The sequence below is a fragment of the Thalassospira sp. genome (genome assembly GCF_002709775.1).
In the GTDB taxonomy this organism is placed as follows: Bacteria; Pseudomonadota; Alphaproteobacteria; order Rhodospirillales; family Thalassospiraceae; genus Thalassospira.
Genome location: NZ_PAQR01000025.1, coordinates 1 through 57,671, shown reverse-complemented (window position 1 = coordinate 57,671; position 57,671 = coordinate 1). Strand labels below are relative to the sequence as shown.

Annotated in this window: 51 protein-coding genes and 1 pseudogene; 35 read left to right on the top strand and 17 right to left on the bottom strand. The window is 55.2% G+C overall.

Annotated features, from left to right (window positions below):
• The first annotated feature begins 80 nt into the window (after nucleotides 1–80).
• A complete protein-coding gene (locus tag CMO10_RS10300) occupies nucleotides 81–515 on the top strand; it encodes a DUF1178 family protein (protein ID WP_297021554.1) in 435 nt (144 codons plus the stop codon).
• Between the two features lie 15 nt (nucleotides 516–530).
• Here CMO10_RS10300 and ubiG read toward each other — a convergent pair whose 3' ends face one another.
• Entirely contained in the window at nucleotides 531–1,289 is a 759-nt protein-coding gene (gene ubiG, locus CMO10_RS10295; protein ID WP_297021552.1) for a bifunctional 2-polyprenyl-6-hydroxyphenol methylase/3-demethylubiquinol 3-O-methyltransferase UbiG, read from the bottom strand.
• Nucleotides 1,290–1,711: 422 nt separating this feature from the next.
• On the opposite strand from ubiG, the gene CMO10_RS10290 reads away from it, so the two are divergent.
• The 11 genes from CMO10_RS10290 to CMO10_RS10240 all read left to right on the top strand — a co-directional run bounded on the left by CMO10_RS10290 (nucleotide 1,712) and on the right by CMO10_RS10240 (nucleotide 16,988).
• Nucleotides 1,712–2,932, top strand: a complete 1,221-nt coding sequence (locus CMO10_RS10290; RefSeq protein WP_297021549.1) for an aspartate kinase — start codon at nucleotides 1,712–1,714, stop codon at nucleotides 2,930–2,932.
• 150 nt (nucleotides 2,933–3,082) lie between these two features.
• Nucleotides 3,083–4,111, top strand: a complete 1,029-nt coding sequence (locus tag CMO10_RS10285; protein WP_297021546.1) for an NAD(P)H-dependent flavin oxidoreductase — start codon at nucleotides 3,083–3,085, stop codon at nucleotides 4,109–4,111.
• A 5-nt stretch (nucleotides 4,112–4,116) separates the two neighbouring features.
• A complete protein-coding gene (gene ptsP, locus CMO10_RS10280; RefSeq protein WP_297021541.1) occupies nucleotides 4,117–6,399 on the top strand; it encodes a phosphoenolpyruvate--protein phosphotransferase in 2,283 nt (760 codons plus the stop codon).
• A 168-nt stretch (nucleotides 6,400–6,567) separates the two neighbouring features.
• A complete protein-coding gene (locus tag CMO10_RS10275; protein WP_297021538.1) occupies nucleotides 6,568–7,764 on the top strand; it encodes a helix-turn-helix domain-containing protein in 1,197 nt (398 codons plus the stop codon).
• Between the two features lie 180 nt (nucleotides 7,765–7,944).
• Nucleotides 7,945–9,069, top strand: coding sequence for a flavodoxin-dependent (E)-4-hydroxy-3-methylbut-2-enyl-diphosphate synthase (ispG, locus tag CMO10_RS10270; RefSeq protein WP_297021537.1), 1,125 nt, complete (start codon nucleotides 7,945–7,947; stop codon nucleotides 9,067–9,069).
• 393 nt (nucleotides 9,070–9,462) lie between these two features.
• Nucleotides 9,463–10,704, top strand: a complete 1,242-nt coding sequence (gene hisS / locus CMO10_RS10265) for a histidine--tRNA ligase (protein ID WP_297021534.1) — start codon at nucleotides 9,463–9,465, stop codon at nucleotides 10,702–10,704.
• A gap of 7 nt (nucleotides 10,705–10,711) precedes the next feature.
• A complete protein-coding gene (hemA, locus tag CMO10_RS10260; RefSeq protein WP_297021531.1) occupies nucleotides 10,712–12,061 on the top strand; it encodes a glutamyl-tRNA reductase in 1,350 nt (449 codons plus the stop codon).
• A 2-nt stretch (nucleotides 12,062–12,063) separates the two neighbouring features.
• A complete protein-coding gene (gene prfA / locus CMO10_RS10255) occupies nucleotides 12,064–13,146 on the top strand; it encodes a peptide chain release factor 1 (protein ID WP_297021529.1) in 1,083 nt (360 codons plus the stop codon).
• Between the two features lie 2 nt (nucleotides 13,147–13,148).
• Complete coding sequence (prmC, locus tag CMO10_RS10250; RefSeq protein WP_297021526.1) at nucleotides 13,149–14,051, top strand: peptide chain release factor N(5)-glutamine methyltransferase; 903 nt, start codon at nucleotides 13,149–13,151, stop codon at nucleotides 14,049–14,051.
• A 292-nt stretch (nucleotides 14,052–14,343) separates the two neighbouring features.
• On the top strand, nucleotides 14,344–15,108 hold the full coding sequence (locus tag CMO10_RS10245; protein ID WP_297021523.1) for a DUF4167 domain-containing protein: 765 nt from the start codon (nucleotides 14,344–14,346) through the stop codon (nucleotides 15,106–15,108).
• A gap of 284 nt (nucleotides 15,109–15,392) precedes the next feature.
• Nucleotides 15,393–16,988: a type IV secretory system conjugative DNA transfer family protein gene (locus tag CMO10_RS10240; protein ID WP_297021520.1), complete on the top strand. Its 1,596-nt coding sequence runs from the start codon at nucleotides 15,393–15,395 to the stop codon at nucleotides 16,986–16,988.
• Nucleotides 16,989–16,994: 6 nt separating this feature from the next.
• Here the strand turns inward: CMO10_RS10240 and CMO10_RS10235 are convergent, their stop codons facing one another.
• Nucleotides 16,995–17,759, bottom strand: coding sequence for an MOSC domain-containing protein (locus CMO10_RS10235; RefSeq protein ID WP_297021517.1), 765 nt, complete (start codon nucleotides 17,757–17,759; stop codon nucleotides 16,995–16,997).
• Nucleotides 17,760–18,112: 353 nt separating this feature from the next.
• On the opposite strand from CMO10_RS10235, the gene clpB reads away from it, so the two are divergent.
• Entirely contained in the window at nucleotides 18,113–20,704 is a 2,592-nt protein-coding gene (gene clpB / locus CMO10_RS10230) for an ATP-dependent chaperone ClpB (protein ID WP_297021513.1), read from the top strand.
• Between the two features lie 123 nt (nucleotides 20,705–20,827).
• The gene (locus tag CMO10_RS10225) at nucleotides 20,828–21,628 is read left to right on the top strand and encodes a DUF4197 domain-containing protein (RefSeq protein WP_297021511.1); all 801 of its coding nucleotides are present in this window, start codon (nucleotides 20,828–20,830) and stop codon (nucleotides 21,626–21,628) included.
• Nucleotides 21,629–21,639: 11 nt separating this feature from the next.
• On the opposite strand, the gene CMO10_RS10220 is transcribed toward CMO10_RS10225, so the two are convergent.
• Nucleotides 21,640–22,062, bottom strand: coding sequence for an ATP-binding protein (locus CMO10_RS10220; protein ID WP_044828147.1), 423 nt, complete (start codon nucleotides 22,060–22,062; stop codon nucleotides 21,640–21,642).
• A gap of 27 nt (nucleotides 22,063–22,089) precedes the next feature.
• Nucleotides 22,090–23,910 carry an AMP-dependent synthetase/ligase gene (locus tag CMO10_RS10215; RefSeq protein WP_297021509.1) on the bottom strand — a complete coding sequence of 607 codons (1,821 nt, stop codon included), beginning with the start codon at nucleotides 23,908–23,910 and terminating at the stop codon, nucleotides 22,090–22,092.
• A 473-nt stretch (nucleotides 23,911–24,383) separates the two neighbouring features.
• On the opposite strand from CMO10_RS10215, the gene CMO10_RS10210 reads away from it, so the two are divergent.
• The 6 genes from CMO10_RS10210 (at nucleotide 24,384) to CMO10_RS10185 (ending at nucleotide 31,999) form a co-directional block, all read left to right on the top strand.
• A complete protein-coding gene (locus CMO10_RS10210) occupies nucleotides 24,384–26,159 on the top strand; it encodes a M3 family oligoendopeptidase (RefSeq protein WP_297021507.1) in 1,776 nt (591 codons plus the stop codon).
• 1 nt (nucleotide 26,160) lies between these two features.
• The gene (locus tag CMO10_RS10205; protein WP_297021504.1) at nucleotides 26,161–27,540 is read left to right on the top strand and encodes an ABC1 kinase family protein; all 1,380 of its coding nucleotides are present in this window, start codon (nucleotides 26,161–26,163) and stop codon (nucleotides 27,538–27,540) included.
• 754 nt (nucleotides 27,541–28,294) lie between these two features.
• Complete coding sequence (locus tag CMO10_RS10200) at nucleotides 28,295–29,458, top strand: Re/Si-specific NAD(P)(+) transhydrogenase subunit alpha (protein WP_297021502.1); 1,164 nt, start codon at nucleotides 28,295–28,297, stop codon at nucleotides 29,456–29,458.
• Nucleotides 29,451–29,882, top strand: coding sequence for an NAD(P) transhydrogenase subunit alpha part 2 (locus CMO10_RS10195; protein ID WP_044828152.1), 432 nt, complete (start codon nucleotides 29,451–29,453; stop codon nucleotides 29,880–29,882). Before CMO10_RS10200 ends, CMO10_RS10195 begins: the two co-directional genes overlap by 8 nt.
• A 12-nt stretch (nucleotides 29,883–29,894) precedes the next feature.
• Nucleotides 29,895–31,292: an NAD(P)(+) transhydrogenase (Re/Si-specific) subunit beta gene (locus CMO10_RS10190; protein ID WP_297021498.1), complete on the top strand. Its 1,398-nt coding sequence runs from the start codon at nucleotides 29,895–29,897 to the stop codon at nucleotides 31,290–31,292.
• Nucleotides 31,293–31,411: 119 nt separating this feature from the next.
• Nucleotides 31,412–31,999 (top strand): hypothetical protein, encoded by a 588-nt coding sequence (locus CMO10_RS10185; RefSeq protein WP_297021496.1) that lies wholly within the window; start codon nucleotides 31,412–31,414, stop codon nucleotides 31,997–31,999.
• Between the two features lie 129 nt (nucleotides 32,000–32,128).
• On the opposite strand, the gene rpsU is transcribed toward CMO10_RS10185, so the two are convergent.
• Entirely contained in the window at nucleotides 32,129–32,332 is a 204-nt protein-coding gene (rpsU, locus tag CMO10_RS10180; protein WP_008891676.1) for a 30S ribosomal protein S21, read from the bottom strand.
• A 373-nt stretch (nucleotides 32,333–32,705) separates the two neighbouring features.
• On the opposite strand from rpsU, the gene CMO10_RS10175 reads away from it, so the two are divergent.
• Genes CMO10_RS10175 through CMO10_RS10160 form a run of 4 tightly spaced genes read left to right on the top strand, consistent with a single transcriptional unit; the run spans nucleotide 32,706 to nucleotide 35,654 of the window.
• Complete coding sequence (locus CMO10_RS10175; protein WP_297021494.1) at nucleotides 32,706–33,110, top strand: hypothetical protein; 405 nt, start codon at nucleotides 32,706–32,708, stop codon at nucleotides 33,108–33,110.
• Nucleotides 33,103–34,335, top strand: coding sequence for an HlyD family secretion protein (locus tag CMO10_RS10170; RefSeq protein ID WP_297021492.1), 1,233 nt, complete (start codon nucleotides 33,103–33,105; stop codon nucleotides 34,333–34,335). The genes CMO10_RS10175 and CMO10_RS10170 overlap by 8 nt, the downstream gene beginning before the upstream one ends.
• A 38-nt stretch (nucleotides 34,336–34,373) precedes the next feature.
• Complete coding sequence (gene def / locus CMO10_RS10165; protein ID WP_297021489.1) at nucleotides 34,374–34,958, top strand: peptide deformylase; 585 nt, start codon at nucleotides 34,374–34,376, stop codon at nucleotides 34,956–34,958.
• Nucleotides 34,959–35,654 (top strand): COQ9 family protein, encoded by a 696-nt coding sequence (locus CMO10_RS10160; RefSeq protein WP_297021487.1) that lies wholly within the window; start codon nucleotides 34,959–34,961, stop codon nucleotides 35,652–35,654.
• 112 nt (nucleotides 35,655–35,766) lie between these two features.
• On the opposite strand, the gene CMO10_RS10155 is transcribed toward CMO10_RS10160, so the two are convergent.
• From CMO10_RS10155 to purE, 3 genes are all read right to left on the bottom strand, one after another.
• The gene (locus CMO10_RS10155) at nucleotides 35,767–36,447 is read right to left on the bottom strand and encodes a thermonuclease family protein (RefSeq protein WP_297021483.1); all 681 of its coding nucleotides are present in this window, start codon (nucleotides 36,445–36,447) and stop codon (nucleotides 35,767–35,769) included.
• A 179-nt stretch (nucleotides 36,448–36,626) separates the two neighbouring features.
• Nucleotides 36,627–37,715 (bottom strand): 5-(carboxyamino)imidazole ribonucleotide synthase, encoded by a 1,089-nt coding sequence (locus CMO10_RS10150; RefSeq protein ID WP_297021601.1) that lies wholly within the window; start codon nucleotides 37,713–37,715, stop codon nucleotides 36,627–36,629.
• Nucleotides 37,716–37,832: 117 nt separating this feature from the next.
• Nucleotides 37,833–38,333 carry a 5-(carboxyamino)imidazole ribonucleotide mutase gene (gene purE / locus CMO10_RS10145; RefSeq protein WP_008891667.1) on the bottom strand — a complete coding sequence of 167 codons (501 nt, stop codon included), beginning with the start codon at nucleotides 38,331–38,333 and terminating at the stop codon, nucleotides 37,833–37,835.
• 262 nt (nucleotides 38,334–38,595) lie between these two features.
• Between purE and CMO10_RS10140 the strand changes: the two genes are divergently transcribed.
• On the top strand, nucleotides 38,596–39,432 hold the full coding sequence (locus CMO10_RS10140) for a GGDEF domain-containing protein (protein ID WP_297021481.1): 837 nt from the start codon (nucleotides 38,596–38,598) through the stop codon (nucleotides 39,430–39,432).
• A gap of 113 nt (nucleotides 39,433–39,545) precedes the next feature.
• Here the strand turns inward: CMO10_RS10140 and CMO10_RS10135 are convergent, their stop codons facing one another.
• Nucleotides 39,546–39,752 (bottom strand): YdcH family protein, encoded by a 207-nt coding sequence (locus CMO10_RS10135; RefSeq protein ID WP_044828164.1) that lies wholly within the window; start codon nucleotides 39,750–39,752, stop codon nucleotides 39,546–39,548.
• Between the two features lie 120 nt (nucleotides 39,753–39,872).
• Between CMO10_RS10135 and CMO10_RS10130 the strand changes: the two genes are divergently transcribed.
• Together CMO10_RS10130 and CMO10_RS10125 are read left to right on the top strand one after the other, a co-directional pair.
• Entirely contained in the window at nucleotides 39,873–40,979 is a 1,107-nt protein-coding gene (locus CMO10_RS10130) for an ATP-dependent 6-phosphofructokinase (RefSeq protein ID WP_297021477.1), read from the top strand.
• 28 nt (nucleotides 40,980–41,007) lie between these two features.
• On the top strand, nucleotides 41,008–41,472 hold the full coding sequence (locus CMO10_RS10125) for a TIGR02444 family protein (RefSeq protein ID WP_297021474.1): 465 nt from the start codon (nucleotides 41,008–41,010) through the stop codon (nucleotides 41,470–41,472).
• A 25-nt stretch (nucleotides 41,473–41,497) separates the two neighbouring features.
• On the opposite strand, the gene CMO10_RS10120 is transcribed toward CMO10_RS10125, so the two are convergent.
• Nucleotides 41,498–42,115 carry a UbiX family flavin prenyltransferase gene (locus CMO10_RS10120; protein WP_297021472.1) on the bottom strand — a complete coding sequence of 206 codons (618 nt, stop codon included), beginning with the start codon at nucleotides 42,113–42,115 and terminating at the stop codon, nucleotides 41,498–41,500.
• Nucleotides 42,116–42,230: 115 nt separating this feature from the next.
• Between CMO10_RS10120 and CMO10_RS10115 the strand changes: the two genes are divergently transcribed.
• Together CMO10_RS10115 and CMO10_RS10110 are read left to right on the top strand one after the other, a co-directional pair.
• The gene (locus CMO10_RS10115) at nucleotides 42,231–42,395 is read left to right on the top strand and encodes a YdcH family protein (RefSeq protein WP_081944367.1); all 165 of its coding nucleotides are present in this window, start codon (nucleotides 42,231–42,233) and stop codon (nucleotides 42,393–42,395) included.
• 399 nt (nucleotides 42,396–42,794) lie between these two features.
• Nucleotides 42,795–44,690, top strand: a complete 1,896-nt coding sequence (locus CMO10_RS10110; RefSeq protein ID WP_297021470.1) for a propionyl-CoA synthetase — start codon at nucleotides 42,795–42,797, stop codon at nucleotides 44,688–44,690.
• A 101-nt stretch (nucleotides 44,691–44,791) separates the two neighbouring features.
• Here the strand turns inward: CMO10_RS10110 and CMO10_RS10105 are convergent, their stop codons facing one another.
• On the bottom strand, nucleotides 44,792–45,364 hold the full coding sequence (locus tag CMO10_RS10105) for a GNAT family N-acetyltransferase (RefSeq protein WP_297021467.1): 573 nt from the start codon (nucleotides 45,362–45,364) through the stop codon (nucleotides 44,792–44,794).
• Nucleotides 45,365–45,463: 99 nt separating this feature from the next.
• Here CMO10_RS10105 and CMO10_RS19820 point away from each other — a divergent pair.
• Both CMO10_RS19820 and CMO10_RS10100 read left to right on the top strand, forming a co-directional pair.
• A pseudogene (locus tag CMO10_RS19820) lies at nucleotides 45,464–45,643 on the top strand (helix-turn-helix domain-containing protein); the annotation flags it as partial.
• A 12-nt stretch (nucleotides 45,644–45,655) separates the two neighbouring features.
• Complete coding sequence (locus CMO10_RS10100) at nucleotides 45,656–46,366, top strand: LysR family transcriptional regulator substrate-binding protein (protein WP_472910359.1); 711 nt, start codon at nucleotides 45,656–45,658, stop codon at nucleotides 46,364–46,366.
• 5 nt (nucleotides 46,367–46,371) lie between these two features.
• Here the strand turns inward: CMO10_RS10100 and CMO10_RS10095 are convergent, their stop codons facing one another.
• The 3 genes from CMO10_RS10095 to CMO10_RS10085 form a co-directional block, all read right to left on the bottom strand.
• Complete coding sequence (locus tag CMO10_RS10095; RefSeq protein WP_044828171.1) at nucleotides 46,372–47,181, bottom strand: DeoR/GlpR family DNA-binding transcription regulator; 810 nt, start codon at nucleotides 47,179–47,181, stop codon at nucleotides 46,372–46,374.
• Between the two features lie 165 nt (nucleotides 47,182–47,346).
• Nucleotides 47,347–48,027 (bottom strand): DUF1013 domain-containing protein, encoded by a 681-nt coding sequence (locus CMO10_RS10090; protein WP_044830319.1) that lies wholly within the window; start codon nucleotides 48,025–48,027, stop codon nucleotides 47,347–47,349.
• A 300-nt stretch (nucleotides 48,028–48,327) separates the two neighbouring features.
• Entirely contained in the window at nucleotides 48,328–49,335 is a 1,008-nt protein-coding gene (locus CMO10_RS10085) for an NAD(P)H-quinone oxidoreductase (RefSeq protein ID WP_297021460.1), read from the bottom strand.
• Nucleotides 49,336–49,424: 89 nt separating this feature from the next.
• On the opposite strand from CMO10_RS10085, the gene CMO10_RS10080 reads away from it, so the two are divergent.
• Both CMO10_RS10080 and CMO10_RS10075 read left to right on the top strand, forming a co-directional pair.
• Complete coding sequence (locus CMO10_RS10080; protein ID WP_297021458.1) at nucleotides 49,425–49,619, top strand: DUF1192 domain-containing protein; 195 nt, start codon at nucleotides 49,425–49,427, stop codon at nucleotides 49,617–49,619.
• 491 nt (nucleotides 49,620–50,110) lie between these two features.
• The gene (locus CMO10_RS10075) at nucleotides 50,111–50,557 is read left to right on the top strand and encodes a DUF1465 family protein (RefSeq protein ID WP_297021455.1); all 447 of its coding nucleotides are present in this window, start codon (nucleotides 50,111–50,113) and stop codon (nucleotides 50,555–50,557) included.
• A 110-nt stretch (nucleotides 50,558–50,667) separates the two neighbouring features.
• Here CMO10_RS10075 and CMO10_RS10070 read toward each other — a convergent pair whose 3' ends face one another.
• Nucleotides 50,668–52,509 carry an adenylate/guanylate cyclase domain-containing protein gene (locus CMO10_RS10070; protein ID WP_297021452.1) on the bottom strand — a complete coding sequence of 614 codons (1,842 nt, stop codon included), beginning with the start codon at nucleotides 52,507–52,509 and terminating at the stop codon, nucleotides 50,668–50,670.
• Nucleotides 52,510–52,764: 255 nt separating this feature from the next.
• Nucleotides 52,765–52,989 (bottom strand): 50S ribosomal protein L31, encoded by a 225-nt coding sequence (rpmE, locus tag CMO10_RS10065; protein ID WP_008891651.1) that lies wholly within the window; start codon nucleotides 52,987–52,989, stop codon nucleotides 52,765–52,767.
• 273 nt (nucleotides 52,990–53,262) lie between these two features.
• Between rpmE and cyaY the strand changes: the two genes are divergently transcribed.
• Together cyaY and CMO10_RS10055 are read left to right on the top strand one after the other, a co-directional pair.
• Nucleotides 53,263–53,595, top strand: a complete 333-nt coding sequence (cyaY, locus tag CMO10_RS10060; protein ID WP_044830315.1) for an iron donor protein CyaY — start codon at nucleotides 53,263–53,265, stop codon at nucleotides 53,593–53,595.
• Between the two features lie 46 nt (nucleotides 53,596–53,641).
• Nucleotides 53,642–55,438, top strand: coding sequence for an ABC transporter transmembrane domain-containing protein (locus tag CMO10_RS10055; protein ID WP_297021448.1), 1,797 nt, complete (start codon nucleotides 53,642–53,644; stop codon nucleotides 55,436–55,438).
• Between the two features lie 183 nt (nucleotides 55,439–55,621).
• Here the strand turns inward: CMO10_RS10055 and CMO10_RS10050 are convergent, their stop codons facing one another.
• Nucleotides 55,622–56,914, bottom strand: coding sequence for a M23 family metallopeptidase (locus CMO10_RS10050; protein WP_235285171.1), 1,293 nt, complete (start codon nucleotides 56,912–56,914; stop codon nucleotides 55,622–55,624).
• Between the last annotated feature and the right edge of the window lie 757 nt (nucleotides 56,915–57,671).

Here is a 57,671-nt window from a genome sequence, read left to right as displayed (position 1 = left end):
TTTCGGCCATGGCGGGCCATATGAAGTCTATATGATATGCTTATCGTTTTGCGACTGGTTCGACTTATACAAGTACCATCATGATTCTATTCCAGCTTAAATGCGAACATGATCACGAATTCGAAGGTTGGTTCAAGGACGGTGCTACCTACGAAGCACAGGCCGCCGATGGTGATTTGTCATGCCCGGTTTGTGGAACGTCGAATGTTGGCAAGGCCCTGATGGCGCCGCGTCTGCGCACGTCACGCCAAAAAGAAGTCGCCGCCGAGAAGCAGCAGCAAAAGGCCATTGCCGAAGCGACCCAGGCCGCCATCGCGGAAATTCGCAAACAGGTCGAAAGCAACTGCGAAAACGTCGGCAACAAGTTTGCCGAAGAAGCTCGCAAAATCCATTACGGCGAAACCGAAAAACGCGGCATCTATGGTCAGGCGTCCCTCAAGGAAACCGCCGAGCTGGTCGATGAGGGCATCGATGTGATGGCGCTGCCCTGGGACGACGAAACCAAGAAGAACTGATCAGTGACTTTCTGATCAGTCGGGCTTTTGGGCGATCACCATGTAATTCACATCAAGATCACGCGGGGCGGGTGCCCAGGTATCGTTGATCGGGTTATAGGTGACACCGGTAATGTCACAAAGCTCAAGACCTGCACCACGCAGATATCCCGACATTTCCGACGGTTTCACAAACTTGCGCCAGTCATGGGTACCTGCCGGCAGCCAGCGCAGAATGTATTCCGCACCGATTTTGGCCAGGGCGAGTGATTTGATCGTGCGGTTCAGCGTTGCGACAAACATCAAGCCACCGGGTTTGAGAACTGATGCGCAGGCCTGCATGAAGAATTGCGGGTCATCGACATGTTCGATGACTTCCATGTTCAGAACGATATCGAACTGCTTGCCTTCGTCGGCCAGCATTTCCGGCGTGCAGCAGCGATAGTCAATTTCAAGGCCGGATTGCGCGGCATGGATTTTGGCGACTTCGATGTTGCTTTCCGATGCATCGATCGAGGTCATTTTTGCCCCCATGCGTGCAAGCGGCTCGGACAGAAGGCCTGCACCACAGCCGATATCGATGATCTCAATGCCCTTAAGCGGTTCGATGGTTTCCGGATCGCGGCCAAGATGGGCGCAGATATTGTCGCGCAAGATCTGCAGGCGCACCGGATTGAACTTGTGCAGCGGCTTCATCACACCATTCGGGTCCCACCACTTTTCGGACATCGCAGAAAAACGTGCGATTTCATCGGCATTGGCAGTGCGGCTGGTTTGTGCGGATGCTTCCGACATGGTGTGGCTCCGAAGGCGTAAAACACTTTGCTGTATGATGCCCTGTTTACGCGCGCGCGAACGGCAAGGCAATACCGAGCTGTCAAATGACGTCCGGCGGCACGCGATCTTGCGGAAATTTGACGCGGGTCTGTCATGTAAGGATGGCGTGCGCCGTCAGGGTTAATGGGTAATTTTCGCATGATATGCGGCGGGATTTGTCCCATTCGGGGGCTTGGGGGCATTTTTAGGTCAAAAAAATTGCTCCGACGCAATTTATCGGCATCCTTGACGCTTGTTTCGCGAAGATTATGGCAGTATTGATAACGCCGCTTGGATCAGGGGAAGCGCTGTAGTTGCGGCATGCTAACCTGAGCTGAGACCGGATCACATGCCGTCACGTTCGGACAGCCGATGGACGGCGAGCATAGCGGGGATACTTCATGGCCCGTATTGTCATGAAATTTGGCGGCACGTCGGTCGCCGATGTTGATAAAATCAAGAATGTCGCGCGCCGGGTGAAATCCGAAGTCGATGCCGGCAATCAGGTTGCTGTTGTCGTGTCCGCCATGTCGGGCAAGACCAACGAACTGGTTGGCTGGGCGCAGGAAGTTTCGCCGATGTATGACGCACGTGAATATGACGTGATCGTATCGTCGGGCGAACAGGTGACTGTCGGGCTTTTGGCGATGGCGCTGCAAAGCATGGATGTGCCTGCACGTTCCTGGCTTGGCTGGCAGATCCCGATCAAGACCGATGGCGCACATGCCAAGGCCCGCATTCAGGAAATCGATACCACCGAGCTTGATAAGCGCATGAATGGCGGCGAAGTGGTTTGTGTCGCCGGTTTCCAGGGGATCGCACCTGATAACCGCATCACCACACTGGGTCGTGGTGGCTCGGACACGTCTGCGGTGGCCCTGGCAGCAGCACTGAATGCAGATCGTTGTGACATCTATACCGATGTCGAGGGTGTTTACACCACCGATCCGCGCATTGTGCCCAAGGCGCAGAAGATCGAAAAAATTACCTACGAAGAAATGCTGGAACTGGCTTCGCTGGGTGCGAAGGTTCTGCAAACCCGTTCAGTCGAGATGGCGATGAACCATCGCGTTCGGGTGCAGGTCCGCTCCACCTTTAGTGAAGCAGAAGGAACACTTGTTGTAGACGAGGACGAGATCGTGGAACAGGAAGTCGTCAGCGGAATTGCCTATAGCCGTGATGAAGCCAAGATCACCTTGGTTAAAGTCGCAGACAAACCGGGTATTGCCGCTTCAATCTTCAGCCCGCTGGCTGATGCAAATATCAATGTCGACATGATCGTGCAGAACGTCTCTGAAGACGGCAAAAGCACCGACATGACCTTTACCGTTCCGCGTGGTGAATTCCAGCGTGCGCTTCAGGTGATCGAAAAGAACAAAGAGCAGATCGCCTATCAGGAACTGCTCAGCACATCTGATGTGACCAAGGTGTCCATCATTGGTGTGGGCATGCGTTCCCACGTAGGTGTGGCGCGCAAGATGTTCGAAACCCTCGCGGAAAAGGGCATCAACATTCAGGTCATCTCGACCTCGGAAATCAAGGTCAGCGTGCTGATCGCCGAGGAGTATACCGAACTTGCCGTTCGTGCTCTGCACACGGCATACGGTCTGGATGCTGAATAAGTTCAACAGGTTGGCTGACCCTATACGATTAAGCCACTGTTAAATTACCTGTAATACTACATACTAGCTGGAACGATGTGTTTCGGCCTTTGTAATGAAATGGCAGGGAACCACCGGTTCCCTGCGTTTCTGCTTTGGGGTACAGAGAATATGAGCGATCCGAAAATTGATGCCGCACGGGCGCGCTTGGAAAAATTGTGGGCGTCGGGCAAGGAATTCCTTGGAACCGATTACGCAATCATGGCCGGCGCCATGTCCTGGGTTTCAGAGCGCCACCTTGTTGCGGCTGTGTCCAATGCGGGTGGTTTTGGTGTGATTGCCTGCGGGTCGATGACCCCGGATCTGCTGTCGGCTGAAATCGCCGCCACCAAGGAAATGACCAGCAAGCCGTTTGGCGTCAACCTGATCACCATGCACCCGCAGCTTGATGAGCTGATTGAAGTTTGCCGCGAACATAGTGTTGGTCATGTGGTTTTGGCTGGCGGTCTGCCTTCATCGAACTCGATCAAGCAGGCCAAGGAATTTGCCAAGGTCATCTGTTTTGCCCCGGCGCTGGTTCTGGCCAAGAAGCTGATCCGTTCGGGCGCGGACGCGCTGGTGATCGAAGGTAGCGAAGCAGGCGGCCATATCGGCCCGGTGTCGCTTACGGTTCTGGCACAGGAAATCCTGCCGAACGTTTCTGACATTCCGGTCTTCTGCGCGGGCGGTATTGGCCGCGGCGAAGCGATTACCGGTTTGCTTGAACAGGGTGCAGCAGGTGTTCAGATCGGCACGCGCCTTGTCTGTGCCGAGGAATGTATTGCCCATCCGGACTTCAAAAAGGCCTTTATCCGCGCAAGTGCGCGCGATGCAGTTACAACTGTTCAGCTTGATGATCGTTTTCCGGTCATTCCGGTGCGTGCGCTCGCGAACAAGGGCACCGATGAATTCCGCGATACCCAGCGTGCGGTCATTGAAAAATTCCGTGCCGGTGAACTTGATCAGGGCGCCGCGCAGCTTGAGATCGAGCATTTCTGGGCTGGTGCATTGCGCCGTGCCGTGATCGATGGTGATGTTGAAAGCGGATCGGTTATGGCCGGGCAGTCGGTTGGTATGGTAAAGAAAGAACAACCGGTTTCCGAAATCCTCGAAGAGTTGGTCGAACAGGCCGTTCAATCCCTCGTTAAGAGAGACAGCTAAGTCAAATGAGCATTCCGTCCGCCGCAGTCTCTGGCCCGCGACGCCTTTTAAAGCGTGTGCGTGACGTCATGGCTGGTCCGGGGACTGCCGAAGAACGCCTCGGACAGATCGTGACCATCATTGCCGCCGACATGGTGGCAGAGGTGTGCTCTGTCTATGTCATGCGCGCGGGCGAAGTGCTTGAGCTGTTTGCGACTTGTGGTCTGTCCAAGGAAGCAGTCCACTTGACCCGCCTGCGGGTGGGCGAGGGGATTGTTGGTTTTGTTGCCGCACATGCGCGGCCATTGAACCTCAAGGATGCGCAAAGCCATCCGAACTTTGCCTATCGTCCGGAAACCGGCGAGGAAATCTATCATTCCATGATCGGTGTGCCGATCCTGCGCGGTGGCCGTATTATCGGCGTTCTTGCCGTGCAGAACCGGACTGAACGCCTTTATTCCGAGGACGAGCAGGAAGCGCTTGAAAACGTCGCCATGGTGCTGGCCGAAATGGTCGCCGCTGGTGAACTTGTCAGCCGCGAGGAACTGATCCCGGCTGATGGGATTGCGCTATTGCCGTTGCGTCTTGGTGGTGCGCGTCTGGCGCCGGGGATTGGCAAGGGTATTGCCGTTCTGCATGAACCACGTATCGTCATTGACCGCATGGTGTCTGACGATCCGGAAGAAGAGCTTACTCGTCTGCGCGAAGCCATGCATGGCCTGCAAAACCATCTTGATAAGATGCTTGAAGCCGTTTCAGGCATTGATGGCATGGATGAGGGCGACGATCCGGGCGATATCCTTGAAGCCTATCGGATGATTGCCCAGGATACCGGGTGGCTGAACCGTATTACCGAAGCGGTGCATACGGGCCTTACCGCCGAGGCGGCCGTTCAGAAGGTGCATGACGATACCCGTGCGCGCATGGCGCAGGTGACGGATCCTTATTTACGCGAACGTTTGCACGATCTTGAAGATCTGGCCAATCGGTTGCTGCAACATCTTTCCGGGCAGTATCAGTCACCGGCCTTTGGTGATTTGCCTGATGACATCATTCTGGTCGCACGCAATATCGGCCCGGCAGAGCTTTTGGATTACGACCACACCCGCTTGCGCGGTCTTGCGCTTGAGGAAGGATCGCACACTTCGCACGTGGCGATTGTGGCGCGCGCGCTTGATATTCCGGTGCTGGGCGGGGTTAAGGGCGTCCTTGATAAGGTCGAGGGCGGTGACCCGCTGATTGTCGATTCAGATAACAGTCAGCTTTTCGTTCGCCCAAGTGAAGACGTCCGTGCCGTGATTGACGGCGCCCTGCGTGCCCGGGCAGAGCGAAAAGCACTTTACGCCCAGATGCGTGACCTGCCGGCCAAAACCACCGACGGGGCAGAGATTTCGCTGAATGTGAATGCCGGGCTTTTGATCGATGTGCCGCATGTGATTGAAAGCGGTGCTGACGGCATTGGCCTGTACCGGACGGAAATTCCGTTCATGGTGCGATCCGCCATGCCCGATATCACCGATCAGACCCGCCTGTATGATCGCATTTTCGAGCAGGCCGAGGGCCGGCCGGTTGTCTTCCGTACCCTTGATGTCGGCGGCGACAAATTGCTGCCCTATTGGGAAGATATGACAGAAGAGAACCCGGCAATGGGCTGGCGGTCGATCAGGATCACGCTGGATCGTCCGGCGGTGTTGGTGCATCAGCTGCGTGCGTTGATCCGTGCCGGTCATGACCGCGATCTTTACGTCATGTTCCCGATGATTGCCGAGGTAGCCGAGTTTGACATGGCCAAGGCGGTTCTGGATGAACAGCTCAAGCGTGAAGCGGCGCGCGGTTTTGTACCGCGCAAGGTCGAAGTCGGCGCGATGCTTGAAGTTCCTGCCCTGATCTGGCAGGCACCAGCCTTGCTCGAGCGGGTTGATTTCTTGTCGGTCGGGACCAATGATCTGCTGCAGTTCATGTTTGCTGCCGACCGTGGAAATCCGCGGATTGAAGGTCGATATGATACGTTGTCACCAAGCGTATTTGCATTTATGCGCCAATTGGTGACATTGTGTGATCAGCGGAACGTCCGCCTGACCATTTGTGGTGAAATGGCGGGACGTCCGCTCGAAGCGATGGCCCTCATCGGCTTGGGGATCAAGCGTTTGTCGATGGCACCAGCCTCTGTCGGTCCTGTGAAGGAAATGGTCAGAAGCATGTGCAAGTCCGAAGTCGAACGCTATATCCTGACCGTGATGGATAACCCAACCAGATCTTTGCGATCGCGTCTTAAGGCTTTCGCAATAGATCACGGTGTAAAACTTTAAAAACAATCGCTTTTGGTGGGGATATCTGCTAGTTTTATTGCTAGATCGTAACGTGGGGGTGCGGAGTTGGCGATCAAAAAGCGAAAGGAAGATCATTTGGACGACGAGACCCGTGGGCGCCTTCGTTTCAGGCCTTTGTCCGGGGATGAACCGTCAAATGATGTTGTGATGGACGAAGATAATAGCCAGATCGGTGGCTACACCGAAGTCGGGAGCCTGCTTAAGGCCGCCCGTAATGGTTTGGGGCAATCTGTCGAAGACGTTTGCCGCATGCTTCGTATTCGTAAAATTTACATCGAAGCCATTGAAAGCAGCGACTATTCGGTTCTTCCGAACGGTCCCTACGGTCTTGGCTTCGTAAAGGCGTATGCCGAACATCTCGGACTGGATGGCGCGGAAATCGCGCGCCGCTTCCGCGAAGAAAGCAACGCGCCTGCTGTCCGCAGTGAATTGTCCTTCCCGAAACCGGTTCAGGAAAGCCGTGTGCCGGGTGGTGCTGTTCTGTTGATTGCGGTCATGCTCGGTCTTGGTGCCTATGGCGGTTGGTATTACCTGTCCAGCCAGGGCAAAACCATTGCCGATCTGGTCGATCCGCTCCCAGAACGTCTGGCAAGCTATTCGACCCCGGCGACCGAACAAGCCGAACCGCGCAATCTTGAAAACGCTGCTGACGCACAGGCTGCCGAGGCCGAGGTCGCAACACCTGCACCGGTGATTGCCGATCCGGAACCGTCCGTTGCCAGCGCGCCAGAAAGTGTCACCGGGACCGAAGCACCGGTTGAAGAGCCGACTGTTGCGGAACCACCGGCAGCTGAGCCGGCTTCATCCGAACCGGTCGCCGAAGTCGCAGAAGCGACCGAAGAACCGGTGGTTAGCGAAGAACCTGTGGCCGCAGCACCGACCCCGGAACCTGAAACGGTTGTCGAGGAAGTGGCGGAACAGCCTGCGTCTGAGCCGGCACCGGCTGCCGAAGTGGCCGAAGCCCCGGTTGAAGAACCAGCTGCACCCGCGGCCGAAGTTGCATCGGTTCCGGCAGCACCGGAAGTCGATGATGCCGGTGGTGCCCGTGTCTTTGGTGCGGTCAATGTTGACAGCCGTGTGACCATTTCGGCGGTTGAAACCAGCTGGGTTCGTATCCGCGAGGCAGATGGCAATGTGCTGCTGACCCGCATGCTGACGGCTGGTGATACCTACATGGTTCCGAATCGTGATGGTTTGAAACTTGAAGTCGGGAATGCCGGCGCGCTGACCTATAGCATCGATGGCGCAGAAGCCCAGCCGGTTGGCGAATATGGCGCGGTGATTTCTGACTTCTCGCTTGATGTCAGCGATCTAACCCAGACCGAAGAGCCGAGCGTTCAATAGGTTGCGGCAACGCCATCCGGCGATAAAACAGACAAAATGCGAAAGGCGATCCGAACGGGTCGCCTTTTTTCGTGACAGCTATGCGAAATCTGGCGGAAAATCTGTTAGCCAACGGTTTCTAATCGGCGTTTGATAAGCTATATACTCCCCCAAGACATTTTGAACATTTTGGAACCGGAAATGAGCGTCCGCCCATATCGCGATATTGAACGCCGCCAAAGCCGCAAAATCCGTGTCGGTGATGTGGAAGTCGGCGGGGATGCACCGATCTCGGTGCAGTCGATGACCAACACCCTGACCACCGATGTGAACGCGACTGTTGCGCAGATCCATCGTCTGGAAGAAGCCGGTGCGGATATCGTTCGTGTGTCCTGCCCGGATCAGGAATCAACCGCAGCCCTGAAAGACATCATCAAACAGGTGCATGTCCCGATCGTTGCCGATATCCATTTCCATTACAAACGCGCGATCGAGGCCGCCGAAGCCGGTGCTGCCTGCCTGCGCATCAACCCGGGCAATATCGGCTCGACCGAACGTGTGCGCGAAGTCGTCAAGGCGGCCAAGGATCATGGCTGTTCGATGCGTATCGGTGTCAATGCCGGCTCGCTTGAAAAGGAACTTCTGGAACGTTACGGCGAACCATGCCCGGAAGCGATGGTCGAAAGTGCGCTTAACCACGCCAAAATTCTTGAAGATCAGGACTTCCGCGAGTTCAAGATTTCGGTCAAGGCATCGGATGTGTTCCTTGCGGTTGCGGCCTATTACGGCCTTGCCGAGGCATGCGACTATCCGCTGCATCTTGGCATTACCGAGGCTGGTGGTCTGCGCGGTGGCACGGTGAAATCATCGATTGGCATGGGCAACCTTCTGTGGGCGGGAATTGGCGATACGCTGCGCGTGTCGCTTTCGGCCGACCCGGTCGAGGAAATCCATGTAGGGTTTGATATCCTGAAATCACTTGGCCTTCGTACCCGTGGCGTTCAGATCATTTCCTGCCCGTCCTGCGCACGTCAGGGCTTTAACGTGGTTGAAACTGTTGCGGCACTTGAAGAGCGCCTCGCGCACATTTCGACACCGATTTCGCTGTCGATCATTGGCTGCATCGTCAATGGCCCGGGCGAGGCCCGTGAAACCGATATCGGGCTTACCGGTGGCGGTGGTGGGAACCACAAGATGTATATTTCCGGCCGTCCGGATCACAATATCAGCACGGAAAAGATGGTCGACCATATCGTCGAACTGGTCGAAGAACGTGCCGCCAAGATCGAAGCCGAAGAAGCCGCGAAGAAAACTGCGGCGGAATAGTTAGGGTCAGGACCCATTAATTGGACATCAATGGCAGACGTTATATTTGTAAAATCCAAGAAAAATGCTGCAGAGCGGGGTGGTTCCCCGCGCAAGGGATTTGACGCCGGAGTTTACAAATATAACGTCTGTCCTTCGGATTCATCGGATTTGCACGGGCTACTTTGTCGTAAAACCTTGCAAGATTTATATCTTTCTGCGGTTTTGCTTCGCGTATCCGCACAAATCCGATGAACCATTGAAGTCAAATTAATGAGTCCTGACCCAAAGCAGTATTGACTAATTTTGGCTTTCCGCCACACCGGCGGAAAGCTATTTTCATGTTCGCATGTGTTTGCGCCCATTGATGTTTTGCGCAAATATCTGGAATTCAAGTTAGATCGGAGACCCAAAGTGGCATCGCTTCAACCCGTCCGTGGCACGCACGACCTTCTGCCGGAACAGAACCGTCTGCAGGATTACATCGCGAATACCGCACGCGAAATCGGCGAGTTGTATGGCTACCATCGCATGACCACGCCGATCTTCGAATTTACCGAGGTCTTTGCCCGTACCCTTGGCGATACGTCCGATGTCGTGACCAAGGAAATGTACACCTTTGAAGATCGCGGTGGTGAACAGGTGACACTTCGTCCTGAGGGAACGGCTGGTATCGCGCGCGCCTATATTTCAAACGGCATGCAGCAGATGTCCCCGGTCAAGGTCAGCTATTATGGCCCGATGTTCCGCTATGAACGTCCCCAAAAAGGTCGTCAGCGCCAGTTCCATCAGATCGGTGCCGAACTGCTTGGCGTTGAGCAGGTCGCAGGCGACATCGAGATGATCGGTTACGGCGCACATATCCTTAAAGCCCTTGGTCTTTGGGACAGCATCACGCTGGAGCTGAACACCCTTGGTGATCCGGAAAGCCGTGCGGCATACCGCGATGTGCTGGTCGATTATTTCAAGGGTCATTTTGATAAACTGTCCGAAGACAGCCGTGCGCGTCTTGAAAAGAACCCGCTGCGTATCCTTGATTCCAAGGATGAAGGGGATCGTGAACTGGTGGCCAACGCGCCACTGTTTGCCGAATACCTGAATGCGCATTCCCAGGAATTCTTCAAGGGCCTGACCGAAGGCCTTGGCGATATCGGCATCAATTATGAACTGAACCCGCGTCTGGTGCGAGGGCTGGATTACTACTGCCACACCTGCTTTGAATTCACCACCAACACCCTTGGTGCGCAGGGTACGGTTATGGCTGGTGGCCGTTATGACGGGCTGATTTCGACCATGGGTGGTCCGCAGACAGCCGGTGTTGGCTGGGCTGCTGGTGTTGAACGTCTGGCCCTGATGGTTGGCGAGGCCCCGGCCGGTGCACGCCCCGTGGCACTGATCCCGATGGGTGACGCGGCCGAAGCAAAATGCCGCACCCTTGCCCAGACGCTGCGTGAAGGCGGTGTTGCGGTTGAACTTGGCTATTCCGGCAACATGAAGAAGCGCATGAAGCGTGCTGACAAGGCCAATGCCAAACTGGCGGTGATCCTTGGTTACGATGAACTTGCCAATGGTGTCGCCCAGTTGCGCGACCTTGATAGCGGCGAGCAGCAGGAAGTCGCCCTTGATCAGCTGGCTGATGTGATCGGCAAGAAGTGAGAATGGTGTGACAGACGGGATTTCGCATGAGGATGCCGGGGATTGGCCGCTTGATCGCCTGATGGTGATCGGCACCAATCATCGGCGCTCAAGCGAGGATACCCGAGACCGTCTGTTCATCGAAGAAGCCCGACTGCCGCAGTTTCTGGCGGCGATCGAACAGGCCCGACTGGGGCAGGCGGTTGTCGTTTCGACCTGTAACCGCACCGAAATCCATCTTCTGGCGTCCGAGGCCGAACGCGGGCGTGAACGCCTGATCGATCTGATGTCGCTTTGGGCCGATCTTGATCGTGACCAACTGGCGAGCGAGCTTTATATCCGATCCGGTCGCGATGCCCTGCGCCACATGTTTGCGGTGGCGGCATCGCTTGACAGTCTGGTGATCGGCGAGCCGGAAGTCTTTGGTCAGGTCAAGGATGCGCACCGCATCGCCCGAAAGCATGATCTGGTCGGGCGCGAGTTGGAGCTGGTCTATCAGACCGCCTACGCCATCGCCAAAAAGGTCCGAAGCCAGACCGGCATTGGGCAGGGGGCAGTTTCAATCGCGGCTGCTGCGCAATCGGTTGCGCGCGACCTGCATGGTGATCTGAGTGATTGTACCCTGCTTGTCGCTGGCGCGGGTGACATGGGCGAACTGATTGCGGCATCCCTTGCCGAACGGGGCATTGGACGTATTCTGGTGACGGACAGGTTGGCTGCGCGCGCACGGCTGGTTGCGCGGCGCCTTGATTGCCATTGGTCGGAGATTGATGATCTTGATCGATTGCTGGCCGAAGCCGATCTTGTTCTGACGGCTGGCGGATCGCGCCGCTACATGATCGACAAGGAACGCGCGCTGGCTTCGGTCAAACGTCGCCGGTTCCGTCCGGTCCTGATGATCGATACGGCCGTTCCGGGTGATATTGACCCGCAGGTCGACGAGATTGATGAGGTGTTCTTTTACCGGATCGAGGATCTGGAAAAGATTGCCGCCGAAGGACGCGGCGGGCGCGAAGAAAAGGCCGATCAGGCCTGGGCATTGATCGAAGCTGAAATTGACAGCTTCGTGCGTGACCGTGCCCAACGCGCAGCCGTTCCGGCGATTGCCGATCTGCGAAAACGGTTCGAGGCTGTCCGGGCGGATGCGCTTAGTGAAAGTCACGGGGATGCGGAAAAGGCGACCCGGCTTTTGGTTAATCGCCTTTTGCATGCGCCGACACAGGCATTGAAGGATTTGGCGACGACAACGGACGGTGCAGGCACCGTGGAATGGGTCAAGGCCCAGAAACTGTTGGCGCGCCTGTTTGAACTTGAAGACAAGCCGCTTGGCGCTGATCAACATCACGATCAGGCCAGCGACCCTGAACAGGAGAATTAAGAGTGAGTTTGGACCTTGGGAAACTCGAAGGCGTCACACGCCGGTTCGACGAACTCAACGCGCTTCTTTCAAGCGGAGAGCTTGATGGTGACGGCTTTTCCAAGCTGTCGCGCGAACATGCCGAACTGGCCCCGGTGGTCGAGGCGATTGAGGCCTATAAAAAGCTTCTAAGCGATCTGAAGGACGCCGAAGAAATTCTGGCGGATCCGGAAAGTGATCGCGACATGCGCGAAATGGCCGAAACCGAAAAATACGACATCCAGGACCAGCTGCCCGAGGCAGAGCGTCAGATGAAACTGATGCTAATCCCGAAAGACACGGCAGACACCAAAAACGCTATCCTCGAAATCCGCGCAGGCACCGGTGGTGAGGAAGCGGCCCTGTTTGCCGCTGATCTGTATCGCATGTATCAGCGCTACGCCGAAGGTCGGGGCTGGAAGTTCGAACAGATGGATGCCAGCGAAAACGACCTTGGCGGTTTCAAGGAAGTGATCGTCAACGTGTCGGGCACAGACGTGTTTGCGCGCCTAAAATTTGAAAGTGGCGTGCACCGTGTGCAACGCGTGCCGGTGACCGAGGGTGGCGGGCGTATTCATACGTCCGCTGCGACCGTGGCCGTTCTGCCCGAAGCCGAAGAAGTCGATATCAAGATCGATCCCAAGGATCTGCGCATTGATACCTATCGGTCCCAGGGGGCGGGTGGTCAGCACGTCAACACCACCGATAGTGCGGTGCGTATCACCCATATTCCGACCGGTGTTGTGGCGGCCAGCCAGGAAGCCAAGTCGCAGCACAAGAACAAAGAAAAAGCGATGAAGATGCTGATGTCGCGTCTTTATGATCAGGAACGCGAAAGCAAGGACAGCGAACGCGCGGCTGACCGTAAATCACAGGTCGGATCGGGCGACCGTTCAGAGCGCATTCGCACCTATAACTTCCCGCAAGGGCGTGTATCGGATCACCGCATCAACCTGACGCTTTATCGGTTGGATGATTTCATTGCCGGTGGTCCGGCGGTTGATGAAATGATTGATGCTCTGATCGCCGAGGAACAGGCCCAGAAGCTTGCCGAAATTGAAAGCTGATCATGTCTTCTGACACCCCACCAACCCTTGGTGCCCTGATGGCGGAGGCCGTCACGGCCCTGACCAATGCCGGTATTGAAAATGCGCGCATGGATGCCCGCATTTTGTTGGCGCGTGCGGCCGGTGTTGATGGTGGGCGGATCAGTGCCTGGCCCGAAGACCCTGTGTCAGGTGACAAGGCCGACGCCTTTCGCGCCATGATCAAACGCCGTATCGGGCATGAGCCGGTCGGGCGTATTTTGGGGGAGCGCGATTTCTGGCGTCATACCTTCAAACTGTCACCTGAAACGCTGGAGCCGCGACCCGATAGCGAAACGCTGGTCGAATGGGCGATAGATTTCCTTGAAGATGCCGATGCGCCAAGGATTGTTGATTTCGGAACGGGCACGGGGTGCCTCTTGCTGTCAGCCGTTGGCGATCTGCCCGGGGCAACCGGGATCGGACTTGATCTGAGCGAAGGGGCAGTGGCCTGCGCGCGCGAAAATGCCCGGTTGCTGGAGCTTGATGATGTGGTCGAGTTTCGCGTTTCGGATTGGGATAGTGCGCTTGATGAGACTGATCGGGCAGAGGGATTTGATCTTGTCATGTCAAACCCGCCCTATATCACCGCCGATGAGATGACGACCCTGTCGCAAGAAGTGCAAAAGTTTGATCCCCGTCTTGCTCTGACGGATGAAGGCGACGGATTGGCGGCTTATCGCGCGCTTTCGCAAGTGGCGTTTGATCTGGCAAAGCCGGGCGGTTTTGTGATCTTTGAAATCGGTCGCGGCCAGGAAAAGGATGTGGGTCAGTTGCTGGTTGAAGCCGGTTTTGTCGGGGTGGAATATCGCGAAGATCTGGGCGGAATTGTTCGTTGCGTCGCGGCAAAGAAAACCCGCTGTTCGGTCGGGCGTTGCGTAATCTGATTATTCCAGACCTGTGATGTAAAAAAAGCACGGGCGAGTGAAAAAAACAGTTGGAATAACCGATCAAGCCATATAGGTTGAATTGAACGGGCCGGGTGCCCGACGCGCTTATGGAAGCGCCGTGTTCCCCTGTAAACAGTCAACAATCTCCGCTCCTTTTTATAAGGGTCCCGGCAGGTTTGTACAAATGCCGTGATCGGCGCTGTTTAGCGGGAAATATGTTTTTCAGACGGAGTGGTTCCGGGGCCGATGATGCCGCCGGATTGTCCTTCAACACCAAAGTCATGTTGATATGAGAAATAACAATAAACGTCCGCGCGGACGGCAACAGTCGAATAAACGTCCAGTAAATCCGAAATTCCAGAATTTTGACAGCAATGGGCCGGACGGCCGCGTACGCGGCAATGCCCAGCAAGTCTATGAGAAGTACATTTCGCTGGCGAAGGATTGCACTGACGATCCGGTTCTGGCTGAAAACTTCTATCAGCACGCTGAACACTATCACCGTATTCTTCAGGCCGCCCAGGAATGGGAAAACCAGCGCCGTGAAGAACGTGGTGGTGATAACAATCGTCAGCGCAACAACCGTGGCCGTGACGACCGCAACGACGCCCAGTCCAATCAGAACGATGATCAGCAGGGCGACAGCACCGAAAATTCCGATGCATCGTCAAACAATGACGATACCAACACCCCGGTAGAGGCAGAAAATGCATCTGCCGAAGCGTCGGAAGACGATGGTGGCAAGCCGAAACGTGCCCCACGTGCGCGCCGTTCGGATGCACGTGGTCCAGGCCGTGGTCGCCCGCGCAAATCCGATGACGCCAATGCCGATGAAAATGCACCGGTCGAAGCATCTGGCGATGACACAGCGGCAAATGCCGATGACGCTGATCAGGGCGAAGACGGCGAGAAAAAGCCGCGTCGTGCTGCTGGCGGTGCTGCGCGCACCCGTGGTCGCCATCCGACCGCGCGCCGTGGCCGCAGCCGTGCCGCTGGCCGTGAAGACGAAGAAGGTGCCACTTCTGACGAGGGATCCGAGCCGGTTTCGGCCTGATCTGACAGAAGGCGGTCTTTCAACATGACAAACACCCCTGTAAGCCAACGCTTGCAGGGGTGTTGTCGTTTGGGTTTGTGCGCCAAATCCGCACATACCCCCAAAGACGCAGTGCTTTAAGGGATGCGAAACTGTATAAGCATATAATCGAATACCCCGCGCAACTGTCGATTAACGGTCGCACGGGATCTGGGACAAATCACAAAATAAAACCGTGAAGCCAAGATCGGCATCAAACAGCCGGCATCCTTTTACGGTAGAGGCGCATTCTCGGGGAGTGTTAGATGGGGACTGGCTTATTTCGGGTCGTCATGGTTTTGCTATGGGCTCTTGGCGGTATGGTTATCGCCCTTGGGCTGTTTAATGGTGACTATGAGTTGGCCCTTCTGGGGGCTGTCTGTTTCATCGTCCCGATGTTCATTCCGCTCGTTGTCATTGTGCTTAACCGCATGAAGCCATCTTCATCTTCCAAATCAAAGAAACCCAAGCTGGGCACAAAAGGCGCCAAATCACGTGGCGAAGGCGACTGGGCCACCCTTGAGGACCTCAATGGCCGCAAGCTGCTTGATAAAAATCCGGCATTTGTGCTGGGGCGTTGGGGAAATGACAAACGCCTGCTTGGTGCCAATGGTCTTAAACGTGTTCTGACCTTTTCGACCAAACCCGAAGAGTATTACCGCGCCTCGGCCGAACCGAATGCATTGCTGCATACCGGCAACCTGTTTGTCTATGAGCGGTATGGCAGCATCTTTCGCGCCATTCACGAGCGCCGAACCAAGCTTGGTCAGAAACTGATCGTGATTGACCCGCACAAACAGACCGGTGTTGAAACCGAACATTTCAATCCGTTTGATTTCATCCGCCAGCAGGGTGAAGGCCTGATTACCGATACCGGCCTTATTGCCGATACGCTTCTGGCGCCGATGTTTGTCAAGGAACTCGATGAGCAGGAAGTCCGCACCGCAAGGACGCTGTTGCAGGGCTTTATCGTGTTCACGATCCAGCGCAGTGAAAAGGACAACCGAAACCTTGCCGAAGTGCGCCGCAACCTGACCATGCCATCGCACCGGTTCTACAAAATCCTCGAAGAAATGATGAGCATCGAGTCCGCCGATGGCCGCATTTCCGAGGTGGCGCTCAATATCCTTGATATGACCGAAGATCAGCGCATGAAGATCATCGAGGCCTGCCGGGCCTGTACCGAAGAGTTCGACAATACGCAAATTGCCCGTCTGGTCAGCAAAAGCAGCTTTACCCTTGAAGACATTACCAGCGGTCCGGTGTCGATCTTTGTCATTGGGCAGCTGGGCGGCGAAAGCCCGGAAGTTCAACCATCCTTTAGCCGTGTGATGCTGGCTGGCATGATGAACCTGATCAATCAGCGCGGATGGAAATCGGGTGATCCGGAATTCCTCGTGCTGCTGGACGGGATCGAAAGTGTTGGCCGCATGCCGTTGTTCGAACGCCTTCTGGGCGGTGGTTATGGCGATGGCATGATCGTCTGGCCGGGCTTCTCGGGTGTGAGTGGCCTGATGGATGTGTGTCTGAATTGGGAAAATGTCGTGGGCCGCGTTGATGCCATTTCGGTGCTGGGGCAGGAAGGGGCATTTAACCTGGATTGGGTGTCGGGCCTGACCGCGATGTCGAAATTCGAAGATACCGGGGGTGGAAAGGATACCAGCCGCCCGGTGCATCTGCGTTCACAGGATAATCAGCCGATCTTGCGATCAGCCGAAGTGGCCCGTTTCCCCAAGGAAGAACAAATTCTGTTCCGCAAGGGATGCCCGCCCATTCGCGCCCATCGCATTGACTGGTATCACGACGAGATGTTCAAGGGCATGGCGGTCCATGCCCCGACATTCAATTCCGGTAATGACTGATAACGCTTAGGCGATGGTCAGTTCATCGCCCGGTGCAATCGTGCCATCGCCTAGGGCCTCAAGATACACGCCCATATAAAGGTGGTTCACACCCTTGCGCAGCATCAGCGGTACATTGATATCGGCAATGGCGGTGTCCGGATTGACGCTGGTCGCCTTGCAACGCGTGATCGGGTGCACGACGCGGAACGAAATGTCATTGATCTTGATGATCTTGTCTTCGTTCCATTCCAGTTCTTTCCACGGTTCCAGCCCGTCAATCAGAAGGTTGCCACGGAAACGCATCGGATCAATCTCGTTTTGAACGATGCGGGTGCCGAAATCACGGATTGATGCCAGGTTCAGCAGCGATATGAACGGTTCTTTCATGTCGCCGAAATGGGTGTCGGGCACGGAATAGATTTTCGGCGTACCGGCAATGTCGTTTTTCAGGAATGCCTTGAGGAAATCCTCAACCACGGTGCGGCCCATGGCGTCATCAAGCTTGCCTTTGCAGATGGCGCGCCCATTTCTAAGAATGGTCAGGGTCGTGGTGGCATCATCATATTCGGTGCCGATTTCGGCCAGCTTCGGCGTGTTGACCAACTGCAGGAAGTTGCTTTTGCGCGCCCATTCGTGCACGCCTTCCTGTCCGACGGACGACTGTGTGGCAATGACAAAGCGACGATCATCGGTGATCATGTGGTGCGCGCTGATCTTTGCTTCTGCAAGATCAACACCGCGCATGCCCTTGACCGGGTATCTTTTGATGGCTTTGAGTTCGATCGTCATGATCTGTGTTCCTGTATGGCGCTTTGGCATGCCGGATTAAGCGGGACGAGTGGCATGCATATCGGAGCGACGTTAGAACGTTGTTTTGCCAAGGGCAACCCTGTGTCACATGCAAAATTCAAGACCGTCGCCTGCTATCTGGAATAATGCCAGAAAGCCGTGTTGCGGTGCACAAATAATTCTTGCAACTTTTGTAGGGGTATGTGGTTGCAAACGCGCTAGACTGAGACATATCAATGTTGTCGCTGTCGAAATAATCTATAATTTTAGAATTCGGTAATGACACCAATGCCGTGGACGCTTCCAAGAAGGTCCACATCGTCTGAATACTGTTGGCTCAAGGAGTGACAGGAATGGAATTTGAAAACTTTACGGATCGGTCAAAAGGCTTTCTCCAGTCGGCGCAGTCCCTTGCGTTGCGAGAAAACCATCAGCAGTTTGTCCCGGTTCATCTGCTTAAGGTGCTGCTTGATGACGAAGAAGGTCTGGCAGCCAATCTGATCAAGGCATCCGGCGGTAAGCCGAAGGTTGCCCAGGAACGTTGCGCGCAGGAACTGGCAAAATTGCCAAAGGTTTCCGGCGGCAATGGTCAGATTTATCTTTCCTCTGAATTTGCGCGTCTGATCGATCAGGCACAGGAAGTCGCCAAAAAGGCCGGTGACAGCTATGTCACGGCTGAACGGTTGCTTCTGACCATCGCACTTGACCCGAAATCAACTGCGGGCAAGGTGCTGGCCGATGCCGGTGTCACCGCACAAGGGTTGAACGGTGCGATCAATGACATCCGCAAGGGCCGCACGGCCGATAGTGCGGGTGCCGAAAACCAGTATGACGCGCTTAAAAAATATGCCCGCGACCTGACCGAGGCCGCGCGCGAAGGCAAACTCGACCCGGTCATTGGCCGTGACGAGGAAATCCGTCGTGCGGTGCAAGTTCTGTCGCGCCGGACCAAGAACAACCCGGTTATGATCGGTGAACCCGGTGTGGGTAAAACCGCCATTGCCGAAGGTCTGGCACTGCGTATCGTCAAGGGTGACGTGCCTGAAACGCTCAAGGACAAGAAACTTCTGTCGCTTGACCTCGGTGCGTTGATTGCCGGTGCGAAATTCCGTGGTGAATTCGAAGAACGCCTGAAAGCGGTGCTGAGCGAAATCGAATCAGAAGCCGGTCAGGTGATCCTGTTCATTGACGAATTGCACACGCTTGTCGGTGCCGGCAAGGCCGAGGGATCGATGGATGCATCGAACCTTCTGAAACCGGCCTTGGCGCGTGGTGAGCTGCACTGCGTTGGCGCGACGACCTTGGATGAATACCGTCAGCATATCGAAAAGGATGCGGCACTTGCCCGTCGTTTCCAGCCGGTATTTGTAAATGAGCCGTCAGTCACTGACACGGTATCGATCCTGCGCGGGATCAAGGACAAATACGAACTCCATCACGGGGTGCGTATTGCCGATAACGCACTGGTCGCGGCTGCAACCCTGTCAAACCGTTACATCACTGATCGGTTCCTGCCTGATAAGGCGATTGACCTGATGGATGAAGCTTCCTCGCGTCTTCGCATGGAGCTTGATTCCAAACCGGAAGAAATCGACGAACTTGATCGCCGTATCATCCAGCTCAAGATCGAGCGTGAAGCGCTCAAGAAAGAGCAGGATGCCGCGTCCAAGGACCGTCTAGGTCGTCTGGACAAGGAACTGGCAGAGCTTGAAGGCAAATCCGCCGAGCTGACCGCGAAATGGGAAGCCCAGAAGAAAGAACTGGCCGCTTCAACCCATATCAAGGAACAGCTTGATCAGGCCCGCGGTGAACTTGAACGTGCGATGCGTGATGGCAAGCTTGATCGTGCCGGACAGCTTCAATACGAAGAAATCCCGGCCCTTCTGGCGCTGCTTGAAAAGGCGGAAAACGATCCGTCGCGCGGTATCAAGGAAGAAGCGGTTACCGAAAAGCACATTGCGTCTGTCGTGTCGCGCTGGACCGGTATCCCGGTTGACAAGATGCTCGAGGGCGAGCGTGAAAAACTTCTGGAAATGGAAGACACGCTGCGCAAACGGGTTGTCGGTCAGGATGATGCGGTGCGTTCGATCTCGAACGCGGTACGTCGTGCCCGTGCAGGTCTGCAGGATCCAAACCGACCGATTGGTTCGTTCCTGTTCCTTGGCCCGACGGGTGTCGGTAAAACCGAGCTGACCAAGGCGCTTGCGCAGTTCCTGTTTGATGATGAACAGGCCATGGTTCGGATTGATATGTCCGAATTCATGGAAAAACATGCGGTGGCGCGTCTGATCGGTGCACCTCCGGGCTATGTCGGCTATGAGGAAGGCGGTTCGCTGACCGAAGCGGTACGTCGTCGGCCGTATCAGGTCGTCCTGTTTGACGAGGTCGAAAAAGCACATCCCGATGTGTTCAACGTCCTGCTGCAGGTTCTTGATGAAGGGCGTCTGACCGATGGACAGGGACGTGTTGTCGACTTCCGCAATACGCTGATCATTCTGACCTCGAACCTTGGTGGGGAGATCCTTGCCAATCAGGATCCGGGTCATGACAGCGGTGAGGTTCGGGCGCAGGTCATGGAAATCGTTCGGGCATCGTTCCGTCCGGAATTCCTCAACCGTCTGGATGAAACCATCCTTTTCCATCGTTTGCACCGCGATCAGATGGGCAAGATCGTCGATATCCAGCTTGGTCGTCTTGAGAAGCTTCTGTTTGATCGCAAGATTGATCTCAAGCTTGATGATGCTGCCAAGGATTGGTTGGCCGAAAAAGGCTATGACCCGATCTATGGTGCCCGTCCGCTCAAACGCGTTATCCAGCGTTATCTGCAGAACCCGCTGGCAATGCAGATCCTGGAAGGCGGGATCAAGGATGGTGACACGGTTCCGGTCTCGGCCGAGGGCAGCGACCTTCTGCTGAATGGCAAAAAGGTCGAGGTCATTGAATAAGGCCGCCTGACATATCACATACAAAACCCCGGTTGATTAACCGGGGTTTTGTCTTTTTCGGGCCATGATTACTCTTCATTGTCTTTCCCTTCACGGGCAATAACGCAAATGGCAGGACCACAGATGCGCAAACGTACTTCCGATCATGTTTTCAAAGCCGGTGCTGTCGCACTTGTTGTTGGTGTTCTGGCTGGCGGAACCGTCGCGCCGGTTCATGCCCAATCCTTCTTTGACAAGGCAAAGCAGGCGCTTGGCGATGCGATGAATTCTTCGGGGTCGGGAAGCACATCGGGGGGCGGTTCAGGGATCTCGGCCCTGTCATCGGATACGGTCGAGCAGGGGCTGAAACAGGCACTTGATATCGGGGTGGATCTGGTCACCGATCAACTGGGGGCCGTTGATGGCTTTAACGCCGATCCGGTCGCGCATATTCCACTGCCCGACGAAGTCCAGACCGCCCAGAAACTGATGAGTGCCGCAGGCCTTGGAAGCTACGCCGATGAAATCGAATTGCGGATGAACCGTGCAGCCGAACAGACGATGCAGGATGCCGGGGATATTCTTATCAATGCGGTAAGCCAGATGACGGTCGCCGATGCCAAGGGCATCTTGCAAGGCCCGGATGATGCCGCAACCCAGTATCTTAGGCGTGTTTCAGGAACCGATATCGAGGGCCGCCTGCGCCCGATGATCACGGATGCCCTGTCAGATACCGGTGCCTTGTCGCTTTATGATCAGATGGTGGGGCAGTACGCCCAATTGCCGTTTGTCCCCGACCTCAAGGCATCGCTGACCGATCACGCAACCGATAAGGCGATGGATGGCCTGTTCCACTACATCGCCCTTCAGGAAGCTGACATTCGAAGCGATCCGACCCGCTGGACGACCGATATCCTCAAGCAGGTCTTTTCAACCGTGAACTAGGGGCGCGTCCCTTAGCGGTATTTTTCCGGCAGCGGTTCCCAGCGATCGCGCATATCGGCAAGTGTTTCATCGGGCACCATATGGATGCTGCCAAACCGGCCATGGCATTCGACAATCTGCAACAGAATGTCGTGCTTGTCGGCCATGTCGATATAGGCCTTCATTTCCCAGAAGCGGGTAAAGGTGTTCGAGACAACAACGTCTTGTCCCTCGGACAGGGCGTTGTGGCATTCCGCCTCGCACCGGGCGTGGGTCTGCGACAGGCGGGTGCCATCAAACTCGTAGAACCCTTCATGATCGACCATGAACATGTCTGCTTCGAGATGAACTGCACCGGTGGCCTGGCACAGATTTTTGGCGAGTGTCGATTTACCTGATCCGGGAAGACCCCGGACCAGGGTAAGGGTTTGTTTGATTTCTTTGGGGCGCGTCATCGTCTTTATGGTCAGTCGTTTGGTGTTTTATTGGCCGCCACGCTTGCGCTGATAAAGGCCGTCAAGCTGCTTGCCATAGGCTTCGCGGATCTTGTGACGGCGTATTTTCATCGACGGGGTCAGCATTTCGTTATCAATGGTAAAGGGTGCTTCGGCAAACATGAAGCTGCGCACTTTTTCAATCGTCGACAGGCGCTGATTGACGTGATCAATCGCGGTGCGGATGACTTTGCGGAAGTCATCATTCTTGCCGAGCTCTTCGATGGAGTTTGAAATACCATTCTCGCGGGCGAACTCGCGCATGAAGTCTTCTTCCGGCCAGACGACCGCCACCAGATAGGGTTTGTCATCGCCATAGACCATGGCCTGGGAAATCTCGGTTTCAAGGGTCATCAGGCCTTCGATCCGCTGGGGCGAGATATTGTCGCCACCGGAATTGACGATGATGTCCTTCTTGCGATCCGTGATCATCAGGCTGCCCTGTTCATCGAACTTGCCGATATCACCGGTATGCAGCCAGCCATCAATAATGGTCGCCGCCGTCACATCCGGCAGGTTCCAGTAGCCCTTCATCATACTTTCGCCGCGCAGCAGGATCTCGCCATCATCGGCGATCTTGACCTCGGCCCCGACCATCGGCGGGCCGACAGTGCGCAGCTTGTTGTTTTCCGCGCGGTTGCACGACACCACCGGGGCAAATTCGGTCTGGCCATAACCCTGAAGGATGCGGATGCCGCACGATACGAACAGCACACCCAGTTCGTAATTCAGCGGACCGCCACCTGATACCATCGCCTTGATCCGGCCGCCAAAGCGCTGGCGGAGCTTGCGACGGAGCAAGAGTTCACAGGCAAGGTTCTGAAGCTTTTCGATCAGGCCAAGCCGTTCGCCTTCGTAATTCTTGCGGCCCAGACGCAGGGTAAGATCAAACAGCTTCTGCTTGATGCCGCCTTCCTTTTCGACCATACGGCTCATGCGCTGATAAAGCATCTCATACAGGCGCGGCACAGCCGTCATGATGGTCGGTTTGACTTCAGCCAGATTGGCCGCCAGCTTATCGAGCCCCTCGGCGTAATAGATCTGGGCATCGATACTGATCGGGAAATAAAGGCCGGCAGTATGTTCATAGGAATGCGACAGCGGCAGGAAGGACAGGAAGATTTCCTTGTCGATGCCAAGCGTATCAATAATGTCAAATGCGCCCATGCAGTTTGAAATGATCGCCCCGTGGCTCAGCATCACACCCTTGGGCGACCCACCCGTGCCGGATGTGTAGATCAGGCAGGCAAGGTCATCACGATTGATCTTGGAAATCCAGTCATCGACATCATGTGTCAGGCCACGCCCCTTGGCGATCAGGTCATCCCAGCGCGAAATGGTAATATCGCCGACAAAGCTTTGACCCCATTCTTCCATCATGATCGCATGGCGGCAGCGCCCGCTATCCAGGGCGGCATGCAGGAAGGGCTGGGCAAGTTTCTTGGTCGAGATAATGGCAATCGCCGCACCACTGTCTTCGATCGCGTGCAGGTGATCGCGCTCTGTATTGGTGGTGTAGGCGGGGACGGTCATGGCGCCAACGCACATGATGGCAAGATCGGCAATGCCCCATTCGGTGCGGTTTTCCGAAACCAACAGAACCCGGTCGCCAGGACGTACGCCTATGTCATAAAGGGCGCGCGCAAGGGCGCGAACCTGATCGGCGGCCTCTTGCCAGCTTGTCGGGACAAATTCCTTGCCCTCTGAATCCTTGGTCCAAAGAAACGGCGTGTCGCCATGTTTCTTGGCCTTTTCAAAAAACATGGTCGGCAAGTTTTGCCAATTGGCATAATCCTGCAAACTTGTCATGACGTTTCCTTGCCTCACTCTTGGTTCCCGCGAACGGGCAATCTTTGCGCTGCCCTGATGGTAACGCTGTCATTTCCTTTTTCCTTATACCCGCGCGAGCGCGCAGCAGATCGGAATAAACGAACGTTCCAAGATGAATTTGTTATCAGGGATTGCACAATTGCGCAGCCTGAAAATGACATTTTAAAGACCGAATTGTCGCCCATGTCACAGAAACGCGGTCTGGGGTGCCTTGTTCCGGTCAAAGGCGCCGTAAAATGCGGTTTGTTTGGCCCTTGATGCGGCTTTGCTGTTGTCCGTAGCACAGGGAACGATATGATCGACCCAGCAATTTGAAACCGTATCTGTAAACGGGTCTGGTGATATGGCTTTGACGGGCTATATATCGGATCAGGACGATTAAAAAGCAAAGGCACACACCTTTGCCGCTGCGGATCGGATGCACGCGACCAACGAGACTGTCTGGAGGACAAATGAACGCGATCAACAAGAATTTGCCGACCTGGGATCTGACCGATCTCTATAACGATCTGAAAGACCCGAATATCCGGCGCGATCTTGATGATGCCAAAAGCCGCTCTCAGGCATTCCAGCAAAGCTATCAGGGCAAGCTCAATGACTTGTCGGGTGATGAACTGGCGGCTGCCATTGCCGAATACGAGGCCATCAGTGAAATCTGCGGCAAGATCGGATCGTTTGCGCAACTGAAATATGCCGGTGACAGCTCGGACGCGGCCATTGGCCAGTTCTATCAGTTCGTTCAGGAAGAAATGACAGGCATTTCCAGCCTGTCGCTGTTCTTTGGTCTTGAAATCAACCGTATCGAAGATGCGTCGCTTGATGCCAAGTATGATCAGAGCGAAGCCCTTCGTCGTTATCGCCCGTGGCTTGATGAAAACCGTGCCTTCCGCCCGCATCAGCTGTCCGACGAGGTAGAGCAGGTCCTGCATGAACGCCGCGTTGCCGGATCGGCCGCGTGGGTGCGCCTGTTTGATCAGACGATGGCAGAACTCCGCTTCCCGATTGATGGCGAAGATCTGACCATGTCAGATGCCGCCAACATGCTGTCTTCAAGCAAGGTTGAGGACCGCAAGAAGGCCGCGAAATCGATTGGTGACGTTCTGGGCAAGAACATCAAGCTTCTGGCGCACATCACCAATACCCTTGCCAAGGACAAGGAAATTGATGATCGCCTGCGCAAATTCGCAACCCCGGTATCGTCCCGCAACCTGTCCAACCAGGTCGAGGATGAAGTTGTCGACGCGCTCAACACGGCCGTTAAGAACAGCCATGCCGATCTGTCGCACCGCTATTATCGCCTGAAGGCGAAATGGTTCGGCGTTGATCAGCTCGACTACTGGGATCGTAACGCGCCGCTGCCCGATGATGATGATCGTCAGATCGATTGGGATACCGCGCGTTCGACCGTGCTCAAGGCTTACGGCGAATTTTCCCCTGAACTGGCAGAAGTCGGTCAGAAGTTCTTTGATAACCCGTGGATCGATGTACCGCCGCGTGCGGGCAAGTCATCGGGCGCCTTCGCCCATCCGACCGTGCCGTCCGCACACCCGTACCTTCTGCTCAACTATCATGGCAAAACCCGTGACGTGATGACGCTTGCCCATGAGTTGGGCCATGGCGTGCATCAGGTCCTGGCCGGTGAGCAGGGTTATTTCCTGTCTGATACGCCGCTGACACTGGCGGAAACCGCATCGGTCTTTGGTGAAATGCTGACCTTCCAGTCGATGCTGCGCTCAGAGTCTGATCCGAAGATGAAGCGCATCATGCTGGCCGGCAAGGTTGAGGATATGCTCAACACTGTCGTGCGTCAGATCGCGTTCTTCGAGTTTGAAAAACGCGTGCATGAAAAGCGCCGCGAAGGTGAATTGACCGTTGATGAGATCTGCGACATCTGGTTGGCCGTACAGCATGAAAGTCTGGGCGATGCCATCCGTTATGAAGACGAATACAAGTACTATTGGTCTTATATTCCGCACTTCATCCATTCGCCGTTCTATGTCTATGCCTACGCCTTTGGCGATTGCCTGGTGAACTCGCTGTATGATGTTTATCAGGGTGCCGAAGACGGCTTCCAGCAGAAGTATCTTGATATGCTGAAGGCCGGTGGCACCAAACGGCATAAGGAACTTCTGGCACCGTTCGGACTTGATGCATCGGACCCGGCCTTCTGGCAGCGGGGCCTTAATATGATCAAGCGTATGATCGACGAGCTGGAGGAGCTTTCCTGAGATGAGTGATAACGACGATGATTATACCGCCGCGAACGAGGAAAACAGGTTTGGCGGGCGGGTTCGTCGTTATGCAAAGGTGGGCGCATCGGCCAGCAAGCTGGCCGCGCGCCTTGCCACCGGGAAAATGTTCGGCGGCGAGATTGATCACGCCAAATACGCCGCCGAACTGACTTCTGCCTTGGGCGGGCTCAAGGGCCCGCTTATGAAGGTCGCCCAGATACTTTCAACCATCCCCGATGCCCTGCCCAAGGAATATACCCAGGCCCTGGCAGAGCTTCAGGCAGATGCTCCCAGCATGGGCTGGCTGTTCGTCAAACGCCGGATGCGCAGCGAGCTCGGCGCGGGATGGCAATCAAAATTCACCGAATTCAGCCACGATGCGGTGGCAGCAGCATCATTGGGGCAGGTGCATAAGGCAACGCTTCCCGACGGGCGTGATGTGGCGTGCAAGCTGCAATATCCCGACATGTCGGCAACTGTTGAGGCCGATCTGAAACAGCTGCGTGCGGCCTTTGCGATCTATAAGCGCTATGACAGCGCGATTGATGCACAGAACATTCAGGAAGAACTGACAGCCCGCCTGCGCGAGGAGCTTGATTATTCCCGCGAAGCCAAACACATGCGCCTGTATCGCCATATGCTGGCCGATGAGGATTGCGTACATGTGCCCGAACCGGTTGATGACGTGACCACCAAGCGGCTTTTGACCATGACCTGGCAGCAGGGGCAGAAGTTCAAGCATTTCCTTGAAAGCGATCCTGATCAGGATGCGCGTAATCAGGTGGCACTTAATATGTTCCGGGCCTGGTATGTGCCGTTTTATCGCTATGGCGTGATCCACGGCGATCCGCATCTGGGCAATTACACGCTGCGCGATGATCTGTCGGTTAATCTTCTCGATTTCGGCTGTATCCGCATTTTCAAACCCGACTTCGTTCAGGCGGTGATCACGCTTTATGAAGCACTGCGGGACGAGGACGAGGAAAAGGCTGTTTCGGCCTATGAAAGCTGGGGCTTTGAAAACCCGTCACGCGAACTGATTGATGTGCTCAATATCTGGGCGAGCTTCGTCTACGGCCCGATCCTTGATGACCGCGAACGTAAGATGGGCGAAACCAACTCGGTCGCCTATGGGGCGGAAGTGGCTGGCAAGGTGCATCAGGAACTGCGCCGTGTTGGCGGCGTCAAACCGCCGCGTGAGTTCGTTCTGGTTGACCGTGCAGCGGTCGGGCTTGGCGCGGTGTTCCTGCGTCTGGATGCACAGGTGAACTGGTATCGCCTGTTTAACGATCTGGTTGGCGACTTTGACGTCGCAAAACTCGAAGCCCGGCAGAAAGCCGCCCTTGATCAGATTGGTCTCGAGCGACCCGACGCATAGGTCGCGTAATTGCGCGCGGTCGGTCCCCAGCGATTCGCGTTTTCAATGCAGAGTCGAACGGGTTTTTGATCAAGTTGCGCGATCAAAAACACGATTTTCGGCACCTGAACCCGGTTAGTTTTCAAAAAATCGAGAATATTTCTGCGAACCTTTTGGCGTTTGCAGCGTTCCCTATTGCGTGCCGTACAAGCAATAAATGAAGACTTGGACGTTTATTTGTAAGATAATATTCACTTACAACGTGGGGTAAAAACAGGGGAAACTGCCGAAAATCAACGATCTATTGTGTGACGATCCGGATCAGGACTTGTTCCATAATGGAAATTAAATGTGCGAATTTCCGCACATATCGGATTTTTAGAAGTTTTAACTGATATTTTGTTAAAGTGTTTTTTTATCGGTTTTTCGGATTGTGGTTGTCGGTGAGAAATCGCATCTTGCTTTCAACGCAGACATGCAGGGCGTCATTGATTGTTTGTCCTGAGCACCAATGGCGGGTGGGACCTGACATGTCGGCAAGGTTTTATGCCTTGTAATGCGTGGTGGGAAAGTGGGCGGTTTCTTCTGCGATTGCTGAAGAACCGCCTTTTTCTTTTTTCGGGCCGATAGGTGTGTCGGTCCGAAGCAATTGAATTGGATAAGGGTTGCCTGTGATCGGTCCGAAAGGAACGCGAAATGACGTTCTGGAACCGGTTGCTTTGAATGAACACGGATTGTCAAACTGACCAATCAACAGGGAAGGAGGTCAAACGCGATGAAACTGGCCGTTCCAAAGGAAATATGGCCCGGGGAAAAGCGCGTTGCCGTCACACCAGAGACCGTGAAAAAGCTCAAGGCTCTCGGGTTTGACGTTGCAATTGAGGCTGGTGCCGGAATTGACGCCGCCATACCGGATGATCGTTTTGTCGATGCCGGTGCGACCATTGCCAAAACAATGAAAACCACCGTGAAGGATGCTGATGTCATCTTCAAGGTGCGCCCACCTGTCATTGATGGCAAAACCAACGAATTAACCGCCTATAAAAAGGGGGTCGCAGTCGTCGCCCTGCTTGAGCCGTTTGATCGCAAGGAGCTGATCGAGGCCATGGCAAAGGCCGGTGTTGATGGTTATTCCATGGAGCTGATGCCGCGTATTTCGCGTGCGCAGTCGATGGATGTGTTGTCATCACAATCCAACCTCGCGGGCTATCGCGCGGTTCTTGATGCCGCCCATGAATTTGGCCGCATCTATCCGATGATGATGACGGCCGCGGGCACCTTGCCGCCGGCACGCGTTGTTGTTGTCGGGGCCGGTGTTGCCGGTCTGCAGGCGATAGCAACCGCCAAGCGCCTTGGTGCCGTTGTGTCGGCATTTGATGTGCGCCCGGCGGTAAAAGAACAGGTTCAGTCGCTTGGCGGCACCTTTATTGAAGTCGAAGATGACAATGCCTCTGATGCGGAAACATCGGGCGGCTATGCCAAGGAAATGTCGGATGACTACAAGAAAAAACAGGCCGAAAAGCTTAAAGAGGTCCTGACCAAAACCGACATCGTCATTACCACCGCCCTTATTCCGGGCCGTCCGGCACCGGAAATCGTCACCGCCGACATGGTGGCTGGCATGAAGCCGGGATCGGTGATCATTGATCTGGCGGCTGAGCGCGGTGGCAATGTTGCTGGCGTGAAGCTTGGTGAAACGGTTATGACCGATAATGGCGTGAAGCTTATAGGCCCCGCCAACATCACCAGTTCCGTCGCAACCGATGCGACGGCGATGTATGCCAAGAACCTTTTGAACTTCATCACCCTTTCTGTCGATAAGGACAAAGGCGCACTCGCATTTGATGGCGAAGATCAGATCATCAAGGAGACGCGCCTGACCCACGATGGAAAGGTCGTTCATCCGAAATTCGGCGGGGAGGAGGTCGCAAATGGCTGATCAATCCGTAGCGCAGAATGCAAATGAACTCCGCGATGCCGCCCTTGGCCTTGCGGAAAAGGCAGCAAAGCTTGCCGACAGTCTGGCAACCGGCGCATCTGATGCTGCTGGTTCGGCCGCGGTTGCGGTCCAGGGATCAGGCGTTAGCCCGACGGTTCTTGGCCTGACGGTGTTCGTCCTGGCCTGCTTTGTTGGCTATTACGTCGTGTGGAAAGTCACCCCGGCACTTCATTCACCCCTGATGGCTGTGACCAACGCCATTTCGTCGGTGATTATCGTCGGTGCGCTTCTGGCAGCAGGCCCGGTGGAGATGAACTTCTCCAAGATGATGGGCTTCATTGCGGTGGTGTTGGCATCCGTCAACATTTTCGGCGGCTTCATCGTCGCCCAGCGCATGCTGCATATGTTCAAGAAAAAGAAGTAGGGGGAACACACAATGTCGGAAAACCTGTCGGCTTTCCTGTATCTGGTGGCCTCGGTCTGCTTCATTCTTTCGTTGCGCGGACTTTCGTCACCTGAATCGGCCCGTACCGGGAACATCCTTGGCATGGTGGGTATGGCAATCGCCATCTTTACCACGCTGGCAAGCCCGGCTGTGCTGTCATACACAACCATTATCGTCGGGATCCTGATCGGTGGTGCCATCGGTACGGTCATCGCGCTCAAGATCCAGATGACCGCGCTGCCACAGCTTGTCGCGGCCTTCCACTCGCTTGTCGGTCTGGCAGCCGTGTTTGTCGCCGGGGCTGCGCTTTATTCGCCGGGTGCCTATGGTATCGGTACGGCGGGCAATATCGGTGCGGCCAGCCTGATTGAAATGGGTCTTGGTGTTGCGATTGGTGCGATTACCTTTACCGGCTCGCTGATTGCGTTCGGTAAATTGCAGGGCATCGTTTCGGGCACGCCGGTCCGCTTCAAGGGGCAGCATATGCTCAACCTTGCCATCGGTATTGGCATCGTTGTCTTTGGTGTCATCCTTGTGGCAACCGAAAGCCATACGGCCTTCTGGATCCTGGTGGCACTGGCACTTGTTCTGGGCATCACGCTGATCATTCCGATTGGCGGGGCAGACATGCCGGTCGTTGTCTCCATGCTGAACTCGTATTCGGGTTGGGCAGCATGTGGCATCGGCTTTACCCTGCAAAACAACGCGCTGATCATTACCGGTGCGCTGGTGGGTGCCTCGGGGGCGATCCTGTCCTACATCATGTGCAAGGGCATGAACCGCTCGATCTTCAATGTCATCTTTGGTGGCTTTGGGGCCGAGGGCGAAGCAGCCGCAGGTGCTGGCGCGGATGGTGATCGTTCGGTCAAATCCGGATCGGCAGATGATGCGTCCTTCATCATGAAGAATGCATCAAGCGTCATCATCGTTCCGGGCTACGGCATGGCCGTCGCACAGGCACAGCACGCCCTTCGTGAAATGGCCGATATCCTCAAATCCGAGGGGGTCAATGTCCGCTACGCCATCCATCCGGTGGCCGGACGCATGCCAGGTCACATGAACGTGCTTCTGGCCGAGGCCAGCGTGCCCTATGACGACGTGCTGGAAATGGAAGAAATCAACCGTGATTTCGGCTCGGCTGACGTGGCCTTCGTGATTGGTGCCAATGACATCACCAACCCGGCCGCCAAAACCGACCCGGCCAGCCCGATCTTCGGCATGCCGATCCTTGAAGTCGAAAAGGCCAAAACGGTTCTGTTCGTCAAACGCGGCATGTCAGCCGGTTACGCTGGCATCCAGAACGAACTGTTCTTCAAGGACAACACCATGATGTTGTTCGGCGATGCCAAAAAGATGTGCGAAGAAATCGTCATGCATCTCGATAACTGATCAAACTATCCGGTTTGAAACGATAAAAGGCGGCTCCGATGGGGCCGCCTTTTTTTCGGCGCTACAACGCCTTATAGTTCTGTCATGCTTCATCCAGAAGGTCTGGTACGGAAGGTCGCATGTTTCGGTTGGTAAGGGTTTCTCTGCTTTTGGTGGTTGTGCTTTCTGTGGCGCTGGTAGCGTCCATGGGGCTGACGATCCTGACCTATGTCCGACTGACGGCCGAAAAGCCGATTGCCAAGATGTATTTCGAACCGCTCGGCGAGGATGTGTTTGAGGCGCATCTGGCGGCAGGCCAAGGCGGCGATGTCGGTATCTTTGAGATTTATGGTGATCAGTGGCGAATTGATGCGGAGTTCATCAAGCTGAAGCCCTGGGCCAATGTGATGGGTATGGACGCTCGCTATAAGCTGGTGCGCTTTGAAGGCCGCTATCGCGATATCAATGATGAAAATACCAAGCCGAAGATGGCCTATGATCTGGGGCAGGGTGATGCGCTTGATCTGATGAACTATCTGGCGGAATGGAATTTCCTGGTCGATGCCGAATATGGCAGTTCGACCTTTACCGATATCTCGCAAGACACGCTTTATACCGTCTATCGTACCCAGTCGGGCATCATTGTGCGGTCTGAACCAATGCCAGATCCGATTGGCTACGAGCCGACGATGCTTGATGACATCCGGGCGTGGGTGTCTGGAAACTGAGTTCACAACAGTCCAGAAAAACCAAACCCGCCCGGATTGCTCCGAGGCGGGCTTGGCGCACGGGTCCGAACTTGGCAAGCCAAATTCGATCGTACAGTCACGTTCGAGATACCCCGAAAGTGAAAAAGACTAGAAGCCTTCGCGCTCGATGCGCTTACGCTCCAGCTTGCGGGCACGACGGATTGCTTCCGCCCCTTCGCGAGCTTTCTTCTCCGACGGCTTTTCAAAGTGGCGACGGAGTTTCATCTCACGGAAAATGCCCTCGCGCTGCATCTTTTTCTTAAGCGCTTTCAGAGCCTGATCGACATTGTTGTCGCGAACGATTACCTGCACGGAAACCACGCTCCTTTCAAAAAAACAAAAACACCCAGAGTGCGGAATGCCCCCCGGTTGGATTTACAGTCAACATGACCGTGGCCTGTATATAGTGCAAAGCGGGCAAAAAGAAAAGAGGGAAGGGGATATTCGCCTTTGACGTTTATTGGACCGCAATTGGCAAACCCATTGGGCAAGCAGGCGGTTTTTCTGTTTTGATCCCTTTAAAACCAAATGGCGATCATCAAATAACAAAAATAGATCAAAAGTTGTTATAATGCCTTGAGTTAACAGCAGCTATTGCCTGACTTCAATCAGGCGGACGATCTGAATTCCCCCGATTTTCCGGGCACGATGCAAACAGCTCGGAGGATCGGAAATGGAAGGTGGCTTGCGCGAAACGGCGATTGCACATGCGCCGTTCTTTGTTACTGCCCCAGGCGAATCAGATGTCTTATTCACCGTTATTGTCTGGTTCGTGGTGCTGGCGGTGTTCGGGGCAGGCGCGCTTTACCTTAGCTTGCATGCCCTGCCGGAACGAATGGCCCATCATGCCAACCATACGCAAATCCAGCTAATCAGCATCCTGACACTGCTGGCGCTGTTTACCCATAACAACCTGTTCTGGCTGGCGGCCCTTGTGATTGCGGTGGTTCAAGTACCTGATTTTTATGGCCCGATCCAATCAATCGCAGAGTCTGTGAAAGCCATGGCGCGCAAGAAGGGCGCAATCGACGACTCGGACGGGCCAAGTCATTCGGAACCGGTGACGCAGGAGGCCTCCAAAGATGTTTGAGCTTCTTCTGTGTTCGATTTTTACCATCCTGCCCGATTATCTGATCCGCCGGTATCGTCAGGGCAAGCGGATTGGCAAGGAAATCACCCTGTTTTCCGTCTGGTACGAGCTGCGCTACGGCATTGTCGGCTGTGCGATCCTGACCATCACCCTGATTGCGGTGATTTTCTATTTCCATCCATCGACCATGAATGTGTCGTCGTTTTTCCGCACCGTTACGATCCTGCCGGAAAAGGGCGGTCGCGTGGTCGAGATTTATGTCGAGAATGATCAGGTCGTCGCGGGCGGTGATCAGCTGTTTCGTATTGATAACCGGGTAGAGCGTGAAGCGGTCGCCATGGCCGAACAGCGCATTGCCGAAATCCGGGCCCAGATGGAAGTTTCCCGTGCTGACCTTGCTGTGGCCGAGGGCAATGTTGAACAGGCACGCGGGGCCTATAATCAGGTGCGTGACGAACTTGAAGTCAAATCCGACCTTTTATCGCGCGGCACCAATGCGGTATCACGCCGCGAGGTCGAGCGTCTTGAAGTTTCCCTGACAACCCGGCAGGGCGGGCTGAATGCGGCCCTTGCCAGCATGACGGTGATTGAAACCAAGCTTCAAAGCCTTCTGCCGGCTCAGCTTGCCAATGCGCAGGCCGCGCTAAGATCAGCCGAGGCGGAGCTTTCCAAAACCGTGGTCCGCGCCGGTGTTGCGGGCAAGATCCAGCAATTTGCCCTGCAGGTCGGGGATTATGTCAGTCCGATCCTGCGTCCGGCTGGCATCCTGATCCCGGAAAAAGAAGGCGAAACCATCTATCAGGCGGGCTTTGCCCAGATCGCGACACAGGTCGTCAAACCCGGTGTGATCACGGAAGTCACTTGCGCGTCCCTTCCGTTTGAAATCATCCCGATGGTGGTGACAGAAGTGCAGCCGGTGATTGCCGCCGGCCAATTCCGGCCAAGTGACCAGCTGCTTGATATTACCGATCGCGCCAAGCCGGGCACGTTCCTGGCCAAGATGGTGCCGCTTTATCCGGAATCGATAACCGATGTGCCGCTTGGCAGTAAATGTATCGCCAATGCCTATACCAACACCCATGATCAGCTTGAAGACCCGGACATCGGTGCGGGCCGCTGGCTGTTTTTACATATGGTGCAGACCGTGGGCGCGGTGCATGCCATCCTGTTGCGTGTGCAGGCCTTGATCTGGCCGATCCAGACACTGGTCTTTTCAGGGCATTAGGGCTTTACAGCCAGACGGTTTTGGTTGGATATAGGGCCATGTCGATCCTTAAAATTGCCCGGATGGGCCACCCGGTTCTGCGCCGTGTTGCGGACCGGGTCGAAGACCCGCTTGATCCTGAAATTCAGCGTCTGATTGCTGATATGAAGGACACCATGAAGGATGCCGGGGGCGTTGGCCTTGCGGCGCCGCAGGTGTTTCAGTCACTCGCCATCATGGTCTATTACGTGCCGGCCCTTCGCAAAAGCGATGATCCCGACGATGGCGAAATCCCCTTAAGCGTTCTGATCAACCCGGAAATCGAGCCGATTGGCGATGACATCGTTGATGGCTGGGAAGGGTGTTTGTCCATTCCGGGCCTGCAGGGTGTGGTGCCAAGATGGAACAAAATCCGTTATCGCGGGTTAAATGAAAAGGGCGAGAGCGTGGAGCACGCCGCCGGTGGCTTCCACGCGCGCGTTGTTCAGCACGAATATGATCATTTGATCGGGGTGATGTATCCCGAACGTATGGAAGACATGTCGTTGCTTGGTTTTAACGAGGAATTGCGCGAAAACCCGCCCGAGACTACCTTTAGGCAATCGGCTTCGACCGATGCCGGATCTGATGATGAGGAGGCCTGAATGTCTGTCACTGAAAGCATGACCCGTTTGCAAGCTCAGCGCGAAGCACTGGTCGAGGCAGCTCTTGAACATGTGCCGTTTGATGGCTGGACCAAACAGGCGCTGCAGGCTGGCGCGGACGATCTTGACCTTGCCCCGGGCGAGGTGGATCGACTGCTGCCCAATGGCATTCGTCAGGCCATCACCACCTATGTCGAGTTGACCGATCGCGAGATGGTTGCTGCTCTTGATGAAATGGGCCTTGAGAACCTTAAAATTCGTGAGCGTATTGCAGCGGCGGTCAAGACCCGCCTTGATCTGGTCGAAGCTCAGAAAGATACCGTGCGTGCTGCCCTTGCCTATATGACCCTGCCGCAGAATGCTGCCCTTGGTTTGAAACTGACCCATGGCACGGTCGATAAGATGTGGGTTGCTGCTGGTGATACCTCGACCGATCATAACTGGTACACCAAGCGTATGCTGCTGGCTGGTGTCTATGGATCAACGCTTGCCTACTGGCTTGATGACACATCCGAAGGCCATGCGGATAGCTGGGCGTTTCTGGATCGCCGTATTGGCAATGTCCTGCAAATTCCGAAAATCACCGCCAAGCTTGGCAAGGCAGGCCAGGTTGCAGCAGCACCGTTTAAGATGGGTGCCAAAATCGCACGCTGCATGCCAACACCGGGCCGGATGCGCCGCCAGTTTGGTGGCTGATCGTCCTTAACGCGGTCGCAGTCTGATCAAAACAAAAACGCCACCGTGCAGTATGCCGGTGGCGTTTTGAGTTTTGAGGGAAGGAAACTCTCTCGAAATTGCCTGTGCGGTATCAGAAGGTATTGGTCAGGAAGCTCAGCAGCGTGCGATCCGGTTCGTTGGCTTTTTCAAGCTCGGACGCCAGATCGATCTTGATCGGGTTTTCGACCGGCTGCGGTTCACGCGCGTCATCAAGCATGTTTTTAAGCGCGTTGGCGTCGTCTGCATCCTGCAGGTCATGCTTGGTCGGTTTGGCGGCAAGGGCAACCAGCTCGGACGGCGGGGTGCCCATCCAGATGCCTTTTTTGTTATCCTTGGCGAATTTCTGGTCACTCAGATAGGTCGCACAGCTCGGATGGCTGTCGCAGCTGACCATATCAACCATCGCCCAGCCAGCGCGCAGGATCAGACGGTTAAGGTCATTCTGGCCCATCTGGCATTCGGTCAGCATCGGGAACAGCTGCACGTCCGAAACCTGCTGACATTTGATAGCGTAGTTTTCAATGATGCGATCAAGCGCTTGGGCAGCGGCCGCACCGCACTGGAATTCAACCGATCCGGCCCGGCAGATCATGCCGGGTTTCGGCGCACGAATGCCAAACAGTTCGACAATCATATTGCCAAAGCGAAGCTTGTCGCCCTCGATCACATCGGGGAAGCCGGCAGCACCCGGAACCGCCATGGCGGGGTTGGTGCGGCTTTCAATCGCGATCAGGCCAAGGGTCAGTGAAAGAATGATCAGAAGCTTTTTCATCACATGTCATCCGTAAAGAGTTTCCTGCCCTAACAACAGCAAACCGGATGCCAATCGACTGGGCATAAAATGCCAGCCAGGTCATCTTTCGCGTAACGCTATGAACTACAAACGAAAAAGCCCCGGGTGCGCTTGGCATCCGGGGCGAATTCCTGATTTGGTCGGCGGTGGGGATCGCCTTATTTCGGCAGAACCCACGTCACATGGCCCATCTTGCGGCCCGGCTTTGCTTCGGCCTTGCCATAAAGATGCAGTTTCGCATTCGGCTCGGTCAAAATTGCCTGCCAGTCATTGATGTCATCGCCCAGAAGGTTCTTCATGCGGGCCTTGGAATGATGCGCCGGATCGCCCAGCGGCAGGCCGCAAACAGCACGGATGAACTGTTCGAACTGGCTGGTGACGCAGGCATCAATCGTCCAGTGACCGGAATTGTGCGGACGCGGGGCAACTTCATTGACCAGAATGTCACCATCGGTGGTGACAAACATCTCAACCGCCAGAAGTCCGACAAACTCCATGGCACTGACCAGCTTGATCGCGATGTCTTCGGCCTTTTTCGAAAGGTCGTCGGCAATTTCGGCCGGGGCAACGGTGACATCAAGAATGTGGTTGGTATGCACATTCTCGACCGGGCAGAAGCAGGCGGTATCGCCTTTAACACCACGCGCGACAATGACGGAAATCTCGCGCTCGAACGAGATAAAGCCTTCAAGGATGGCTTCGGCCCCGTTCATTTCTGCCCAGGCTTCGGCAAGATCGGTATCGTCGGCAATCTTGACCTGCCCCTTGCCGTCATAGCCCATTTCGGTGGTTTTCAGAACCGACGGGCGGCCAAGTTTGGTAACGGCGGCTTCAAGATCAGCAAGCGACCGGACAGCCTCAAACGGGGCGGTGCCGATGCCATGGTCATTACAGAACGTCTTCTCGCGCAGGCGGTTTTGCGAGATATGCAGGCATTTCCAGCCCGGACGGACCGGCACAAGGTCCGAAAGCAGTTTGACGCTGTCATGGGGCACGTTTTCAAATTCAAACGTCACCACATCGACATCCGCGGCAAAGGCACGCAGCGCATCAAGGTCGCTATAGTCGGCAACGGTTGCCTTGGCACAGACCTGTTCGGTCGGGCTGTCAGCGCCGGGGCCAAAGACATGAACCTTATAGCCAAGCTCTGCGGCACAGAAAGCGGCCATACGGCCAAGCTGGCCATTGCCCATGATGCCAATGGTGCTGCCCGGGGCGATGATGCGCGTGTCGAAATCCTGCGTCATGTAATCCTCGATCAAAACTCTTCCTGACGGGAAGGTATTGCGCTGTGCCGCTGTGCGACAACTGTCTTAATGTCATGTGAAAACAAAAACGCGCCCCGTCGGGCGCGCCTTTTCAAATCACGGTGCCGGGTCAACCGGCTCGTCGGCGACCGATGCGGTCTGGGCTGCGCGCCAGTCATCGAGGCGGGCGGCCAGGCCATCATCCATCAGCGCCATGATTTCGGCCGCCATCAGACCGGCATTCTTTGCACCGGCCGAACCGATGGCAAGGGTGCCGACCGGAACGCCGCCTGGCATCTGGACGATGGAAAGCAGGCTATCAAGACCCTTGAGTGTGCGGCTTTGAACCGGAACACCCAGGACCGGAAGCGGCGTCATGGCCGCAGCCATGCCAGGAAGGTGGGCAGCGCCACCGGCGCCAGCAATGATAACCTTAAGGCCACGTGACTTTGCCGTCTTGGCATAATCATACAGGCGATCAGGCGTGCGATGGGCGGAGACGATTTTGGTCTCATACGCGACGTTCAACGCATCAAGGACATCTGCTGCATTTTTCATGGTTTCCCAGTCAGACTGGCTTCCCATGATAATGCCGATGACCGGGGTTTGATCGCTCATAGTGGCGGCTCCGTTTTCGGGCGGTTTCATGAAGGCCCGCATTATATGCAGCAAGACCTATCATGCAAGCCTGCTTGATGCATTGCAGATCATGGAAATCTGCGAAATGTGCCTGCGGGTATCCGGAAATTCTGTAGCTATTCCAATGTATTATGAAACTATACTTGTAATGGATATAAAATAGGGATGAACCGGTTGGGTTTTTGATCTATTATTTACCATTAGCTCATATAACTGTGCAGGTAGCACGGGAAGGTCAGACATGAAGGTCACAAGGCCCGGATCAATCACACCATCGATGGGGGGCGGGGACGGAAGATACCCACCAAGCCCCCACGGAATCTTTGCTTATGGCAAGGATGCCGGCCATCGTCGTGCGCCCAATCGCGACCATCAAGTCGACATCGATACCAGCGATGTTCCCGACAGTGTCGATGAAGCTCCGTACCATACCCCCGATATGGCCAATGTTCTGGGCATCCCGGATAATCAGGTCACACCCGCCGTCGAACAGGCGATTGGTCGCCTGATGGTGCGCATCAACGGGCTGAATGAAAACCTGAGTGACCTTAAGCAGCGTCAGGCGCATCTGGCCCGCAATGAGGGCCGCGATCCGTTCACCGGCGCGATCAGTCGCCCGGCCTTTCTGCAGATCCTTGAAAATGAAATGTCATTGGTAGGGCGGGATCGCACCAGCCGGATGCTGCTGATGTGCGAACTGGCGAACCTCGACGAAATCCTCCAGCGTCATGGACAGGACTGCAAGGAAGGCCTGTTTAACTATGTGCGTCGCATCATGGCGGACTTCATCATGTCGCCGCATCATCTTGGCTATCTTGGCTGCAATGATTTCGCGGCCTTGATGTACAATGTTGACGAAGAAGACGTCTGGCAGCGTGTCGATGCCGTGACCCGCTGGCTTGATCAGCATCCGTTTATTCATAATGATCAGCCGATATCGGTTGTGCCGGTATTCGGGCTGCATCATGCGCAAAGCGGCGATACGTCGGCCTCGGCCCTGAATGCAGCGGACGCAGCACTTCGTGCGCACAAGGAAATGTATCAGGCCCAACTGGCCCGCATTCCCCACGGAATCTGACGCACATCCCATCCAAATGATACAATCATGGATCAGGCTGCACCTTTTGGCGCGGTCCGTGTTGCTATGAGAGTGATTTGGGAAGGCGTGTTTGGCGATAAGCCGATCAGAAATCAGGCGATAATGTCGGGTACGAGCTGCGACTCGATATAAAGAATCTCGTCCTTCAGCGCCAATTTACGCTTTTTCATGCGGCCCAGACGCAGCTGATCATGATGGGGGGCCTGAACCATTTGTTCGATGGCGACATCCAGATCGCGGTGTTCCTCGCGGAGCGACATAAGTCTCTTTTCAATCTCGATCTGATTGATTTCGTCCATTTTTGATCCAGCTTAATATCCAATGCGAGGGGATGTTGATAATACCAGATATCATGTTGGCAACCCATATGATTTGTACCACCCTGTAAAACAAATTTGGCACGATTGGGAAGGAAGCAAATGCGGATCGGAGTTTTGACCAGTGGCGGGGATTGCGCCGGACTGAATGCGGTTATTCTTGCGGTCGTTCGTCGTGCTGTTCTGGGCTATGGCTGGGACGTGGTCGGTATCCGTCAGGGCACGCACGGCCTGATGCAGGATCCGCCCCAGGCGATTGACCTTAATGATCAGGTCAATAATGACGGGATGCTGCGCCTTGGCGGGACGATTCTGGGCACCGTCAACAAGGGAGACCCGTTCCATTACCCGATGCCGGGTGGCAGTTTTGCCGACCGATCCAGCGAAGTTATCGAAGGCTATCACAAGCTTGGTCTGGATGCCCTGATCGGGATTGGCGGGGATGGCAGCATGGCCATCCTGCATCGTCTGGCCAAGATGGGCGGGATCAATCTGGTCGGTATCCCAAAGACGGTCGATAACGACCTTGCCGAAACCGAATATTCCATAGGCTTTACCACGGCCGTAAATGTCGCGACCGACGCGCTGGATCGCTTGCAGCTAACAGCAGCATCACACGACCGGATCATGATCCTTGAGGTCATGGGGCGTGATGCGGGCCATATCGCGCTGTTTGCCGGGGTGGCCGGTGGGGCGGATGTGATCCTGATCCCGGAAATGGATTATGACCTTGATGAGCTGACCCAGCATTGCCTCAATATCCGCAAGAGCGGCCGCAACCATGCCTTGGTCATCGTGGCCGAGGCCGTCAAGCGCGATGACGGATCGGCGGTCACACAGGGGAATGACGGCCAGAAGGTCCGTTATGGCGGTATTGGTCATTGGTTGGCCGATGAACTAGGCGAACGGACCGGTTGGGAAACCCGTGTGACGGTATTGGGCCATGTGCAGCGTGGCGGCACACCATCGCCGCGTGACCGTGTGATTGCATCCGCCTTTGGTGTGCATGCGGTGGATCTGATTGCCGAAAAGAAATTTGATCGCGTGTGCGCCTGGCAGCAGCGCAAGGTCGTGGATGTGGCGATGGAAGATGTCATTGTCGGACCTCGCCTTGTTGATACTGCGGGCACGATGGTCTCGACTGCCAAGGGGCTTGGTGCCTATCTTGGGCATCCACCAAAAGTTGCCAGAACGGCCAAAACAGTCTGATATCCAATAATAAACAAGCAGGTTGGGAATGGATCAGGAAGAAGTCTGGGCCTTTACGGTCGCGATGTATGGTCGCGACGGCGTGGCCAAGCTGTGTCTCGATCTTCAGGATCGCTGTGACCTTGATGTGAACATGCTGCTTTTCATGTTCTTTCTCGGGCAAAAGGGGCTGGCGCCGATGAGCATTTCCTCGCTCGAGGCATCTGTTCGCGATTGGCGCGAAAACGTCATCAAGCCGCTCCGCCATACTCGGCGCCATTTGCGCAATGACCCACGTGCCAGCGCGCAGGACCTGCGCCAAAAGGTCAAAGCAGAAGAATTACAGGCCGAACGGATCGAGCAGCACATTCTGTGCGAAGCGGTGCAAACGGTACCGATTGATGACCCGATTGCCGCCGTGCACGCCTATCTGTCACCCAACCGGTTCGAGCTTGATCAGAGCGCATGTGACAAAGCGCTTGGCGAACTCACCCGCTTGATGGGGATCGCCTAGCGTTTTGATATCCCCAGCCCGGGGCCTAGTCGCGGTTTTTCGGTTTTCCGGTGACCGGGATCTGGTTGCTGGCTTCGGGATCACCCCAACGCGCCGTTTCGGGCAGATCGATGTCAAACAGATCCAGAACCCGCGCACAGCTTTGCGTCACCATTTCTTCAAGTGATTTTGGCCGGGCATAGAATGCCGGGACCGGCGGGGCAATGATTGCGCCGTTTTCGGTCGCCTGCGCCATGTTGCGAATATGGCCGGCATGAAGCGGCGTTTCACGTGCCATCAGCACCAGACGCCGACGTTCTTTCAGCATCACATCAGCCGAACGCGCAATCAGATTATCTGCGACTCCGCTTGCTACCTCGGCCAGAGACTTCATGGAGCAGGGGGCGATGATCATGCCGCATGCACGGAAGGACCCCGATGCAATCGGGGCACCGATGTCGGCATTGTCATGGATAACGTCAGCCATCTCCTTGATTTCGCGGATTTTAAAATCGGTTTCATAGGCGATGGTGCGCTCGGCTGCTTTCGAAAGGACCAGATGAGTCTCGGTTGGCGCATTTTTCAGCAGCTGTAAAAAACGTATGCCGTAAATCACCCCGGACGCGCCGGTTATGCCAATGATAAGTCGATCTTTTTGCGTCATAGCGTTCCTTGCGACACTGTGTTCCTGTTCACGTTCCTGATCGAAACACTGGAAATCATGTTACGAAATTAATACCATCTTCCTGTGGGCAATGTCAGATATAAGGAGTAGGCGAATGAGCGTTCAAAGCCATATCGAAGCTCTTACTGCCAAACATGCTGCGCTTGAGCAGGAACTCCACCTCGAGACGCGCCGCCCGGCGCCCGACGATTCCGTTGTCGCAGACATTAAACGTCGCAAGCTTGAAATCAAGGACGAGATAAACCGAATAACCCATTAGCCGTTCGGGCGTGGCCAAACGCGTGAGCAAGAACACGCGATCTCCCACGTGAACGGTTTGACGACCTCATAGATTTCCTAACTCTTGCTTTTGCCGCCTCATCTTATCGCCCACGCTTGAGGCGGCAACTTTATGTCTGCACTTCAAAACTTCGGGCAACTCCCCACATTAATCACATCACCGCAAAGACATACGAATCCCGGGCCTTGGGGGATCAGTTATGTCAGTGTTTTGAGTAATTGTAATCCGCAGAAAATAAGGGATTACGAGGCTCTACCAATGTCTAAGGGGTATGTGTGAATTAAATCGGTATTATGATGCCGATTTACGAGCATAACGCTACGGATGCTTCCGGTTATGGATGCATCCAGACCAACGCCGCGGGAGGGTTTTTCACCAATGACCGGTCGCTATCAGGAAATTTACGAACGTTCGATCGCCGACAAGGAAGGCTTTTGGGCAGAAGCTGCTGAAAACATTTCCTGGTACAAGAAGTGGGATCGCGTTCTTGATGACAGCAACGCGCCATTTTATCGCTGGTTCACCGGTGGCAAGGTCAATACCTGCTATAACGCGCTTGATCGTCATATCGAAGACGGCCGTGGTGATCAGCCCGCCCTGATCTATGACAGCCCGGTCACAAACACCGTTCAGACATTCACCTATTCCCATCTGCGCGATGATGTTGCCCGCCTTGCCGGTGCGCTGCATGCGCGTGGCGTGACCAAGGGTGATCGTGTGATTATCTATATGCCGATGATCCCGCAGGCCGCGATGGCGATGCTGGCGTGCGCGCGTATTGGTGCGATCCATTCTGTGGTGTTTGGTGGTTTTGCGTCCAACGAACTGGCAACCCGCATCAATGATGCCAAACCAAAGCTGATCCTGACCGCAAGCTGCGGCATCGAAGGATCGCGCGTGATCGAATACAAGCCGCTGCTTGATAAAGCCATCGCCATGGCAGAACACAAACCCGAAAGCGTCATCCTGTTCCAGCGCCCGCAAAGCGACGCGCTGTTGATCGATGGTCGCGATTACGACTGGGAAGTCGAATGCGCCAAGGCGGCACCGTCTGATTGTGTGCCGGTTGAAGCCACCGATCCGCTTTACGTCCTTTACACGTCTGGCACCACCGGCCAGCCCAAGGGCGTTGTCCGTGACAATGGTGGCCATATGGTCGCGCTTAATTGGTCGATGAAGAACATCTATGATGTCGAGGCCGGCGACGTTTACTGGGCAGCGTCCGACGTTGGTTGGGTGGTTGGCCATTCCTATATCGTTTATGCACCGCTTCTGGCTGGCTGTACCACGGTGATGTTTGAAGGCAAGCCGGTAGGAACGCCTGATGCCGGTGCCTTCTGGCGGGTGATTTCCCAGCACAAGGTCAAGGTCCTTTTTACCGCGCCAACGGCATTCCGCGCGATCAAGCGCGATGATCCGAAGGCCGCCCACATGGCAAATTATGACCTCAGCAGCCTCAAGGCGCTTTACCTTGCCGGTGAACGTTCGGACCCCGACACCCTGCAGTGGGCTGAAAACAGCCTCGGCGTGCCGGTGATTGATCACTGGTGGCAGACCGAAACCGGCTGGTCGATCTGTGCCAACCCGCGCGGCATTGAATTGCTGCCGATCAAATACGGCTCGCCGACGGTTGCAGCCTGCGGTTGGGATGTGCAGGTTCTGGACGAGGCAGGAAAACCGCTTGAACGCGGTCAAATCGGTGCGCTTGCGGCCAAACTGCCGCTGCCACCGGGAACCCTTCCGACCCTTTGGCAGAATGACGATCGCTTCAAGTCATCCTACCTTGAAGAATTCCCGGGATATTACGCCACAGGCGATGCCGGCTTCATCGATGAAGATGGTTATATCTATGTCATGTCGCGCACGGACGACATCATCAACGTTGCGGGCCATCGCCTGTCGACAGGTGGGATGGAAGAAGTGCTGTCAGGTCATCCCGACGTTGCCGAATGTGCGGTGATTGGTGTGCATGATGATCTTAAGGGGCAATTGCCGCTTGGCTTCATCGTTCTGAAATCCGGTGTGACCCGCCCGCATGATGCGATCCTGGCCGAAATTGTTGCCATGGTCCGTGATCAGATCGGCCCGGTAGCCGCCTTTAAAAAGGCTACCGTGGTTGAACGTCTGCCCAAGACCCGATCGGGCAAGATCCTGCGCAAGACCATGCGTTCCATCGCTGATGGCGAAAGTTACAACACCCCGGCAACGATCGATGATCCGGCGATCCTTCCCGAAATCGCCGAAGTCCTCAAAGAGATCGGTTATGCCAAATAGATAAAACCATCCATCACAGATGCACACTCCCGCTCCCCTGTTAACGGAGCAGCCTTGCACCCGCTTTTGCTTTCAAAAGCGGGTGTTTTTTCTATGTGCAGTCAGGATTTCGGGATGACGGGGCTGTCTTCGCCAAGCGGGCGCTGCATCAGAACTGAATCAAGCCAGCGATCAAACTTGTAACCGACCTTCTTGAAGGTCCCGATCATTTCAAAGCCATGGCGCTGATGCAGGGTGATCGAGGCCTTGTTGGCACTATCGCCGATGGCAGCCACCATCTGACGCCAGGGGCCAGCTTCGCAGCGTTCGATCAGGGCGACCATCAACAAGCTGCCAACGCCCTGACCGACGCAATCCGGGGCAACATAGATCGAATTTTCGACCGTATGGCGATAGGCCGTGCGCGGGCGATAGGTGCTGGCATAGCAGTATCCGACGATCTCATCATCGCGGATGCCAACAAGATAGGGCATGCCCTTATCGCGAATGGCGCGAAAGCGATTGCCGATCTCAGTCGCGTCAGGAGCCTCTTCCTCAAACGAAGCCGTACCATGCAGCACATGGTGGCGATAGATCGCGGTGATGGCCGGAATGTCTTCAATCACGGCATCGCGGATGGTGATGTCGGTTGAGTGTCGCGTTGGAACGTCTTTGGTGGCGGTATTCAGGGGCATGACTTTATCCGGCATGATGATGTTTGAGCTGACAATATGCGCAAACACGGCATAAGATAAGTTTTGATAAATTATGCACAGCATAAGGAAAAGTTTTATATGCGTGCGCTTAACCTTGATCAGCTTCATGCCTTTGCAGATGTTGTCGCACTGGGTAGCTTTTCCGCAGCAGCTGACAAGCTTAATCTCAGTCAACCGGCTATCAGCCAGCAAGTTCGCCAGCTTGAAACCAGAATGGGTGTGAAACTGATCGAGCGCGTTGGTAAACGTGCCGAAGCCACCCCGGCCGGATTGGCGCTTCTTGCCCGTATCAGCGACATTGATGCATCCGTCCGCGCGGCAGAGGATGCAGTTGCCGGCTTTTCAAGTGGCACGACCGGACGTGTGCGGATTGGAACCGGGGCAACGGCCTGTATATATTTCCTACCAGCAATCCTGGAAAAGCTTCAACGCAGCTTCCCGAAGCTTGAAATCATGGTTCGCACAGGCAATGCCAGCGATATCGTGCGCGCGATCGAAGACAACAAGCTGGATGTCGGGCTCGTTACCATGCCGTGCACCGGGCGAAGCCTGTCAGTAACGCCGATCATGACCGATCCGTTTGTTGCGATCTTTCACGCGGATGCTGATGTTGGTGATGTCATCCGCCCCATCGATCTGGAGGCCATGCCACTGGTGCTTTATGAGCGCGGCGGACTGACCCGGACACTGGTTGATGAATGGCTGCGCAAATTCGGTGTTAACGGGCGATCTGTCATGGAACTGGGCAGTGTCGAAGCCATCAGGGAGCTTGTCGGGGCAGGGATCGGCGCGACGATCCTGCCCGAAATGGGCGCAAGGCCGGATCGCACCCAGTTCCCCATCAAAACCCGCCCGCTGTCACCGCCACTAGCGCGCGAGCTTGCCATTGTCATGCGTCGTGACAAAACCCTGACGCCGGGACTAAAGGCTGTCTGCAACAGCCTGAAGGCAGCTGCAGAAAGCCGTAAGACCGGGCACTAAGCTGGTCAGTCTTCGTCAGAAATGAAGAAGGTCGGAAAATCGGCACCCGGTTCCGGGGCGTAAAGGGCAACACCAGCGTTGGTGATCATTTCGGCGATATGGTCGGGTGGTGGGCAATCGGTAAAGAACGCGCTGACATCACGGATAGACCCGCCACGCACAACCGCATTGCGGCCAAACTTGGTGTGATCGGCCACCAGATAGGATTTGCGCGCATTTTTCAGGATTGCGGATCGGGCGCGGACTTCCTGTTCATCGAAATCAAGAAGACTTCCATCCGGATCAATGCCGCCAACACCGAAAATGCCGTAATCAACCTTGTAGCTGTTAAAGAACGCCTCGACCTCCGGACCCAGAACATCGCGGTCACGATTGCGCAGCCGTCCACCAATCAGGGTGACCTCAAAGCTGTCATTGGTGGCGGCGACATAGGCGACATTGAGGTTGTTGGTGAAAATCCGCAAATCGCGATGCTGCAACAGGGCGTTGGCGACAAGCTCTGGCGTGGTGCCGATGGAAAAGAACAGGGATGCGCCATTGGGGATTTCACGCGCAACCAAAGCTGCGATCTTGCGCTTGTCATTGACGTTAAGCACCTTGCGCGCCCGATAGGCGATGTTTTCATGCTCGAGTGCCGGTTCAACACCCCCATGTCGGCGGCGCAGCAGCCCCTCATCACACAGCGCATTGACGTCGCGCCGGATGGTTTGCGGCGTTACATCAAAGCGTTCGGCAAGCTGTTCGATGGTGCGAAAGCCATCTGCACGGACAAGTTCGACAATACCGGCCTGGCGTTCGGTTGGGCGTTTTTGCATGGAAACGTGTCTTCGGTGTTGTTCATTTGAAAAGCTGGCGAATGGTATGAGCCATCCGTGTCGGTTGCGTTACCGTTTGACTGCAATCGTGTGAAACAAACCTTACGGGTTTCTGTTCGCCAGCCCAATGAAAAAGGCCGCCCGGTGGGCGGCCTCTGGAATAGGTCAGGATTTGAAGAGGTTTTCGGCCGCTTCCATGTAATCGGAAGTTTTCGGTTCGTCTTTCTTCTCGTCTTTTTTCTTGCCCGGATAATCCGGTTCCGGATTGATCTGCAGCTCTTCCGGCAGCGGATCCGGTTCGACGTCCTTGGCAATCTTTTCCGGGTTTTTCGAACGCGCGATCACGACCTGTTTCTCAAGGTCAAGCTCGGTGCAAAGACCCATGGTCACCGGGTTGCGCGGTGCAAGGTTTGCCGAGTTCCAGTGCGAACGATCACGGATTTTGCCGATGGTGTCCTTGGTGGTGCCAATCAGCTTGCAAACCTGTGCATCGGAAAGTTCCGGGTGGTGCTTAAGCAGCCATGCAATCGCATTCGGGCGATCCTGGCGCTTGGAAACCGGGGTGTAACGGGCACCTTTGGACTGCGCGCGCGGGCGCGGCAGATCGGATTTCGCCATTTTAAGCAGCTCGCGCGGATCTTTTTCGCAGCGTTCAATTTCTTCTTTGGTCAGCTGACCATTGGCGACCGGATCAAGGCCAACGATACCCTGGCCGACGTCGCCGTCTGCGATGGCCTGAATTTCAAGTTCGTGCAGTTCGGTGAAAGACGCGATCTGCCGGAACGACAAGCCGGTATTGTCGATAAGCCATACAGCGGTTGCTTTGGGCATGAGGGGCTGTGCCATATTTCCTCCTGTTTCCTTCTTTCTCTCTGGAGACCGGCGATGGGTATAAGGCCCAAAAAGCGCGGGAATGTATGCCCCAGAATATAATCTCTTTTGGTGGTCCGACAATGCAGCAAGGTCAACCACAAGGGTTGCTGCGCATCATCGGACCCGCCATTGCGTTCTTTTCGATCAATGTGCGGGTAAATGCAACAATCTGTTGCGGTGTTCTGAAAAGAATATTTCTTTTCGAGCCGCAATCATACGCATGTTGCCATGGATTGGTCAGATAAAAGATATCAGACCTTCATCCATACGCGATCAGTCGACTTCCAGTATCACTTTTCCGATGTGCGCGCCACCCTTCAATATGGCGTGCGCCTCTGATGCCTGTTCAAGCGCGACGGTCTTATAGATCACAGGTGCGACTTTGCCGGATTCCAGAAGCGGCCAGACCTTCTCGCGCAAGGCATCGGCAATCGCCGCCTTGTTGGCGACGGGCTGTGCGCGCAATGTTGAGCCCATCAGCGTCAGACGTTTCAGCAACAGCGGCGTAAAGTTGGTTTCGGCCTTTGGCCCGCGCAGGAAAGCGATGATCAGGATGCGGGCCTCAAAGGCGGCCGCCTTGAAATTCCGGCTGACATAATCGCCTGCAACCATATCAAGAATGACGTCAGCACCCTTGCCATCGGTCGCAGATTTGACCTCTTCGACGAAATCCTGCGTCTTGTAGTTAATCGCAATATCTGCGCCGAGATCACGGCAGGCTTGGCATTTCTCATCGCTGCCAGCCGTCGCAATCACCCTGGCACCAAATGCCTTGGCAAGTTGAATGGCAGTCGTGCCGATCCCAGACGTCCCGCCATGAACCAGAAACGTCTCGCCCGCCTTAAGCTTGGCCTTGTCAAAAATGTTATGCCAGACCGTGAAAAAGGTCTCCGGAACGCCGGCTGCGGCGGTCATGGACATGCCGCTTGGCACCGGCAGGCATTGTACTGCCGGAACGGCCGCATATTGGGCATAGCCGCCACCTGTGACCAGTGCGCAAACCTTGTCGCCGATTTTCCAGCGAGTGACATTGGCGCCAAGCGCGACAACCTCGCCCGAAAGCTCCAGCCCCGGAATGTCCGATGCACCGGGCGGGGGCGGATACATGCCCGCAACCTGCATAAGGTCCGGTCGGTTGACCCCGCTTGCTGCCACCCGAACCAGCACATCATCAGCGCCATAGTCCGGCACCGCGACCTCGCCAAGCACAAGAGCAGGCTTGTCACCGTCCTTGATGATCTCGATGGCTTTCATATTTTCGGGAAATTCTGAAATGGACATAGGGACCTCATTGGCGAAAACTGCGTTTTATACCTATCTAGGATCAGTAAGAGATTCAATGACCGTGACCGGGTCGGAAACAATGGAGGATGACCGTGGACGAAGAAGATGTCGCAATCTTCAAAGGTGGTGAATTTGGTCTGCCGCGTAATCTGGAAGGCATGTCTGTCGATAGCCTGAAAGACTATCGCGCCGCACTGGAACGCGAAATTAAACATGTGGATGAGGCGCTCTCGCACCGTAAGGGTGCGGCGGCAGGGGCCGAGGCACTTTTCAAAAGCTAGGGTGCGGTGGCGCCATCTCGCAGCAGTTTTCTGAATACTATGCGTGAGGATGGTTTTTTTAAACCTGCGGTTAATTGAAAATTAAACTTGCCGCCTTATATGTGGAATAGAGGGTCATCTGATGGCCCCCTTGTCGAACGTGATGTTTCGATGCCTCCCTGTTAAACTGAGCCGCCCTTTTTAGGGCGGTTCTTTTTCTTTCTGATTTATATTCAATGGCTTAATGCTATTGAACTGCGGTCACCTCGCGCGCGTGAATATGGATAAATCCGCAAAAGGGTACGGGTTAATACGTATTGTCACATTTGTGCCATGAATAGCCTTGACCGCCTGTGAAGCGCTGGCTAAAGTTCGCACACAATAAAAAACAAAACCAAAAAAGTCCGGCAAGTTTAGCAGGTTGAGGTGAGACCGCCCCGAAAGTGGGCGGTCTTTCTATTTGGGCATTTCCCTGCCTTGAAGCGGTCCATCACCTTCCCAATATATTGAGGATGACTCACGAGCATCCACCGACGTCAAAGGCGGCGTCGTATCAAAGCAATTTCTCGGTTGTTCATTTTTCGCGGACCTACGATGAAGCCTTTACCCTGTTGGTCGAGGCGCGCAATTACCTCTCTGCGCATCGGGGGCAAAGCAGAAAACGGGGAAACCGCGAAGCCGTTGCACAATGCGTCGAAGAGATGCGCATGACCACGCGATTGATCCGTGCAATGGCGTGGCTGCTTGCCGTGCGCGCGGTGGAAGAGGGCGAAATTCCCTGGGACGAGGCGGTCGATATCGATGACCTGATGGTCGATCTTCGGGTTTGCACCATCAACCAGCACGAAGAATGCGGATTTATCTCGCCCGGTCTTCTTGATCTGATGGGTCGCGCGCACTCGCTTTATATGCGTACTGCCCGCATGGAGCTTCAGGTCGCCGCTCGCTGCAACGGCTAAGCTCTAACCGTCTTTCCCTCACATCAAATCCATTAATGACGGAACCACGCCCACGCGTCGCTTGCGTTTGTCGTCTTGCTATGGATGGAGACAGAAGTGTGGGCGAAGGATCAGGTCCGTGCCTGAACCTGGAAGACCTCAATCGGCTCGGAGAAGCCCTTCATCTGGCGGGTGCCTTGGGAGACAAAGGTCGCCCGGCTGCCGCTATAGGTATTCTTGACGTTATCCGATACCAGCGTTTCATCACCGCCCGCCTGTGCACAGACGCGTGCGGCAAGCTGTACCACGCTGCCAAACAGGTCGTTTTCCTCGGCAATCGCTTCGCCGGCATTGATGCCGATACGGATCTGGAATTTCAGGTCCTGACTGGCATTGTGGGAAGCCATGTTCTTCTGGATTTCAATGGCAGCCTCGACCGAGCTTGCAGAAGACGGGAACACAGCCATGATGCCGTCGCCCATATGTTTGACTTCCTTGCCATAATTATTGATCAGCGCGGTGCGCACGATCTGGTTATGGATATGGACCATCTGTTGCGCGCCGTGATCGCCCAATTCCTGCGTCTTGGCGGTGGAATTGACGATATCGGTAAACATAAGTGCATGAAGCTTCTTGCCGGCAGCCCCTTGTGGGCCGCCAGCGGGTTTGTCGCTCCAGTCGGCAATGGCCTTCGATACCGAGGTCGTGATGCTTTTCTCGTTCTTGATATAGTCGTCCATCGACTGGCGACCGGCACCGTACATATCCTTGTATTTCGGCTCGAGGATATAGTCGTCAACATTCTTGCAGAATGTATCGGCCATGCTTTTGTTCGCACCCAGCGCCGAAATGCAATCGCGCAGGATCATGCGCCCGTCTTTTTGATCAAGGGCATGTTTTTCGCTGCACGCATCACAGGCGCCAGCAACATAAAGGTTAACGCCAAACTTGTGATAGGCATCAAGCGACGGCACGCTTCGCTGAATGGCCTGGATCGATCCGGTGATGAAGTCGCGCATCTGCTCGCGGGTCGCACGCATTTCCCGTGTCTCGACCATCGGCTTTTCTGGGGTGTCGTCGATCGGCTCTGGGGCCTTTGCCTCCGGTGCTTCTTCAGTGATGTCCTGTTCTTCGGGCACGTCGTCAGCGGCTTCGCCACTTTCCTCGCGCGCCATTTCTGCGGCCATTTCGGCTGCCGACTTGCGCCGGGCATCGGAACCGGCACTTTGTCCGGGTGCGGTGCCTCGGCCCGAACGGGTGCCTCTGCCCCTTGCCGGGCTGGCGGATGAGGCGGATGATTTCCGCGCACGGCCTTTGAACTTTTTGGTCAGCGCCATCAGCATCGGGACGACGCTCGCCAAAAAGCCAACGGTAAAGGACAGGAAGTTGATCTTGTCATAGAAGCTCTGACTGATCTTCACACCCATGTCCGGCAGGAATTCAAGACCCTTGGCCGTCACCAACATGGTTGCAAGACCAATCGCAATCGCCACACAAAACGCCATAGCCATCTTAAGGCCAAGTCCGACAAGCGTCTGGCTTTCTGCAACCGATCCGGATGACCGCGCTGCTGGCTTTTTGATGGTTGCCGGGGAAGCTTCACTCGGCTTGTCATCGGATGCATCGGCCCGTGGCATCATCGGTGCCGGTGCCGGGCCCGGGCGTTGAGTCTGAGCTTGCGCCTTGGCCTGCGATGACCGCTTTGGCTGTGCTTTTGGATTGGTGTTCTCAAGCTTGCCCTGACCGCGCGTTTCGTAAATGACATACTCGTCAGAGCTGTTGGTTGCGTTGTTATAAACCTCGCGAATGACCTTCACGCCCGTAACGTGGTTGGCACGCTCGATCTGTTTGGCTTCTTCTTCTGCCTGCTTTTTTTGCGCACCAGTAAAGTGGCCGTGGATCTGCCACCGGCCTGAGCGGTCTTTAACATAGACCTCATAGCTAACCTGGTTACGTGCCGTCACTTGATTCATCTAAGAGCCTGGTGATGCTTGCAAGCAGAACAGGGCAGCAAAGCCAAGCCGCCTTATCCTAACGAAGGGGATTATGGCAAAAAAATGCCGAAATCACCATCAGATATGCTGGGTAGCAGCTAATAGTTGTTCTAACTATAGTTTTTTACCGCCACCAGCTATGCAGATTAATGGTTTAGACAAAGAAAAACGCCCGCGGCATCAAGAAGATGCGACGGGCGCTGATCCCACAGAACACAGAAGCGTGTTCTTTGCTTAGTTGCCGATATTGAAACCAGCGAAGCGCTTTTTGAACTTAGCAAGCTGCCCGCCGCTGTCCAGAAGACGGTGAACACCAGTCCAAGCCGGGTGGCTTTTCGGATCGATGTCGAGCTTCAACACGTCGCCCGGATTGCCCCAGGTCGACTGCGTGGTGAAGGTGCTGCCGTCAGTCATCTGAACGGTGATCTCATGGTAATCGGGATGGATATCTTTTTTCATCGCCTATCACTCCGGAATTTGAAGCGCGGTGTATAGTGTAAAAAATCGGCTCGCGCAACCCCTGTAACCGGTAATTATCCGATTAACGCCAAATGAGGGGAGTGCAGTAGCGATCTGGCGGTCGTTTAGCAGCGCTTGCCCCATGTTTCAAGCTTTTCTCGCACCCGTGCTTATGCATACTTGCACAGGCCTCTTTATATAGTATGGTGCGCCAACAATTGATTGTCGCCTTGCCGGGGCGTTTGACCCCGATGACAGACGGAGAACAAGACTGTGGCCCTTGAGGAAACCCGCTTCCATCAGATTGCAGACGAAACCATCGAAACGCTGTCTGATGTTATTGATGATGCACTGGGCGATGACCTTGAAGTCGATCTGCAGTCCGGAATCCTGACCATCGAACTCGATTCGGGCGAACAATTCATCATTAACAAGCATGGCCCGAACCGTCAGGTCTGGCTGTCTTCGCCAGTCAGCGGCGCAAGCCACTATGACTTTGATGAAGACAACGAAACCTGGACCTCGACCCGTGGTTCGACCACGCTAAATGATCAGCTTGCGACTGATCTTGCGGTCAAAACCGGAAACAAACTTGATCTTGGCTGATCTCTGATTGGCTGCGTGGTTCCCACTGCATACGGGATAAAGTGCCTTGGCGCGTACACCGACTTCTTCTGCAAAACTCTCTGATCGTGAAACCAGCCGGAACCTCTCGTCGCTCCGTGCGATCGTGCCGTTTGTCACGAAATATCGTTTGCAGCTGATCGGCGCGTTGATTGCTCTGGTCACGGCATCGGGAACGGTGCTGGCCCTTGGCAATGGCCTGCGCATGCTGGTCGATGAAGGCTTTGCCGAAGGTGATGGCGCGCTGCTTGATCGCGCACTGTTTGTGCTGTTTGCGGTCACACTGCTTCTGGCAGGCGCAAGTTATATGCGTTTCTTCCTCGTTTCCTGGATCGGCGAACGCGTGGTCGCCGATATCCGGTCCGCGGTCTATCGCCATATCATCCGACTGGACTCGGCCTTTTTCGAAGTCACCCGAACCGGTGAAGTGCTTTCGCGCCTGACAACCGATACCACGCTTCTGCAGGCAGTCATTGGCTCCAGTGTCTCGATTGCGCTGCGCAATGCCCTGATGTTTGTCGGCGGTCTGTCGATGCTTGCCATCACTAGCCCCAAACTCACAGCCCTTGTCTTGCTGGTCGTGCCGTTGGTGGTGATCCCGATTGTTGGCTATGGCCGCCGTGTGCGTCGACTGTCACGCGAATCCCAGGACCGGGTTGCCGATGTCAGTGCTTTTTCCGAAGAAACGCTGAATGCGCTTCGCACGGTTCAGGCCTATACCCACGAAGAAATCGAAAGCAATCGCTTCAGCGGCCACGTCGAGGGTGCGTTCAGAACCGCCGTCGCCCGTATTTCGGCGCGTGCACTTCTGACCGCTATTGTCATTGTCATGGTGTTTGGGGCGGTCGGCACCATCCTGTGGATCGGCGGCCATGATGTGCTTAATGGCACGATCTCGGCCGGCGAGCTTTCTGCCTTTGTCTTCTATGCGGTTGTCGTGGCCGGATCGGTTGGTGCCATCAGTGAGGTTATCGGCGATCTGCAACGCGCAGCCGGTGCCGCCGAACGCCTTGTCGCTCTGCTTTCAACCGAGCCCGAAATCAAGGCGCCGGAAAATCCGGCACCGATGCCTGTGCCCCATCAGGGCCATGTCAGTTTCGAAGACGTCACCTTCCATTACCCGGCACGCCCGGATCGCTCTGCCCTCGAAGGCCTCAACCTGTCGGTCAAGCCGGGCGAGACGGTGGCCCTTGTTGGTCCGTCGGGTGCTGGCAAGACCACGGTCTTCCAGCTACTGCTGCGCTTCTATGATCCGGCAAGTGGCGTGATCCGTGTTGACGGTGTTGATATCAAAACCGCCGATCCGGTGGTCGTTCGTGAACGCATTGGTCTGGTTGCACAGGATCCGGTGATCTTTGCTGCCAATGCCTGGGACAATATTCGTTATGGCCGCCCGGGTGCGAGCGATGATGAAGTCCGCGCCGCTGCCGATGCCGCCCATGCCAGTGAATTTCTTGATCGCCTGCCAGACGGGTTTAATACCTTCCTGGGTGAAAAGGGGGTTCGCCTTTCCGGTGGTCAGCGTCAGCGCATTGCCATTGCGCGCGCCATCCTGCGCAACCCGACCATCCTGCTTCTTGATGAAGCCACCAGTGCCCTTGATGCCGAAAGCGAACAGGTTGTTCAAAAGGCACTCGAAACCATCATGAAAGAACGTACGACGCTGGTGATTGCCCATCGTCTGGCGACGGTTCTTCATGCCGACCGTATTGCCGTGATTGATGATGGCAAGCTGGTCGCTGTCGGCACCCATCAGGAACTGCTCGAAAGCTCCCCGCTATATGGTCGTCTGGCCAAGCTGCAGTTTGACCGCGACGCTGCCTAATCAAAGCAAACACGCTTCTCTCTAGTATTCCTGCCACCCATGTGGGGGAGGTCTGATCTGCTTTGTCGCTGAACGTGCGAAGTAGGATTGTTCCTTGCTGGCCGCTGTCGTCGATTCCATTCCCTCAAGGCAACAAAAAACCCGCCACAAGGGCGGGTTCTTCATTGGTGTTTGATCTGTGCCTTACTCGGCGCTGGCGATCTTGCGGTTGCCGATCGACAGTTCGGCATATTGTTTGCGCAGCACATCAGAATCGGCAAGGAAACGATCAAGCTCATCACCCTTAAGCGTCTTGCCGCTTGGCATCTTGACGCGGATCGGGTTGACCTGGGCGTTGTTTTTCAGGATCTCGTAATGCAGATGCGGGCCGGTTGAACGGCCCGTGGTGCCGACATAGCCGATAACGTCACCCTGCTTGACGCGCGAACCCTGACGTAGGCCTTTGGCAAAGCCGTTCATGTGGGCATATGCGGTGTCATAGGAATCGTTGTGACGGATCAGGATGTAATTGCCATACCCGCCATTGCGACCGATCTTGGCAATCGTGCCGTTACCCGCGGCAAAGATCGGTGTGCCCGTCGGGGCAGCAAAGTCGATCCCCTTATGCATCTTGGTGTAACCAAGGATCGGGTGTTTGCGTTTGCCATAACCCGATGACAGGCGTGCACCATTGATCGGGGTCCGCATCAGCGCACGGCGATAAGACTCACCCTTCTGATTATAGAAGTCGGTCTCGCCATTGCTGTCGGTATAGGAATAAAGCCGGACTTCATGACCGCTTAGCGTCATGCTGGCATAAAGGACATCACCGAAACGAACGCGCTCGCCGGCATCGTTCTGAAGTTCCTGATACATGATCTCGAAACTGTCGCCCGGCTGGATGTCGCGCTGGAAGTCGACCTCATAGGAATAAAGCTCGATCAGGTCCATCAGAACAGGGATCGGAACGCCATTGCGTTCAGCCGCCAAAAACAGGCTCTGTTCAATCGTGCCGGACGCCACATTGCGTGCCGGGGTCAGTTCGATCTTGTCCGAGGATGCCTGATAGCCATCATCTGTGCGTGATACCGAAACAATGGTCTCGGGATCGGGCTGGAAGCTCATCTGATCGAGAAGTTCGATATCGTCTTGTGCGTCTGCGGCATATACAAGGTCAAATTCCTGACCGGCACGCAGTTTGCGCGGATTGAAAACATCGCGCAGCGCTTCAATGGCGTTATAGGCTGATGTGCGCTCAAGGCCGGTGGCGGTCAGTGTCGCCATCAGGTTGGAGCCCTGTTCAAGGACAACCGTTTCGCGGCGCGGCTCAAGATCGGGGATACTGGCGGTTTCGGTGACAGGGGTGTCACCATCCAGATGGAGGCTCTCAGCTGCACTGGCGGACAGGGCCGTATCCGAGGCGTTGGAATAATGATCGGATAACAGATACCCGGTTGTTCCCCCCAGAATCACCATCACGCTTGCAATAGAAACCAAGTCTCTTCCGGCCATTGCCGTAGAACTCCCCTAAAAGACAATAATCAGTTCACCCGAGCTGTTGCTCTTTCCGGCAACATCGCCTCAAACCTTATACATAAAAGATTTGGCGATGTGAAATGCGAATTGCTGCGGGCAAAAGTGGAACCCATCACGACATAATGGCGCGATTTCCTTTACGAACCGTTGAGGGAATCCTGCCGCCTTTGCTTTGATGGGCGGCGATCATGTGGCATCGCAGAATGGCAAGATCAAGGCAGTCGAAAGCTGTTTGTAATTCGGGTCACGAAACAGGCGTTTCGGGGGCCAAAATACCAACTTGAAACGACACATATATATGTAGTGTTTCGGGCGTGCTTAAAGCGCGCTTCCAGACAGGGGCAAGTTCGGCATCCTTCATGTCTGTGTTGGAAAGCCCATGAGTGGCTGATGCCGAATAGCGTGATCCATGTTTGTCTCTGGTTTATCAACCACGGGATGAGGGCAAAATAACCCCGGTTCCTGCCTGTTTGGCCTGTTTTCACAAAATTGTATTTTTTCGGCATTTTTTTCCGAAAAAGGGTTTGACAGTTTTGGGAGTGGGGCCTATAACCCGCCTCCACCGACGGGGTGCGGCGCCAAACGAAACGGCGACGCGGACTTGGCGGTTCGGGGCTTCGGCCTTTGAGTTCTTTGACATTGTAGATCAGAAGGAAGGGATGCGCGGGCAGCGTTATGGCGCTACAGTCTGTGCATCCTGGAGACGACCGATCGATTT

Bases quoted from the DNA above. Each gene is read 5' to 3' on its own strand.
- CMO10_RS10190 (WP_297021498.1), top strand. From the start codon at position 29,895: ATGTCGGAAAACCTGTCGGCTTTCCTGTATCTGGTGGCCTCGGTCTGC.
- CMO10_RS10130 (WP_297021477.1), top strand. From the start codon at position 39,873: ATGCGGATCGGAGTTTTGACCAGTGGCGGGGATTGCGCCGGACTGAAT.
- CMO10_RS10085 (WP_297021460.1), bottom strand. From the start codon at position 49,335: ATGTCCATTTCAGAATTTCCCGAAAATATGAAAGCCATCGAGATCATC.
- CMO10_RS10240 (WP_297021520.1), top strand. From the start codon at position 15,393: ATGGGGACTGGCTTATTTCGGGTCGTCATGGTTTTGCTATGGGCTCTT.
- CMO10_RS10070 (WP_297021452.1), bottom strand. From the start codon at position 52,509: ATGAATCAAGTGACGGCACGTAACCAGGTTAGCTATGAGGTCTATGTT.
- CMO10_RS10125 (WP_297021474.1), top strand. From the start codon at position 41,008: ATGGATCAGGAAGAAGTCTGGGCCTTTACGGTCGCGATGTATGGTCGC.
- CMO10_RS10105 (WP_297021467.1), bottom strand. From the start codon at position 45,364: ATGCCCCTGAATACCGCCACCAAAGACGTTCCAACGCGACACTCAACC.
- CMO10_RS10290 (WP_297021549.1), top strand. From the start codon at position 1,712: ATGGCCCGTATTGTCATGAAATTTGGCGGCACGTCGGTCGCCGATGTT.
- rpmE (WP_008891651.1), bottom strand. From the start codon at position 52,989: ATGAAAAAAGATATCCATCCCGATTACCATGAGATCACCGTTCAGATG.
- clpB (WP_297021513.1), top strand. From the start codon at position 18,113: ATGGAATTTGAAAACTTTACGGATCGGTCAAAAGGCTTTCTCCAGTCG.
- CMO10_RS10235 (WP_297021517.1), bottom strand. From the start codon at position 17,759: ATGACGATCGAACTCAAAGCCATCAAAAGATACCCGGTCAAGGGCATG.
- CMO10_RS10245 (WP_297021523.1), top strand. From the start codon at position 14,344: ATGAGAAATAACAATAAACGTCCGCGCGGACGGCAACAGTCGAATAAA.
- ispG (WP_297021537.1), top strand. From the start codon at position 7,945: ATGAGCGTCCGCCCATATCGCGATATTGAACGCCGCCAAAGCCGCAAA.
- CMO10_RS10120 (WP_297021472.1), bottom strand. From the start codon at position 42,115: ATGACGCAAAAAGATCGACTTATCATTGGCATAACCGGCGCGTCCGGG.
- CMO10_RS10090 (WP_044830319.1), bottom strand. From the start codon at position 48,027: ATGGCACAGCCCCTCATGCCCAAAGCAACCGCTGTATGGCTTATCGAC.
- CMO10_RS10080 (WP_297021458.1), top strand. From the start codon at position 49,425: ATGACCGTGGACGAAGAAGATGTCGCAATCTTCAAAGGTGGTGAATTT.
- CMO10_RS10170 (WP_297021492.1), top strand. From the start codon at position 33,103: ATGTTTGAGCTTCTTCTGTGTTCGATTTTTACCATCCTGCCCGATTAT.
- CMO10_RS10300 (WP_297021554.1), top strand. From the start codon at position 81: ATGATTCTATTCCAGCTTAAATGCGAACATGATCACGAATTCGAAGGT.
- CMO10_RS10225 (WP_297021511.1), top strand. From the start codon at position 20,828: ATGCGCAAACGTACTTCCGATCATGTTTTCAAAGCCGGTGCTGTCGCA.
- ptsP (WP_297021541.1), top strand. From the start codon at position 4,117: ATGAGCATTCCGTCCGCCGCAGTCTCTGGCCCGCGACGCCTTTTAAAG.
- CMO10_RS10150 (WP_297021601.1), bottom strand. From the start codon at position 37,715: ATGACGCAGGATTTCGACACGCGCATCATCGCCCCGGGCAGCACCATT.
- CMO10_RS10215 (WP_297021509.1), bottom strand. From the start codon at position 23,910: ATGACAAGTTTGCAGGATTATGCCAATTGGCAAAACTTGCCGACCATG.
- CMO10_RS10275 (WP_297021538.1), top strand. From the start codon at position 6,568: ATGGACGAAGATAATAGCCAGATCGGTGGCTACACCGAAGTCGGGAGC.
- CMO10_RS10185 (WP_297021496.1), top strand. From the start codon at position 31,412: ATGTTTCGGTTGGTAAGGGTTTCTCTGCTTTTGGTGGTTGTGCTTTCT.
- CMO10_RS10160 (WP_297021487.1), top strand. From the start codon at position 34,959: ATGTCTGTCACTGAAAGCATGACCCGTTTGCAAGCTCAGCGCGAAGCA.
- CMO10_RS10210 (WP_297021507.1), top strand. From the start codon at position 24,384: ATGAACGCGATCAACAAGAATTTGCCGACCTGGGATCTGACCGATCTC.
- CMO10_RS10285 (WP_297021546.1), top strand. From the start codon at position 3,083: ATGAGCGATCCGAAAATTGATGCCGCACGGGCGCGCTTGGAAAAATTG.
- CMO10_RS10115 (WP_081944367.1), top strand. From the start codon at position 42,231: ATGAGCGTTCAAAGCCATATCGAAGCTCTTACTGCCAAACATGCTGCG.
- CMO10_RS10155 (WP_297021483.1), bottom strand. From the start codon at position 36,447: ATGAAAAAGCTTCTGATCATTCTTTCACTGACCCTTGGCCTGATCGCG.
- CMO10_RS10075 (WP_297021455.1), top strand. From the start codon at position 50,111: ATGACTCACGAGCATCCACCGACGTCAAAGGCGGCGTCGTATCAAAGC.
- CMO10_RS10220 (WP_044828147.1), bottom strand. From the start codon at position 22,062: ATGACGCGCCCCAAAGAAATCAAACAAACCCTTACCCTGGTCCGGGGT.
- CMO10_RS10195 (WP_044828152.1), top strand. From the start codon at position 29,451: ATGGCTGATCAATCCGTAGCGCAGAATGCAAATGAACTCCGCGATGCC.
- CMO10_RS10135 (WP_044828164.1), bottom strand. From the start codon at position 39,752: ATGGACGAAATCAATCAGATCGAGATTGAAAAGAGACTTATGTCGCTC.
- purE (WP_008891667.1), bottom strand. From the start codon at position 38,333: ATGAGCGATCAAACCCCGGTCATCGGCATTATCATGGGAAGCCAGTCT.
- CMO10_RS10110 (WP_297021470.1), top strand. From the start codon at position 42,795: ATGACCGGTCGCTATCAGGAAATTTACGAACGTTCGATCGCCGACAAG.
- CMO10_RS10200 (WP_297021502.1), top strand. From the start codon at position 28,295: ATGAAACTGGCCGTTCCAAAGGAAATATGGCCCGGGGAAAAGCGCGTT.
- ubiG (WP_297021552.1), bottom strand. From the start codon at position 1,289: ATGTCGGAAGCATCCGCACAAACCAGCCGCACTGCCAATGCCGATGAA.
- CMO10_RS10095 (WP_044828171.1), bottom strand. From the start codon at position 47,181: ATGCAAAAACGCCCAACCGAACGCCAGGCCGGTATTGTCGAACTTGTC.
- CMO10_RS10140 (WP_297021481.1), top strand. From the start codon at position 38,596: ATGAAGGTCACAAGGCCCGGATCAATCACACCATCGATGGGGGGCGGG.
- CMO10_RS10205 (WP_297021504.1), top strand. From the start codon at position 26,161: ATGAGTGATAACGACGATGATTATACCGCCGCGAACGAGGAAAACAGG.
- def (WP_297021489.1), top strand. From the start codon at position 34,374: ATGTCGATCCTTAAAATTGCCCGGATGGGCCACCCGGTTCTGCGCCGT.
- prmC (WP_297021526.1), top strand. From the start codon at position 13,149: ATGTCTTCTGACACCCCACCAACCCTTGGTGCCCTGATGGCGGAGGCC.